Raw genomic sequence first — 54,681 nt, forward strand, 5'->3', positions numbered from 1 at the left:
TCTGACGTCGTGCTGGGAGAGACCGTGCAGACCACGAGCCCACTGGGCGAATTGTTCAACCCGGAGGGCATCGGGATGTGGAAAGGGAACATCGACGCGGGGTGGGCTTTGGCCTTCGGCCCGGAAAACGTCCCCTCCGGCTTCCGGCTGGAGGCCATGCGTCGAGGAATAGTTCGGTGGAGTCTCGAGGGCTTTGGTGCGGCAGCTTTTCTCCGTCACGCCTTCATCGTCCCGGTTCGGGAGGGCGGGCGTGCTGTGGAGATCGAAGAGGTGGAAACTGAGGAACTTCTAGTCGATCGTGCTGCGATAATCGACCAACTCCGACCGTTCGGCGTGGCGGGTCTTCGGCCGACCTTGCTTCTCCGTGTGTATGAGGGTTCCAACACGCGGGTCACGGACCTCACGTTGATTCAACGCGCTGGCAGGTGGCTGCTTCCGAGGAAGGCGCTGGTGAGGGGAGCGGTGCTCGTCGGTCGAGTTTGTTGGACCGTGGGGGCCGAGTCGCAAGCGCTAGCCGACCCGACTGCCGAATGGCGGTTGTCTCGCGCCACCCTGAGGTCGTTGCCGTGGCGGGCCGCCACCGAAGCACCGGAACTCGGCGCGCTTGAGCCCGGCACGCTGGGCCCGGATACACATCTGCTCGTGGCCGTGCATGGCACGATGGCGTGTGCCATCCCGATGGCGCGTGAGATCGAGCGGATCCGAGGGAGAAACAGGGGATTCCTGACGCGCTTCGAGCACGACACGTGGTTGCCCGTACTCACGAACGCCCGGAGCCTGAGCGCTGCCATAGCAGCGGTCGGCGTCAAGCGAGTGACACTGGTCGCCCACTCGCGTGGAGGACTCGTCGCGCTCCTCGCCATGGGATTGCTCAGGCGGGAGACTCCGGACATTCGTGCCGACCTGCTCGCCCTCGGGACCCCGTTCGGCGGCACACCTGTCATCACGAGCGCCGCAGGCGGTCTCCTCGGGGCGCTCACGCTCATCGGCTCCTTGGAAACCTTCTCCGGGATGGGGTTCGATCTGGTGACACGCCTCTCGGGCTTCGTGATTCGCGGTCAACTTCCGGCAGGGCTCCGCGATATGTCCGAGACGGATTCTGCGGCACTCCTACTGATCCGAGAGTTCTTCACGAGCGAAAATCTCGATGTGCGAGCGTTTGGCGGCCGGATGGCGCCGGACGCGCCAACCGACAGTTTCGCTGTGAAGATGATCTCAGGGTTCACAGACCGCTCGTTCCGAGGTGCTGACGGCCAGACGCAATCCGACAACGACTATGTCGTCCCGACAATATCTGCGCTTCGATACACCGCGGAACAGGAGGTCATCGAGTCGGACCACTTTTCGTACCTGACCAAATCCGAGGTGGTTGCCGCTCTAAAGGCGATGGAGCCGAGCGGCGCGAGGTGGTAGACGTAAGAGGTCACCCGAGGAGTGCTGGATCAAACGAGGCACTCCTTCAGAACCGCGCGGGCACGTTCTCAGACAGCTCCCCGATACGCGGCGGATCCGCCCCCGGCCGGGACACGGTGATCGCCGCTGCCCGCGCGCTGAACCGCAAGAGCTCGGCCAGCGAGTCCTCTTCGATGTCGCGCAGTCTCGCCCGCGCATCCGCGGAGTCGAGGCCGAGCATGAGGAGTCCATGGATCAGGGCGCTCATGAAGGTGTCGCCCGCACCGACGGTGTCGACGACCTCGACCCGCTGTCCGGGGACGCGCGTCACCCCCGCGCGGGACACCGCGAAGGCCCCGCTCGCGCCCATCGTCACCACGATCACCGATGGCCCGCGCTGCAGCCAGGACCAGGCAGCTTCGAGGGGATCCACTCCCGGATAGAGCCAGGCGAGATCCTCATCGCTGGCCTTGACGAGGTCGGCGAGGGTGACGAAGCTCTCCACGTCGACGACCGCCCGGGCGTGGTCGGGGAGGAGCGCGGGCCGCACGTTGGGGTCGTACGTGATCAGCGACGACCCCCGCATCTCGGTGAGGAGGGTGCGCACCACGCCGGCGCCGGGAGCGAGCAGAGCGGCGATGGACCCGGTGTGCACGATGCCGGCGGGGTCCTCGCGCGCTGCCGAGACATCGGCCACGGACCAGGCGATGTCGAACTCGTAGCGCGCGGAACCGGTCTCGTCGAGGTGCGCGGTGGCGGTGGCGGTCCGCGAGGTGTCGGAAGAGACGACCTCGACCCCCGCGTCTGCCAGCCAGCTGCGGATCTGCGCACCGTGCGTGTCCGCGCCGAGCTGCGTCAGGAGCTGCGCGCTGTCGCCGAGCCGGCCGAGCGCGAGGGCGACGTTCGCCGGGCTCCCGCCGGGGCTCTCGTCGATGCGGCCATCCCCGCGGTGCACCACATCGACGAGAGCCTCTCCGATGACGAGGACCTGACCGCTCATGAACGCCCGGCGGGCGTCAGGAACGAGAGGATGCTGTGCGGCTCGACGATCCGCGGCGTGAGCTGGGCGTTGAAGGTGCGCCCGGCCTCCGCACCGAGGTGCGCGTCGAACGCCTCCTGATCCCGGTAGATCTCGAAGACGACGAAGCGGTCCCGGTCCTCGGCGCGGCGGTACACGTCGAACGCGCTGTTCCCCGGCTCGGCCCGCACGGTCGCCGCGTACTCCGTGATCAGGGCATCGACCTCGTCAGCCGCGCCGGGCCGCGCCGTGAACTCGGCGGAGAGGACGATCCGGTCGTCGGTCATGCCTGTGCCGCTCCGGTCATGATCGCCACGGCATCCGTCATGTTGTGCGACTGCGGCGTGATGGTCGCCGCGCGCTTGCCCAGGCGCTGGATGTGGATGCGGTCGGCGACCTGGAACACGTGCGGCATGTTGTGCGAGATGAGGATGACGGGCACCCCGCTGCCGCGCAGGTTCTCGATCAGCTCGAGCACCTGGTTCGATTCGCGCACGCCGAGGGCGGCGGTGGGCTCGTCGAGCACGACGACCTTCGAGCCGAAGGCCGCGGCCCGTGCGACGGCGACGGCCTGGCGCTGGCCTCCGGACAGGTTCTCCACCGACACCGTCACGTCCTGGAGTGTGGAGATGCCCAGCTTGAGCACCTGCTCGCGGGCGTCCTGACGCATGCCCGCGGTGTCGAGCGCGCGGAAGACGGAACCCAGGATGCCGGGCTTGCGGCGTTCGCGTCCGAGGTACAGGTTCGACGCGACGTCGAGGGCGGGAGAGACGGCGAGGTTCTGATAGACCGTCTCGATGCCGGCGTTCCGCGCATCCTGAGGTCCCTTGAAGTGGACCTCCTTGCCGTCGAGCAGCAGCTGCCCGTCGTCGGGGATGTACGCGCCGGTGAGGCACTTGATGAGCGTCGACTTGCCGGCGCCGTTGTCGCCGATGATCGCGAGCACCTCGCCGGCGTGGAGCTGCAGGCTCACGCCGTCCAGTCCCACCACGCGGCCGAAGGTCTTGACGAGGCGCTTGGCCTCGAGCACGGGTACGCCGGTGGGGACCGGCGCCAGGGAGGGAGCTTCAGTTGCGTTGGTCACTTGCGTACCTTTCGAATCCACTGGTCGATGGCGACAGCGACGATGACGAGGATGCCGATGGCGAGGGTCTGGTACAGACCGTCGACGCCGGCGAGGAAGAGACCGTTGCGGAACACTCCGACGATGATCGCTCCGAGCAGCGTGCCCCAGATGATCCCGCGGCCGCCGAAGAGCGAGGTGCCGCCGATCACCACGGCCGTGATCGAGTCGAGGTTCAGGTCGGCGCCGGCGTTGGGGCTGGCGGCGCCCGAGCGCCCGATCTGGATCCAGGCGGCGACGGCGAGGATGGCGCCGGCCGCGATGTACACGCTGAAGAGCACCTTCTTCGTCGAGATGCCCGCGAGGCGCGCGGCGTCTTCGTCATCGCCCACGGCGTAGACGTGGCGACCCCAGGCGGTGCGGCCGAGGATGTAGGCGACGAGAGCGTAGAGCGCGAGCATGATGAGCACGCCGACCGTGAGTCGTACATCGCCGAGCGGCAACGAGGTCGACGTCCAGGTGAGCATCTCCGGCATGTCCGACTTGCGGATCGTCTGGCCCCCGCTGTACAGCAGGGTCAGGGCGATGAAGACGTTGAAGGTTCCGAGCGTCGCGATGAACGGGGGCAGCTTGACCCGCGTGACGAGCAGGCCGTTGAGGGCTCCTGCGGCAAGAGCGGCCAGCAGGCCGGCGAGCAGTGCGATGGGGGCCGGGAGGCCGTTGTTCGCGGCGGTCTGCGCCATCACCATCGACGTGCCGATCATCAGCGCGCCGACAGAGAGGTCGATGCCGGCGGTGAGGATGATCAGGGTCTGCGCGATCGCGACGGTTCCGACCACCGAGACCTGGTCGAGCACGAGCGACAGGTTCGCCGCCGCGAAGAACCGCGGGTTGATGGTGCCGAACACGATGACCGCGACGACGAGCACCACGGCAGGGCTGATGGCCGGGTAGCGGTGGAGGATGCCGCGGAGGCGATCCACCGGCGTGCGGTGGTCGAGGAACTCCGCCGCGAGGTCCAGGGAGGACGTGGGGGCTGTTTGCGTCACGATGTCAGATCCAATGTTCGTTCCGGGGGTGCCGCGGGCAGCGCATGCTGACCGCGGCACCCGTGGGGATGCTTACTCGCCGCCCCAGCAGATGCCGGAGGCTTCGGCGGTGTCGATCGAGGTCACGCCGTCGACGGCCTGATCGGTCACGAGCTCGACGCCCGTGTTGAAGAAGTCCAGGCCTTCGGAGTTCTCGGGCTTGGTGCCGTCCTTGACGAGGTCGACGATCGCCTGAACGCCGAGCTCGGCCATCTTCACCGGGTACTGCTGGCTCGTCGCGTCGATGATGCCGTCCTCGACCTGACCGACACCGGCGCATCCGCCGTCGATCGAGACGATGAGGACATCGTCCTTGTCCTTGCCGGCGGCCTCCAGGGCCTGGTACGCGCCGTAGGCGGCGGGCTCGTTGATCGTGTAGACCACGTTGATGTCGGGGTTCTTGGCGAGCAGGTTCTCCATCGCGGTGCGGCCGCCGTCTTCGGCGCCCTGCGAGGCCTCGTTGCCGACGATCGTGTAGTCGCCGCCCTTGCCGCCGGTGTAGGAGCCCTCGGACTCCTCGTCGCCGTTGACCTGGTCGTCGCCGAGCTCGATGCCGAGACCATCGAGGAAGCCCTGGTCGCGGTTGTAGTCCACGCTCACGGCCTTATCGTCGAACAGGTCGACGAGGCCGATGACCGCTTCTGCACCGTCGAGCTTCTCGGCGGTCCACTGGCCGACGTACTGGCCGGCGAGGAAGTTGTCGGTGGCGAAGGTGATGTCGACGGCGTCGGCGGGATCCGGTGCCGTATCGAGCGCGATCACGAAGATGCCGGCGTCGCGGGCCTTCTCGATCGCGTCGAGCACGGCCGGGCCGTTGGGCGTGATCAGGATGCCCTGGTCGCCCTTGGAGATCGCGGCCTCGATGGCCTGGATCTGGGTGTCCTCGTCGCCGTCCTCCTTGCCGGCGGCCAGGGTGAGCGAGACGCCGTCCTTCTCGGCGGCCGCCTTCGCGCCGTCCTGCATGGCGACGAAGAAGGGGTTGGAGTTGGTCTTCACGATGAGCGAGACGCCGATCGTGTCCTCCGAGGATCCGCCGCCTGCGCCGTTGGTGGCGCCGGAGCATCCGGTCAGTGTCAGCGCGAGACCGGCGGACACCGAAACCGCTGCCAGAAGCACGCGGGGGAATCGTGGGGTGAGCTTCTTCATTGAGTTCCTTTCGGCCGTCGTCGCCCGTTTGACAACGATGTCAAAGGCAGTTCTACTCGATCGCTGAAGTAGAGTCAAGTCACCTTCGAGGAAAAGAGACGCAAGCGTGACAACGATGTCGACATCGACGCCGCAACAGCCCAGGGCGACCATGAAGCACGTCGCAGCGCTCGCCGGCGTCGGGATCAAGACCGTGTCACGAGTCATCAACGACGAGCCGAACGTGACGGAGGCCACCGCCGAACGGGTGTGGAAGGCGGTTCGAGAGCTCGACTACCAGCTCGACCTGCAGGCGGGCAGCCTCCGTCGAGCGGATGGCCGCACCCGCACCCTCGGGCTCCTCGTCGGCAGCGTGGACAACCCCTTCGCCGGCGCCATCCACCGTGCGGTGGAGGACATCGCGGCAGCCCGCGGGGTCGCCGTCTTCGCCTCGAGCATGGACGACGACGCCGGGCGCGAGTCCGAGGCGGTGCGGGCCTTCCTGCAGCGGCGCGTCGACGGGCTGATCCTGACCACGGCCAGCGACCACCCCGAGTACCTGTCGCTGCTCCGCGACCGCGGCCTGCCCGTCGTCTACGTCGACCGCGAGCCCCTGGAAGCCGACGTCGACACCGTCGCCAGCGACAACCGCGCCGGAGCGGCCGCCGCGACGGCGCACCTGATCGCTCACGGACACCGGCGCATCGCGCTGCTCACCGACCGTCTCGACCTCGTCACCGCCCGCGAGCGCCGCCAGGGCTACCTCGGCGCCCACGCGGCGGCGGGCGTCCCGGTGCCCGAAGACCTCATCGTCACCGGCCTGCATGAGGCGACGGATGCCGAGGGCGCACTCGCCCGGCTCCTGGCGTCGGACGAGCCCCCCACCGCCGCCTTCAGCGCGCAGAACCTCATCACGATCGGCGCGCTGCACGCCCTGCGAGCAGCCGGACTCTCGCACTCCACGGCCCTCGTCGGCTTCGACGATGTGGCGCTCGCCGACCTCATGGATCCCGGTGTCACCGTGGTCGCGCAAGACCCGCAGCTCATCGGGAAGCACGCGGCCGAACGGGTGTTCGCACGCCTCGGCGGCGAGGTCGACGAACCCGTGCGAACCGTCGTGCCGGTCACGCTCGTGCAGCGGGGCAGCGGCGAGATCGCGCCGCGCGGACGGGTCTGACCCGGGGTTGCGCTTCGTCGACGAAGGGCCCTAAGCTCCTGCACCAGCGGTTGACATCGATGTCAACTCGCCTCATGCACGAAGGAGAGCGCACCGTTGCCTGCACCCATCCGTCCGCGTCGGACGCGGCCCCGCACCGCCGAAAACCCCGGAAAGATCATGATCGGCGGCGCGCTCAGCGTGCTGCTGGCCCTCGGCTGCGTCATCCCCGCCGCAGCCGCGGACACGAACCCCGGAGATCCGAATCCCGCCGAGCAGCAGTACCGTCCGCTCATCCACTTCACGCCCGAGAAGAACTGGATGAACGACCCCAACGGGATGGTCTACGTCGACGGCACGTATCACCTGTTCTTCCAGCACAATCCAGCCGGCACCGGGTGGGGCAACATGAGCTGGGGGCACGCCACCTCGACGGATCTCCTGCACTGGGAGGAGCAGCCGCTGGCGATTCCGCAGACGTTCAACGATGCGGGGGAGTCCATCGAGGACATCTTCTCGGGGTCGATCGTTGTGGATGAGAACAACTCCGCGGGCTTCGGTCCCGCCGGCTCCCAGCCCCTGGTCGCGATCTACACCTCCGCGTACACGCCGCAGCATCCCGAGCATCCGGGCATCCAGGCACAGTCCCTCGCGTACAGCCTCGACGACGGACAGACCTGGACCAAGTACGACGGCAACCCGGTGCTGGACCGCAAGTCGGCGAACTTCCGCGACCCGAAGGTGTTCTGGTACGACGGCCCGGCCGGCGCGTACTGGGTCATGACCACGGTGGAGGCGACGGACCACCAGGTCGTGCTCTACAAGAGCACCGACCTGAAGTCGTGGGAGCACCTCTCCGACTTCGGTCCCGCGAACTCCGTCGGCGGGATCTGGGAGTGCCCCGACCTGTTCGAGCTGCCGGTCGACGGCGACCCGGACAACACCAAGTGGGTCATGGTCGTCAATCTGAACCCGGGCTCCGTCAACGGCGGCAGCGGCGGACAGTACTTCGTCGGCGACTTCGACGGCGTGAGCTTCACCTCGGAGACGACAGATGCTCCGGGGCAGGTGCCGTCGGGCACGACCTTCGCGGGCTTCGACGAGGGGGACTACGACGGCTGGACCGTCTCGAACGAACCCGGCAACCGCTTCGACGGCCCCTGGGGCACCGCGCCCGCGACCGGTCCACTCGACGGGCAGAGCCCCGTCACCGGGTTCGTGGGCGAGGGATTCGCGAACAGCTTCCTCGACCATGACTGGGCGATCGGCACTCTCGAGTCGCCCGAGTTCACGATCGACGACGACTACATCAACCTGCTCGTCGGCGGGGGCAAGCACCCGCACGTCGAGGGCAGCCAGCTGGGCAACACGCCTCCGGCTGGTCGGACGGTCTTCGACTTCGAGCTCGCAGAGGGGCAGACCCTGCAGAGCACCGGCTGGGAGCTCACCGGCGACTTCGCGATCGACGCGGCACGGAACCCCTCGACGCAGGGTGGCGAATTCTTCCTCGGCGAGAAGCGCGTGAACACCTTCGAGGGCGGGCCGAACCAGGATGACAACGTCGGAACGATGACGTCGCCGGCCTTCACGATCGACGGAAACCACGTCTCCTTCCTGCTCGGCGGCGGACGCCGTGACGACGGCACGCTCCAGGCCGAACTCCTCGTCGACGGGGAGGTGGTACGGAGTCAGACGGGCCGCAACGCCGGTGACCTGACCTGGACCTCATGGGACGTCTCGGAGTTCGAGAGCGCGGAGGCGCAGCTGCGCATCCGCGATGACGCGAAGGGTGGCTGGGCACACCTCACGTTCGACCATCTGGTCATCGGCGACGAGAAGTCCACACCCCGCTCGGACGAGACGGCGGTGAACCTGATCGTGGACGGGGCCGTGGTGCGCAGCGCCACCGGATCGAACAGCGAGAACCTCGACTGGGCCTCGTGGGACGTCGAGGATCTGCGCGGGAAGACCGCGACGATCCAGGCGGTCGACAACAACCGACAGGGTTGGGGCCACCTGCTGTTCGACCAGGTAACCTTCTCGGATGCTCCGGCGCAGACCGCCCTCGAGGGCTACGACTGGCTCGACTGGGGTCGCGACTACTACGCCTCGGTGTCGTACTACGGCACTCCCTCGGGATCCCGGATCATGCAGGGCTGGATGAACAACTGGGACTATGCGGGCGACATCCCGACCCCGACGTGGCGCGGATCCATGGCGCTGCCGCGCGAGGTCGCGCTCACCGACACCTCGGAGGGGCCGCGCCTGAGTCAGAGGGTCGTGGAGCAGATCGACGGTCAGCTCGACACGAAGGCCGCCGAGACCCTCGACGACGTCCGGATCGACGGCGACACGGCACTCGGACTGGACGCCGAGGTGGCGAAACTGGATGTGGTCCTCCGCCCCGGCGACGCGGATTCGGCCGGCATCACCGTCTTCTCCGACGGTGAGACCGGAACACGCATCGGGTACGACACCCGGTCGGGCCGCGTCTTCATCGACCGCACGAAGTCGGGCGTCGTCGGGTTCAACCCGTCGTTCGCATCCGTCTCCGACGCGCCGCTGGCTCTCGAGGAGAACGGCACGGTCACGCTCGAGCTCTACCTGGACCGGGCATCCGTCGAGCTCTTCACCGACGACGGGATGCTGACCATCACGGATCAGGTCTTCCCGGAAGCGGGGGCGACGGCGGTCTCCGGCTGGTCCCGGGGTGGCGCCGCCACCATCGAGAGCATCACCGTGACACCGCTCACCCCGACCATGTGGCAGGTGCCGGAGCCGGGCGGCGACGCGTCGATCGCGCTCAGCACCAAGACCGTTCGCGCGGGAGACAGCATCACGGTCTCCGGGAGTGCGTTCGAGCCGGAGAGCACGCTGGCGCTGGAACTGCGGTCGGATCCGGTGGCGCTCGGAAAGGCCGTCGTCGACGGCGGTGGCGCGTTCCGGCAGAGCGTGACGATTCCCGCCACCACCCCCGCCGGCCCGCACACGCTCGCCGTGATCCGGGCGGACGGCAGCGAGGTGACGCTGCCGCTGACGGTCACCGCTCGATCCGGCACTGGGGGCGGCTCTGGTGGTAGCGGCTCCGGCGGAAGCGGTGGCGCGTCCGGACCGGGTCAGGGCGATGGCGCGCTGCCGGGAGGCCTGGCGAACACGGGTGCCGAGCCCTGGCCGCTGCTCGCCGTCGGCATCCTGTCCGTCCTCGCCGGCGGTGCTGCGCTCGTGATGCGACGCATCCGTCGCCACCTCGGCTGACTGGCAGTGCGCACGGGGTGGGTCGCGGCGCCGCCGCGGCTCACCCCTGAGCGCGTGGGATCCGCACTGAACTCAGTCGAAGACCGGGCTAAGGAAGCGGCGCTCGTAGCGACGGATGCACTGCGTCCTGCGCGCGAAGTCGAAGGCCTCGATGCACTCGGGGTCGGTCTTCGAGGCGGTCCGGTAGATCTCGTACTCGGCGAGCGAGGGGAAAGTGAACAGGGCGAAGGCCTCGTCGCTGTCGCCCTCGCTCGGCAGGAAGTAGCCGTGGTGGGTTCCGCCGTGCTTCGCGACGAGCCGGATCCAGGTGCGCCCGTACTCGGTGAAGTCGTCGAGCTTGTCCGGGTCGATCTCGTAGCGCAGGTGAACAGTGATCATCCGATCATCTTCTCAAATGGCGCGTCCGTCCTCTTCGGCGTCGAGGAGCTCGAGGGGTTCTCGCGCCGTCAGTCGCCGCTCTCCGCGTACGTCGCGGCCAGCGCCTCCCAGAGCGAAGCGGCGACCGTGGGGGACGGCCGTCCGCGGTTGGTCAGGACGACCAGGGTCGCGCCGGACTCCATGTCGGTGAAGGACGCCGAGGTGAATCCGCCGAAGGATCCTCCGTGCCCCTGCCACTCGATGCCATCGATCGTCTTGCGCGAGGTGGAAAGCCCGGTCGTGTCGTCGGCGGCGAGCGCCTGCTCAGTGGGCTCGATCATCATCTCGACGGTGGCGGGGTCGAGCACGGTCTCGCCGGTGAAGAGCGCGTCGAGGAAGCTCGCCGCGCCGAGCGCGTTGCCGGCGAAGAAGCCGTCGCCGAAGGGGAAGCCGAACTCGTCGCTCGGCACGCCGGTGGCGCCGTACGCGGTGTTGTAGTCCTGCAGCCCGAGGTCGTTCGCGAGTGGGGTGTAGCCGTGCGCGAAATGTTCGATCGTCGAGTCCGCGTCGCGGTCGCAGGTCATGACCGCTCCGCTCTCCGCATCCTGTGCTCCGGCATCCGTGAGGAAGGCGTTCACGGCCTCCGTCACCTCCGCCTCGCCGCCGAAGACCTCCGTGAGCACCCGGAGCAGCACGATGTAGTTCGTGTCCTGGTACTCGTAGATCGAACCGGGATCCACGGGAGCTGTGATTCCCGCGTTCAGCTGCTCGAAGGTGAACGCCCGGTCCGGTTCGTACTCGCTCGGTGCGGTCCCGATCGGCGCCCCCTCGGTGCCGGGCGGGAACAGCGGCGTGACCGCAGGGTCGGCGTATACATTGCCGTAGCCGCTCGTATGGGAGAGCAGCATCCGGAGGGTGACGACGTCCGACCCGGCGATCTCGTCGCCGACGTATTCGGCGATCGGAGTGTCGAGCTCGAGCCTCTTCTCCTCGACCTGGGCGAGCGCGAAGGTACCGAGGACGAGTTTTCCGAAGCTGCCGAGGTTGAAGAGGGTGTTCGAGTCGACGGCGAGCGCGGGATGGACGTTCATGATGGCATCGCCGCGCTCGGTCGACCAGACGACGACGCCGTCGCGGATCAGCACCGCCTGGACTCCCTGATCGCCCGCATCCTGCAGCGTCGCGTCAAGGGTCTGATCCAGAGCGTCGGCGAGCGGCGAATCCTGGGCATCGCCCGTCGGATCCGCAGGCCCCACGCCGGCATCTCCCGTGCAGCCGGCGAGACCGACCATGAGGGCGACCGTGACGACCGAGGCGAGCACCTTGTGCGTGCGGGGCGTTTCGAGGGGTGACGACATGAGGGGCCTTTCGAGCGGAGGCGGGCTGTGGCGACGCCGATACCCTCCTGTTCACCGTCGTGGTCGACGGCTTGCTCAGGAGGTCGGCGCCCCAGGTGCGCCTCAGTCTGCTGGCCGCGTCGGGCAGGTCCTATGGACGGATGCGCAATCGCAAACGGTATGCGTTGGATGCCGCTCCAACGGCCTAGTCGAACGAGTGCAGGCGGAGGGTCAGCCAGAGCAGGAGCGTATCGTCGGCCTGGTCGAAGTCGATCCCGAACAGTTCCGCGATCCTCGCCAACCGGTAGCGGAGCGTGTTCGGGTGGATGAAGAGCGCCCCGGCCGCCCGGATCACGTCCTGATGATTCTCGAGGTACGTGAGCACGGTCGATGCGTATTCCGTCCCGGTGACGCGATCATTCGCGAGCAGGGCGGTGGCGTGCAGGGAGCGCAACTCGTCCGACGGACGCACCAGGGAGGCGATGTCACGCAGTGCCAGGTGGCTCCGCATCTCTTCGGCGACGAGCACCCGTCGGTCGAGCGCCGGCGCGAGCATGAGCAGCACATCCGCATCCATCCGGCTCTTGGTGATCTGCGACGCGGCCTCGACCATCGGACCGCACGATGCGAACAGCGACACCTGAAGCCAGAGCTCGATCCGTCCCGCGAGACGCTCCAGCGCAGCGGCCGTCATGTCCTCCTCACCGCGCACCTCCGCGACCATGTAGACGACGTCTCGGATCAGAGCGACCTGCGCGGGGCGCTCGCGACTGTGCGCGTGGTTGGCGACGAACTCGACGAAGCGGGCCATCCTCGTCGGGGTCGCCGCCGCGGGATGCTCGATGCGCAGCGCCACCACGACCATCGCGCCGCCGTCGGTGAACCCGAGTTCGTCCAGCACGAGACGAGCGTCGTCGCCGCCGTCCAGTGCGCGTTGCAGCAGCGTCGCCGCGCGCAGGCGCGAGAGGTCCGACGATGACCGTCTTTCCACCAGTCGAAGGGCGGCGATCTTGGCGGAGTTCTCGAGGATGCGGATGCCGTCGTCGTCGATGGTTCCGTCGGCGTCGATCACCCAGATCGAACCCAGCGGCTCGGTGCCCGCCATGACGGCGACGGCGACGCGATCGAGCGCGCCCGCGCGTGCCGCCAGGCGGTGCGCGCGGAGGTCGAGGTAGAGGCGCGCGTACTGCTCGTCGTTCTCGTCGACGTTCGGTACCTGCCGGCCGAGGATTCCTTCGCGTCGATCTTCATCGATCGGCTGTCCGGGCAGAGTCGAGTACGACACGATCTGCCGATGCATGTCCTCGATCACCGTCGCCCCGCCCACGGTCGATGCGATCGCGTCCGCCAGCTCGAAGAGATCGCCGCGTTGCGGCTCGGAGTGGGCGCCCTCCGACTCCGATGGTCGCAGCATCTCGGTGAGGAGGCTGATGACCTGCAGCCAGTCGGTGTCCGGATCGACGGAGAAGACCGGGAGCCCCGTCTCGTCCGCTTCGGCCAGGAGGTGAGCGGGAACAATATCCGTGGGACGTATCACCAGCGCCGCCGCTCCGCGCTCGGCGAGCTGCGTGACCAGCCGGGCGATCTCCTCGACCCGCTGAATGCCCGGAGCGAGGACGACCGCATCCTGTACGGCCCGCGACCCGGAACTCGCGTCCCACAGGTTCACGCCGGCTGCCGTCAGCCGCCGCCCGTTCGCCGCCGTGAGCAGATGCACCCCGAGCGCTCCGAGTCGCAGCGTGAGCTGCCCGCCTCCGAGATCGAGGTGGCTGTCTCTTTCGCCCATGTCATCCGCTCCTTCGCTCGCGCCGTGCCTGACTTCAGCATTCTGCATGAAGGATTGCGCGCTTTCTTGGACTTCCGTCTGACGATCATGCCGCGCGCCTTCGTCACACTGTGACGGTCAGCATGGTGCTGTCGCGAAAAGAGGACAGTCGATGACCATCCACCCCAGTTCGTCTTCTCCCGGGATATCCCTGGGAGCTCAGCTCCTCCGGCGCAAATCCATCGAGACGATGGTCGCGCAGAACGAGGCGGCAGGATCCGGCTCCGGTCTTCGTCGGAGCCTCGGAATGTGGCAGCTGACGATGATCAGCGTCGGAGCGACTCTGGGGACTGGCATCCTCGTGGTCCTCTCCACGGCGGTGCCGATCGCTGGTCCGGCGGTCTGGATCGCCTTCGTGATCGCGGGCATCTGCGCCTTCCTCTCCGCCCTGTCCTACGCCGAGATGGCCGGAAGCGTGCCCGTCTCCGGATCGAGCTACTCGTACACCTACGCGACGATGGGGGAGGGTCTCGCGTGGGTCTGCGGCTGGTGCCTCGTGCTCGAGTACGCCGTGTCGGTCGCCGCGGTCGCCGTCGGTGCCGGCCAGTACGTGAACGATGCGATTCGACAGTTCGGGTTCGTGATCCCCGACGCGTGGGCGCTGCCTCCCGGATCGGGCGGCATCATCAACGTTCCCGCGGCGGTCATCGTCCTGCTGTCGATGGTCCTCCTCGTCCGCGGCGCGAAGGAGACCGCCTGGGTCAACACGGTGATGGTGATCGTCAAGATCGCCCTGCTGGTGTTCTTCATCGCCGTCGCCTTCACCGCTTTCAACGCCGGCAACTTCGAGCCGCTCGCCCCGATGGGCGCCGCCGGGGTCTCTGCCGCAGCATCCCGCCTCTTCTTCTCCTACATCGGATTCGACGCGGCGTCGACCGCGGGGGACGAGGCGAAGAACCCGCGTCGCGACCTTCCGCGGGCGATCATCGCCTCGATGCTGATCGTCACGGTGCTCTACATCCTCGTCGCGGTGACGGCGATCGGAGCCCAGCCGTGGACGGAGTTCAGCAGCTCGGAGGCCTCGCTGCTCACCATCCTCAACACCGTCACCGGGCAGCCGTGGATCGCGCTGGTCTTCGCCGTGGGAGCGGTCATCTCCATCGCCAGCGTCTGCCTCACCGTGCTCTACGGTCAGACCCGCATCCTGTACACCATGGCGGGCGACGGTCTCGTGCCGAAGATCTTCGGACGGGTCTCGCCGCGCACCCGGACCCCGATCGCCAGCACGCTCATCGTCGGCATCGCCGTCGCGATCACCGCGGCGCTCATCCCCCTCGGACAGCTCGCCGACGCCACGAGCATCGGCACGCTGTTCGCCTTCGGCCTCGTGAACATCTCGGTCATCTATCTGCGCCAGAAGCGCAAAGACCTCACGCGCACCTACAAGGTGCCGCTGTATCCCGTCACGCCGATCCTCGGCTTCCTCTTCTGCGCGGCGCTCATCGTCACGCTCGGGGCCACCACCTGGCTCGTGTTCGCCGCATGGATGCTGGTCGGAGCAGTCGTCTACTTCGGATACGGACGGCGCAACTCCGTCCTCGCGCGGCTCAGTCCCGAGGAGTATCTCGGCACCGCGACGGCCGCCGTCTACGCCCGGCGATCGAAGTGACCGGAGACGACCTTCCCCCGCCCGCCCGCACACAGGAACCCATCGTGACGAACACTGCCCCGGTATCCGCCCCTATTGATCTCTCGCTCTACCCCGAGACCGCGACCCTCGACGACGGCGGTCGTCTCACCCTCGGCGGTGTCGCCGTGGCCGACGTCGTCGAGCGCTTCGGCACACCGCTGTACGTGGTCGACGTGGCGTCGCTGCGCATCCAGGCCCGGCGCTACATCGATGCGTTCGCCTCTCGCCACGCACGGTCGACGGTGATGTTCGCGTCGAAGAGCTTCCCGGCGCCCGCGGTCATCCGCGTGCTGGCGGCGGAGGGTTGCGGAGTGGATGTCGCGTCCACGGGTGAACTCGTGATCGCCCGGGCCGCGGGGGCTCAGCCCGGCAGGATGGTCTTTCACGGCAACGCGAAGACCGACGAGGACATCTCCTCGGCGATCGACGCCGGTGTCGGCCACATCGTCATCGACAACCTCGACGACGTCGACCGGATCGCCCGTCTCGCGACGTCGCCCGTGCCAGCGCTTCTCCGCGTGAGTCCTCATATCGCCGCATCGACGCATTCCTCTCTGTCGACCGGGCATGACAGCTCGAAGTTCGGCGTGCCTTCCGGTCAGGTGAACGACGTGATCGCGCGGATCCGCCGGGAGTCCATGATCGACCTCCAGGGCATCCATGCGCATATCGGATCGCAGATCCTCGATCTCGATCAGTTCGAGGCGGAGGTCCGCGCGCTGTCGATGATCGAACGTTTCCCCGTGTACGACTTCGGCGGCGGGCTGGGTATCCGCTACGTCCGGTCCGACGCGGCGCCGTCCGTCGACGACTACGCGGATCGGATGGTCGGCGCCATGCACCGACACCTCGGAGAAGACGTCGACCTCATCGTCGAACCCGGTCGGTCGATGGTGGGTCGCAGCGGCATCACCGCGTATCGGATCTCCACGGTCAAGCGCGGCGTGCGCACCCACGTCGCTGTCGACGGCGGCATGGGCGACAACCTCGAGGTGGCGCTGTACGGTCAGGCATTCGAGCCAGCCGTGCTCGGCAAAGAGGGCCGGGCGACCACGGTCGACGTGGTCGGGCGCTTCTGCGAATCGGGGGACCAGTTGGTGCGGGACGCCCCTCTGGTCGATCCCCATGTCGGAGACATCATCACCGTTCCGGCGACCGGTGCGTACTGCTACACCCTCGCCAACAACTACAACGCCGCGCTCCGGCCGCCCGTGGTGTTCTGCGACGACGGTGCCGCGCGCGTCGTGGTGCGACGCGAGACCTACGACGACCTGCTGCAGAGGGATGTCGATCACGCGCACCGGTGAGGGTCTGCGGCGACCCTCCGTCTGACAGGATGGCCCGCATGACTCTCTCGACCTGGACCATCGCTCGGATCGCCCGGCTCGGGCCCGCCACGGCGCGATCGGTGTCGGTGGAGCGCGACCTGCCCGTGACGATGACCGACGGAACGGTGCTGCTGGCGGATCGCTGGTTCGCGGACGGCGGCGACACCGGCGCTCCCGTCGTCATCGTCCGCACGCCCTACGGCCGCACGCAGACCGACGTCATCGCCCGGCTGCTCGCCGAACGCGGGCACACCGTGGTCGTGCAGAGCTGCCGCGGCACGTTCGGCTCCGGGGGAGAGTTCATCCCGTTCTTCGACGAGGAGCAGGACGGCGCCGACCTCCTGACCTGGCTCGAGGCGCAGTCGTGGGCGACGGGCGAATGGCTGCTCTTCGGGGTGAGCTACCTGGGGCTGACGGCCTGGGCGATGAAGCGGAGGTCTCCGCGCGCGATCGGAGCCATGGCGCTCGCGGTCACCTCGACCGACTTCCGACGCGCGGTGATCTGGCCCTCGGGGCGGTTCGGCCTGAGCAACGGGATCTCCTGGCGCTACGGCCTGCGCCACCAGGAGCTGACCGGCATCCATCTCCGACGGGCGCAGCTGCTCGAGACCCGGACCATCCGTGCGGCGACGCGCGACGGTTACGCGCAGGATGCCGACATCCGGGCCTTCGGGGAGCCCGATCAGCCCTACCGGAGTTGGCTCGCACACGACGACCGCGACCCGTGGTGGGACCGGATCGACTTCGACGGCGAGGGGGATTCGGTGCCGCCGCTGCTGCAGGTCGCGGGCTGGTACGACCTGTTCCTCGATGCGCAGGTCGACGACTACATCCGCATCCGCGACGCAGGTCGGCCGGTGCGGCTCGTGATCGGGCCGTGGGTGCACGGCTCCCTGGGCCTGTTCACGAATGCCCTGCGGGAGACAGTCGAACTATTCACCGGCGCCCGCGACCGATCCGACGCCCGCATCTGGTTCGGCGGGGTGCGGCGGTGGGTGAACATGCCCGCGTACCCTCCGCGGAATGCACCGACTCGCTGGTCGCTGGGTGCCGACGGCAGCCTGACGCAGTCGGGCTCCGAGATGCCCGAGGGCGCGGCCGGCGAACGAGAACTGCCGGATGACGGCTCCCCGGCGCCGGCCGTCGGAGGCCGGACGCTCTTCCGCGCGGATGCCGGTCGCAAGGACCAGCGCGCACGTGAGAAGCGGCCTGACGTGCTGACGTACACGACGGCGCCGATCGAGCACGACATCGCGATCGCCGGATGGCCGACCGCGCAGCTCGCGGTTGCGGGCTCGGACGGACGGCCGTGGTTCGTCCGGCTCTGCGACGTCAGCCCTACGGGTGGGTCGAGCAACGTCTGCGACGGCACCGTGCCGGCATCCGACGATCGCGATCTCCGCGACGAGGAGTCCGGCGAGCGGCGAACCGTCGACATCCGCCTCTCGCCCACGGCGCACGTCTTCCGCCGCGGACACCGGATCCGGCTGCAGGTCTCGAACGACGCATCGCCCACCTACGCGCGCGTGGACGCCGCGGCGAGACCGCGCCTCGTGTTCTCCGACACCGACGGAGCGTCGGGTGTGGACATGCCGCTGGTCGCGCTGCGGCGCGGACGCCGCCCGTCGCCGACGGCGGGGCCTCGCTGATCAGGAACCGGCGTCGAGGACCGCGGCGGGGAGTTCGCCGGCGAGCTCGCGGGCGAGGAAGCCCAGACCCATCCGCTCGGTGAGACGGTCGCCCGCGCGGCCGTGGCACCAGGCTCCCCAGACGGCGGCGCGCTCCGGGGAGAGTCCGCGAGCCGCGAGGCCGGTGATCGCCCCCGCCAGGACGTCTCCGGAGCCGGCCGTTCCGAGCCCGGGGCCGCCCTCGTCGAGCATCCACACCTCTCCCGACGGCGAGGCCACGGCGGAGTAGCAGTGGATCACGGCGTGAAGTTCCCGCGCCAGACGAGGCAGGTCGGTGAACAGGTCGTCGACCGCTCTGCCCAGGAGGATCGCCGCCTCGTCGAGGTTGGCGTTGATGACCAGAGACTCCGGCAGATCCGAGCGGCGCACATCTCGGAAGACGCCGACGGCGAAGGCGTCGACCACGAGACATCCCGTGTCGGGGCCGGACACACGCTCCAACCACTCCCGCGTCGTTGCGGGGTCGTCGAGCCCGGGCCCGACGAGGACAGCGTCAGAGCTCTTCACGGCATCGTTCCACACGGCGTCAGCGGGCTGCCCCGGTTCGGGCGATTCGTAGACGCCGGCCTCTGGAAAGGCGATCCGGACCACATCGGCGATCGCCCCGTCGCAGGTCACGCCCACTCGTCCTGCGCCCACGCGCAGCGCCGCCTCGCCGGCCAGCACCACGGCGCCCGCCGACAGACGCGAGCCGCCGATGATCATCGCCTCGCCGCGGGACTTCTTCGATTCGCCCGGGTCGGGCAGCCCCCACTCGCGCAGCAGGGTGGGAGTGACCTTCTGCGGCTCACGCGGGCTGGACATCGGGGCTCCCCGGGTGCACGGTGATGTCGGCGCCGAGCTCTGCGAGATGGCGGACGTCGGAGAAGTCGACGAGCTGCCATCGCCCCTCCTCGACGCGTAGTCGCGTCACGGACGCATTGAGGACGGTGTTCGACGCGGCGAACTTCATCAGGTGGGGCTCGTCCATCCCGGTCAGCAGGGAGATCAGCAGCATGACGACCGCGTCGTGGGCCACGACCAGTCCCACGCGCGCATCGGCATCCGCTGTGTCGTGGAGGAACGACCGCAGGCGCAGGGCGACGTCCGCCCAGGACTCGCCCCCGGGCGGCCGGTGATAGTACTTGCCCAGCCGTGCGCGTCGGGCTGCCTCCTCGGGATGCCGCGCCGCGACGCCCCGCCACGTCAGGAGGTCGAGGATGCCGAGCTCCCTGTCTCGCAGCCTCTCGTCGGTGAGGACCTGATCGATGGCGGGGCCGTTCTCGACGCTCAACGCGAACGTCTGCTGAGCCCGGAGGTACGGGGAGAGCCACGCTATCTGCGGTCTCTCGGTCGCTGCGAGAAGCGGGGCTGCGAGTGCTCGCGCCTGTGCGATCCCGGTCGCGGACAGGGGTACGTCGGCATCCCGGTCGGCGAGCTCGATCGCCTCGGCGCCCGCCACCTCGGCTCCGGTGGCGGCGAGGTTCCCGACGCTCTCTCCATGCCGGACCAGCCACAGCTCCTCCAACGACCCCATACGGACATCCCTTCCGTCGACGTCCCGAGGATGCCATGACGACCGCGGCGGCTGCACGGGGTTGACCGGGCACCCGTCGGTGTGGGTAGCCTGCACCGATGAACACTCGTGATCGTGTCCGCATCCTCGTTCCGGCCGGAGTCCTCGTGCTGGCGTGCGTCGTCACCGGGTGCGCCCCGGACGCAGGCGCCGGACCCGAGGGATCCCCGGGACCTGCGGCATCCGACTCTCCGACGTCGGAGGCGCCGCCCTCAGCGGCAGAGGATTTCGCCTACCCCGAAACGGACGACCCCACGCAGGCCGGAATCGCACTGAAGTATGACGGCGACGACCCGTCGGGCGAGATCATCGCGGGACCGGCGGTGCTGGTGGCGGATCGACCGTTCTCGGTCGAAGGGCAGTGCGAGGGCGACGATGTCGGGTTCGAGGTCATGACGGCCGACGGCGAGAAGCGCGTGATCGCCGACGGTGCCTTCGACTGTGCGAGTCCGCCGGCCGGCGAGTACACCTACCAGCTGCCGTACGCGGGACCGATCCAGGTGAACCTGACCGACACGGAGGGCGTCGACCGCGCCTGGGTGCGAGTCGTGCAGCCCTGACGGACCCTTCTACGTGGGCACCTCGACGCGGCCGGCTGCCTTCTGTTCGGCGGGCTCCGGCACGAGGTAGAGGCCGCTCGGGGCGTTCGCGGTGAAGGCGAGAGCCTCGATCCACTCCCGGTTGATCGCCGGCTGACGACTGCCGCTGTACTTGAAGACCAGGGAGCTGCGGGCGTGGACCCACACGGTCGTGCGTCCGCCGCCGATGCTGGGATCCTCACGCCAGGTGAAGTTGAACGGCTCGCCGCGGCGGAGTTTCGCCGTGATGACCAGCTGAAGGTGGGTCAGCGCGCGATCTTCGATCTCGGTCTTGACGTTGCCCTCGTAGATGAATCGCCCCATTGTGCGTGTTGACTCCCGATCTGCGACTTACAGCGTATGCCTGCTCTTGTTTACACCGTAAGTCGGCGATCTGCAAACGGGCGGGAAACCCAGGGGAGAGACGCGTCGGGCAGGGACGCAGCGCGGGGCTTACTGCGAGAGCTCGGCGCCCAGCCGATCGAGCAGGCTCTCCAGCGACGCCTCGAACTCCTCATCGCTGCGGTCCTCGCTCAGCAGGGGTCGCAGGCGCACGATCTGCGCGTCGTCGTCGACCTCGGCCTCGCCGTCGCTCTCCGGCACATCGGCGCCGCCCTCATCGAGCGGCTCTTCGAGCGGACTGATCTCGGCCCCTCGCACAGCGGACTCCAGCAGCAGCTGGCCGAGGAGGAAGCTGCTGAACGATCGGTAGGTGTCCACGGCCTGCTGATCCGAGAAGCCGTGCCCGATGAGGGTGTCGAGGAACAGCTCGACCAGCTCCACGCTGCGCAGCGGAGGACGGAGCCAGGGGGCCGCGGGGTGACGGGTGGCCACCAGGGGGAACGCCCGGGGGTGATCGATCGCGATCTGCCGCACGCGATGCGCGACCGTCTGCAGGAAGCCCTGCCAGTGGTCCGCGATCTCGTCGTCGAAGGTGGCGGTCAGGTCGCCCATCAGGAGTGTGGTGACGCCCTCGAGCAGATCCTCCCTGCCGTGGACGTAGCGGTAGAGCGACATCGCCTCGACGCCGAGCTCTTGTGCCAGCGATCGCATCGACAGGGTCTGCGCGCCGACCGCGTCGATCTGCCCGAGGGCCGTCCGGACGATCAGGTCGCGGCTCAGTCGGCCGGCCGCCGAGTCACGCTGCTTGTCCTGCGAACGTTCCGGCATGCGCCCACGCTACTCGCATGCGGAGCAAACGCCACTCGCCTGACGCGAGGTGGGGAAGCTAGCAGCCTCGTGTCACCCGGGCAAGGGGCGATCGGATCCGGACGTGATGCCGTAGAAATGCATCATGCAGTTGATCACGTATGGCGGGGACGAGTTCGTCACGGGGGATGAGATCGCCAGTGCGCTCCTCGCCTACGGGCGCGCGCTGGGAGACGATGAGCGAGCGGAGATCGTCGAGATACCGATCCGGGAGAACGACGGCTCGGTCGTCACCGCGAAGTTCCTCATCGGCCCTGCGAGCCAGATCGTCTCCCGGACCGTCAGTGACCAGGGGGCCGAGCTCGAGGACGCGGAGCTGGTGGCCCGGCTGAAGGATCTCACCCGCAGCGTCGAATCTCCGGCGAGCGGATCGCTCGAGATGCCGGCCGACCCCGGCTACGAGCTCGACTAGCGCGGCAGCGGCTCACCGACGACTATCTTCTTATCCATGGGCACCATTCTCTACGGCGGCGCGAGTGACCCGATCCACATCGAGGACCGCGCGCTGGCACATCTCAAAGTCGTGATCGCCACCAAACTGCGACGCAATGAGAGCTTCACGCTCTCGTGGCGGCACCCGGAAGACGAGGCAGCAGGTCGCTCGACGATCTGGTTGCACCCCTCCATCCCGCTGCGGTTCACGTTCGACGAGCCGGAGACCCCGCAGCTCAACGTGAAGTGGATCGAGGAGCTCATGCAATCGGCGAACTCGACCGGCGGCATCTCCCTCGTCGACGAGGTTCTCGAGAACCCCGACGCGTAGGTCGCCGCGTACGTCGTAGTCGCCGGCCCGGACACGTGTCCGGGATCACCCCGCAGGAGGCAGCATGTCCGAGTTCCGCGAGCACTACGACGTCGCCGTGATCGGCGCCGGCCCCGCCGGCACGGCCGCGGCCCTGCGAGCATCCGAGTTGGGTGCGCAGGTCGTGGTGCTGGAGGCCGGCCGCACCGGTGGGACCTGCGTGAACACGGGCTGTGTGCCCACCCGCGTGCTGGCGAAGACCGCCCGCCTCATCCGTGAGTCGCGCCATGCCGACGACTACGGCGTCTCGGTCGGGACGCCGACGATCGACTGGGCCACGACCGTCGAGCGTGTCCACGAACGTGTCGACCGGGTGCGTTCCCTCAAGCGCGAGGCAGAGCGGTTCGCCGAGGCCGGCATCGACCTGATCCACGAGGGGCGCGCGCGCTTCGTCGACGATCACACGCTCGTGCTCGACAGTGGGCGGCGCATCACCGCCGGTTCCATCCTGATCTGCGTCGGCGGTCACTCGAGACGACTGCCGATCCCGGGTGCCGAGCTGGCCACCGTTCCCGAGGACGTGCTGTCGCTGCCGACGCTGCCCCGCCGGGTCGGGGTGATCGGCGCGGGCAACACGGGTGCGCAACTCGTCACGGTGTTCGCGTCGTTCGGCTCCGAGGTGACCCTCCTCGACGTCGCGCCCCGGGTGCTGATGGCATCGGATGCTGCGATCGCCGCAACCGTCGAGAGCGCGTTCGCGCACCAGGGCATCGACGTGCACACGGGCATCGAGACGGTGACGAGCCTGGAACGCACGGAGGACGGCGCCCTCCGACTCGACTGGCGGGAGGCGGGGGAGACACGCACCTCGACGTTCGACGCCGTGATCATGGCGACCGGCTGGCCGGCCGACGTGGAAGATCTCGGCCTCGAGAACGCCGGCATCGTGACCGAGCGCTCGGCGATCCCCGCAGACCGGTACTTCCGCACGGTGGTGCCGCACATCTTCGCGGTCGGCGATGCGAACGGACGCGACATGCTCGTGCAGGCCGCCCAGTTCGAGGGCGAGGCCGCCGCCGAGAACGCCGTCCTCGGCGCCAACCGCCGCACACCACACCACCTGCTGCCCGCCGGCGGATTCACCGACCCCGACTACGCCGGCGTCGGACTCACCGAGGAGCAGGCGCGAGAGCGCGACACCGACTGCGTCGTCGTCTCCGTTCCCTACGCCAGCCTCGAGCGCGCCGTGATCGACGACCGCGAGATCGGATTCCTCAAGCTCATCGCCGACCGGCGGCGCGAGCTCATCCTCGGTGCCCACGCGGTCGGCGAGAACGCCATCGAGGTCATCCAGTCGGTCACCACCGCCATGGCCGCCGGCGTCGACGTGTCGACTCTCGCGGGAGTCCGATTCGCGTACCCCACCTACAGCGCGATCATCGGCATCGCGGCGCGCGCGGTGCTCTCCGAGTCGAGTCCGGCTCGGGCTCAGTAGTGGTGGCCGCACCACCGGAATCCGCCGCTCGGTACATCCTCCGCTCGAGGCTGCTCCGTGGCGCCTTCATCAGCCTGGTCATCTCGGGGATCGGCATCTCCATCACCGTCCCGCAGATCACCCTGTTCCTCGTGCAGGAGCTGCACCTGACCGAGGCTCAGGCCGGCCTGTACTTCCTGACCAACCTCCTGGCCCCGATCGCCGGGTACGCAGTGGGCTCCCTCTCGGATCGTGCCGGCTCGCGGCTGCTCGTCTTCCGGCTCTCAGCGATCGCCGGGTTCATCGGGTGGGTGCTGATGGCGTTCGCGATGCAGGCCTGGATGCCGTTCGCCATCAACATGCTGCTCCTCAGCACGGCGGGCGCCGGCGCCGCCCAGCTGCAGGCGGCGGTGCGCGACGAGCTGAACCGCTCACCTACCCCTGCCGACAACGAGGTCGTCGCCATCATCCGCATGGCGATGGCGCTGGGATGGATCGTCGGACCGGTGCTCGGCGCCGTCCTCGGCGCGGTGCTGGGGCTGCGGCCACTGCTCCTCGTCACCGGCATCAGCGTGCTGCTGTCCCTCGTTCCGCTGATCGGGGTGCGGACCCCGCCCGTGACCCGGGAGAAGTCGACGGCGCTGCGCGCACCGGCGCCGTCCGAGGCGCAGGGAACGGCATCGGATGCCGCCGTCGTGCTGCCCCCGATGTCGGCCCGGCCTGAAGGCCGACGCAACCGCGAAGGCTCGCTCCTGCCGCTCCTCGTCTTCACCGGGATCTACGTCCTCATCATGTGCGGCGAGACGGTGAAGCTCGCGTACCTGCCGCTGTACATGGACGGGGAGCTCGACGTTGACGACGGCGTCCGTGGTGCGGTGATCGGCCTGCAGCCGCTCGTCGAGCTGCTGCTGATGCCGCTGGCGGCGAAGCTCGCGAGCCGGTTCGGCTTCGCCCGCGTCCTGACGGTCGGTGCGCTGATGGCCGTCGCGGCCCATCTGTCGTACTCCGCGGCGGGGGCTGTGGTCCCGCACCTCGTGCCGCTCGTCGTGGGTCAGCTGCTGATGGCCGGCGTCATCGCCACGTTCGGCGTGCTCGGCATCACGGTGGCGCAGCGGCTGGTACCGACGCGGGTGGGGATGGCCTCGAGCCTCTTCCTCAGCGCCTATGCGATCAACGCGGCGGTCGGAGGTTTCGCGGGGAGTGTCGGATCGACCTGGCTGGGTCTTCCGCAGCTGTTCTGGATCCCCGCGGCCAGCGCGACGGTCGGGGTCATCGCGCTCGTGGTGCTGAACGCCCGCGTGCCGCTCGACCCGGTGCAGCGCCGCGTCTGACGACCGGCGGTCGGGCCGGCGGCGCGCGCCCGCGCACGCGCGGCGAGCTCACTCGTGCTCCGGCAGCACCGGTGTCGACCAGCCGGGATCGCGGCCGAGCTGCGTGGCGCGGCCCACCGACGAGGATCCGAAGCGATCGCGCACGGCGTCGAGTACCGTGTCGAGCCCCTGGCCCTCGTCCCAGTCGATCGGGAGCTCGGGCGGGATGTTCTCGGCGCGATCGAGCTGCGACAGCGAGATGCCGAGGAGAGTGATGCCGCGCTCCGTGATCTCGGGCAGAGCGGCCGTGAGCAGCAGACGTGCGACGGTGAGGAGGATGGACGTGCGATCGGTCGGGACGCCGACGGTGCGCGACCGGGTGGCCTTCGCAAAGTCGCCGAAGCGGAGGCGCAGCACCACCGTGCGGCAGACGCGGTCTCCGTCGCGGAGGCGACTGCCGAGCCGGTCGATGATCTGCGTGAGGATGAGATCGAGTTCCCCGGCCGAGCGCGGTCGGCTGCCGAGAGCGCGTTGGGAGCCGATCGACCGACGGCGCCGGGTCGTGTCGACCGGTCGCGGGTCGCGCAGCCGCGCGAGTGCGTGCACGTGCGCGCCGGTCGCCTTGCCCAGCATCCGTTCGGCGGTGGCGGCTTCGAGCTCGGCCAGCTGGCCGACGGTGTGGACGCCGTGGCGGTGCAGCTTCTCGGCTGTGACGGCGCCGACGCCCCACAGGCGCTCGACCGGCAGCGGCAGCAGGAACTCCTCCTCCCGGTCGGGTTCCACCACCAGCAGGCCGTCGGGCTTGCTGACGGCGCTGGCGACCTTGGCGAGGAACTTGGTGCGTGCGACGCCGACCGAGATGGCGAGGCCGACCTCCGCGCGCACCCGCTCCCGCAGTCGGACGGCGACCTGCTCGGGCGTGCCGACGATGCGCCGCAGCCCGCCGACCTCGAGGAACGCCTCGTCGATCGACAGACCCTCCACCAGGGGAGTGGTGTCGCGGAAGACGGCGAACACGTCGCGGCTCGCCTGCGAGTAGGCATCCATCCGCGGCGGGACGACGACGGCATCCGGGCACAGCTGCAGAGCCTGTCGCCCGCCCATCGCGGTGCGCACGCCGCGGGCCTTCGCCTCGTAGCTGGCTGCCAGCACCACTCCGCCGCCGACGATGACGGGCCGACCGCGCAGGGCGGGCGCGTCGCGCTGCTCGACCGAGGCGTAGAACGCGTCGAGATCGGCGTGGAGCACGGTGGCCTCGTCCCGCATCCGATCTCCTGTCGACGTGCATATCGTCGCACGCACCAGGGACATCGAGACCCGGGCGCCATCGATGGTTGCTTCAGGTCGATAGTTGCGGTTTGGCAACTACAGGCGTATAGTTGACTCTTATCAACTTTCTACACAGGAGCCATCCACTGTGACTAACCACTCATCTTCCGCTGCGGCGGAGACCGTGCGCTCTCCGCGCGAGGTCTTCACCGCGATCTCCGGTCTCGTCGTCGGCATGTTCGTCGCCGTGCTCTCGGGAACCGTGGTGTCGACCTCGATGCCGGTCATCATCGCCGACCTCGGCGGCACCCAGTCCCAGTACACCTGGGTCATCACCGCGAGCCTGCTGGCCACCGCGGTCTCCACCCCCATCTGGGGCAAGCTCGCCGACCTGGTCGACCGCAAGATCCTCGTCCAGGTCTCGCTCATCATCTTCACCGTCGGCACCGTGATCGCCGGGTTCTCGACCGACACCAACATGCTGATCGCCGTCCGCGTGATCCAGGGCATCGGCGTCGGCGGCCTGATGTCGCTCGTCATGATCGCCGTCGCCCTCATCATCTCGCCGCGCGAGCGCGGTAAGTACATGGGCGTCGTCGGCGGCATCATGGCCCTCGGCACCATCGGCGGCCCGCTTCTCGGCGGTCTCCTCACCGACGTCTGGGGCTGGCGCTCCAACTTCTTCGTCGGCGTGCCGTTCGCCATCCTCGCCCTCGTGCTGCTGCAGTTCACGCTGCACCTGCCGAAGCCGCAGCGTGACACCAAGGTGTCGATCGACTACTTCGGCATCGTCCTGCTCGCCGTCGGCGTCTCGACCCTGCTCATCTGGGTGTCGATGGGCGGCAGCCAGTTCGACTGGGATTCCTCGACGAGCATCATGCTCGCCGTGACCGCCGGTGTCGCGATCGCCGCGTTCATCACGGTCGAGTTCTTCGTCAAGGAACCCATCGTGCCGATGTCGCTGTTCCGCAACCGCACCTTCACGCTCTCGGTCATCGCGTCCATCGCCATCGGCGTCTCGATGTTCGCCACCTCGGTGTTCCTCGCACAGTACTTCCAGCTCGCCCGTGGCGCCACGCCCACCGAGTCCGGCCTGATGACCATCCCGATGATCATCGGACAGATGGGCGCCTCCATCATCATCGGTCAGCTCGTGAGCCGCTTCGGCAAGTGGAAGGGCTGGATGCTGACGGGCTCGGTCCTGACGACGGTCGGCGTCAGCCTGATGGCGACGCTCCGCTACGACACCCCGTTCCCGCTCGTGGCCGCCTACATGGTCGTCCTCGGCGCCGGTCTCGGCATGGTCATGCAGAACCTCACGCTCATCGTGCAGAACGACACGGCCCCGCAGCAGCTGGGTGCGGCCTCGTCGAACGTCAACTTCTTCCGCACGATCGCCGGCACCATCGGCGTGACCGTCATGGGCTCACTGCTGTCGACCAGCGTCGCCGGCTACATCACCGACAGCCTCGACGGCTTCGTGCCGACGACGCCCGCCGAGGTCGACGCGCTGAAGCACCTCGCTTCCGGCGATGTCCCGAAGGTCGGCCAGCTCCCCGACACGATCCGCGCGATCGTCGAGGGCGCATACGGCCACGGCATCGGCGACGCGTTCATCATCGCCATCCCGCTCGCCGTGATCGCGGTCATCGCTATCGCGTTCATCCGCAACAAGCCGCTGTCGACCAAGAACGCGGCCGAGCAGCTGCGCGAGCAGGCCGAGGAATCGGTCCTCGAGGTCTCCGAGGCCGAGGTGGGCGCGACGATGTCGACCGGAGCGATCCGGATCTCCGGCCTCGAGTCGGCGAAGCCCGCGACGGGTTCGGTCACCGTGCTGGAGCGCGAGGACCGGGACTCGAAGGCCTGAGATGATCACCTCGGAAGCCGCGACGTCTTCGGACGTGGACGCAGCCCTCGGCGACCTGCAGACGCATCTGAACCTCATCTTCGCGAGGACTCGGACGCTCTGGAAGGAGTCGGCGGCGCGGATCGACCCGGAGCTGCAGGTGGGCGGGTACAAGCTGCTCACGTTCATCGACCGGGCAGGGACCGCGAACGCGCATGAGCTCGCCGGGCTCTTCGAGATGGACAAGTCCGTCATCAGCCGCCAGGTGCGGATGCTGGAGGAGCTGGGCCTGATCGAGTCGAGGCCGGACGAGCGCGACGGGCGGCTGCGGGTGCTGACAGCGACCCCGTCGGCCCGGTCCGTGCTCGCCGAGCTGCGTCGCGACCACGCCACGCGTCTGCGCACCGTGGTGGCGGAGCTCACGCAGGACGAGATCCACGCGGCATCCAAGGTCTTCAAACTGCTCTCGGAGATCTGAACGAAGACGAGTCGGCGCCCGGACGGTGCCGACCGAGGCCCCACTGTCCGTATGACGGTGGGGCCTCGTCCGTGACGTGCCGGTTTGTCGAACAGCCTTTTCTGTGGTTCAGTCGAAGGACTTTCCCGCTTCATTCGACTAGGCAAGACCGCACAGAACGGTACCTCGGTGAACTGGATCGCCTCCAACCTCGGATTGATCTTCGATCTCACGATCAATCACATCCGTCTGGCGATCCTTCCCATCATCCTCGGCTTCCTGATCGCGGTGCCGCTGGGCTGGGTGGCCAGCCGCAATCGCACCGCCAGGACCTTCATCATCACCGCGGGCAGCCTGCTGTACACGATCCCGTCCCTGCCGCTGTTCGTCATGCTGCCGGTCATCCTCGGCACCCGGATCCTGGATGACACCAACCTGGTCGTCGCGCTCTCGATCTACGCGGTCGCGATCATGCTGCGCTCCGCGACGGACGCATTCGGATCCGTCGATCGGTCCATCATCGAATCCGCGAAGGCGATCGGCTTCTCCCACGGCGGACGGTTCTGGCGCGTCGAGTTCCCTCTCGCGGGTCCCGTGCTGCTCGCCGGACTCCGCGTGGTCTCGGTGTCGACCATCGCACTCGTCTCGGTGGGCGTGATCATCGGTTCCGAGAACCTCGGCTACCTGTTCCAGAACGGCAAGCAGCGCGGCATCCTCGAAGAGGTCGTCGTCGGGATCGTCATGAGCCTGCTCATCGCTCTGGTCTTCGACCTGATCCTGGTGCTGCTCGGGCGCATCCTGATGCCGTGGAGCAGGGCCGCCGATGTGCGTGTACCTCGCGGCGCCGGCGGCATCACCGACGCCGAGAGCGCCCGCCCGCTCGTGTCGCCCCCGGGACAGGGGGTCTGATGGACTTCCTGATCAAGGCCATCGCGTGGATCGTCGATCCCGCCAACTGGGTGCCTGGCTCGCAGAGTCCGCTGCCCATCGGAGACCGGCTCGTCGAGCATCTCGTCTACTCGGGCGTCTCGGTCGTGATCGCGATGCTCATCGCCCTGCCGCTCGGCTTCTTCATCGGGCACACCGGGCGCGGGCGCCAGTTCGTGATCGGCTTCACCGGTGCCATGCGCGCTCTGCCGACGCTCGGGCTGCTCTTCTTCCTCACCATGGTGCTGCGATCGGGCCTCAGTACCACTCCCGCCGTTCTCGTCGGCTCGATCACGGCTTTCGTCCTGCTGGCGATTCCCTCGCTGCTCGCGGGGGCCTACGCCGGGTTGGAGAGCGTCAGTCGCGAAGCGATCGACGCGGCACGGTCGATCGGGATGACGGAGCTGCAGATCCTGTTCAGGGTCGAGATCCCCCTGGGCCTGTCCGTCATCATCGGCGGCATCCGGTCCGCCGTACTGCAGGTCATCGCGACGGTGACGATCGCCTCGTACGTCGGACTCGGCGGCCTCGGACGCATCATCTCGGCCGGCATCGGCCTCAACGACTACACCATGATCCTCGGCGGCGCGCTGCTGGTGACCGTCCTCGCGCTCAGCGTCGACGGCCTGCTCGCGCTCCTCCAGCGTCTCACCCGAACGCCCGGGCAGTCATCCCGACCGCTCCGGCGTTCACAGCGGAACCGTTCGGATGCCGCGATGGCTCCGAACGTCGATGAAAGGACACCCGCATGACCTCTCGAGCCCGCAAGAACTGGTTGGCCGCCTGCGTGCTGGCCGTCACCGCCACGGTCGCACTCGCCGGATGCGCGACCACCGACCCGACCGCTCCCGCCGGGTCATCGGACGGGGACTCGGCGAAGGGGGATGCCGTCGTCGTGGGTTCCTTCGCCTACCCGGAGAGCGAGATCCTCGGCGAGATCTACGCGCAGGCGCTCGAGGCCGAGGGCTTCGATGTGTCGACCAAGTTCAACATCGGGCCGCGCCAGCAGACGATCCCGGCCCTCCAGGACGGTTCGATCAACCTCATCCCGGAGTACAACGGCAACCTCCTGGCCTACTACGACACCGAGTACACCGAGCGCACGACGGAGGATGTCGACGCAGCGCTGCCGGATGCCGTGGCGGCCGACGACCTGCAGGTGCTCGACTCGGCTGCGGCCGAGGACAAGGACGCCTACGTCGTCACGAAGAAGACCGCCGAGGACAACGATCTGACCGAGATCGGCGACCTGAAGGCGCTGGAGCCGTTCTCGCTGGCCTCGAACCCGCAGTTCGGTGAACTCGGCTACGGCATCCCCGGTTTGCGTGACGTCTACGGCGTCGGGGTGGAGCCGGGGCAGGTCACCTTCGTGCCATACGAGGACTTCGGTGGCCCCGACACCGTGCAGGCACTCGTCGACGGCACCGTTCAGGTCGCCGACATCTACACGACCTCTCCGGCTCTCACGGCCGAGGACCTCGTCGTGCTCGAGGACCCGGAGAACATGATCTCGGCGCAGAACATCATCCCGCTGCTCTCGAAGGACATCTACTCCGACAAGCTCGCAGAGGTGCTCAACGCCATCTCGGCGAAGCTCACCACGGACGACCTGATCGAGCTTCGCGACCGCGTCGAGGGCGACGAGAAGGCTTCGGCTGCCACGGCAGCGGGAGAGTGGCTGTCCGCCGCGGGTCTCGTCAAGTAGCGGCCCCAGAGCCCCGCCGTCGGATCGACGGCGGGGCTTCGCCGTATCATGGCGACCATGAGTGCCTCTTCCGACGAACCCGCCGGATCCGGCGCACCCGCCGATGTCACGGAGGGTGCGGCAGACGGTGATCTCGATCAGGCGATCTCCCGCGTCGAGCATGAGCTCGGCCGGCTCTTCGCCCGCATCCGGGTGAGCTGGCGCGAAGCCGCGACGACCGTGCACCCCGATCTGCAGCCTCTCGGGTACCAGGTGCTCACGTCGATCGCGACGGGTGCGGCGACCTCGGCCGGTGCGATCATCGAGCGCCTGCAGACCGACAAGTCGGCCGTGAGTCGACAGGTGCGTCAGCTCGAGGAGCTCGGGCTGGTGGAGAGCGTCCGCGATGCGGACGATCGCCGGGCGCGCGTCCTCGTCGCCACCGATCTGGCACAGGAACGCGTCGCCCTCGCGCGCTCTCGCTACGAGGCCCGCCTCGGGGAGCGACTGCGACGCTGGTCGGCCGAAGACCTCGATCACTTCGCGGAGCTGCTGGCCGAGTTCGGCGACTGACCGGTGTCGCGCAGGTAGGCGTCGACAATCAGGGCTCCGCGGATGTCGCGGAGCCGGTCGACGATCCGCCCCACTCCCTTCGCGCTCACCGCGGAGAGCTGGAGGTCGTACGGTCCGATCGGCTCGAGCGCGCCCATCCGCACGCGGACGACCTCCCACCCCGCAGCGCGCAGGGCACGGTCCTTCCGCCGGTCGGTCTCCTCCCGTTTGCCGACGTGCTCGAGTCCGTGCCTTCCGACCGTGTCGTACTCGATCGCGATGCGGAGTTCCGGGAGAAGGATGTCGGGCCAGACCTCGGTGTGCCGGAAGAACGGTCGCACCACCTTCACCGCATTGAGGCCGCCGGTGAAGTCCAGGCGTTCCGTCAGTGCTGCGCGCAGCCGCTCCTCCGCCGCCGACGCGGGCTTGGGCGCGCACGCGCTGTGGAACGCCGTCCCTTTCGGCAGATCCGGCGTCTTCGTGCATAGGGCCGGTGCCGGCTTCCGCGGCCGGGCGGGGATCGCCCGCGCCTCGCCCAGCACGACCGGCTGCGGCCGGGCGAGGGTCGAGCACTCCGGACACCACGCCGAGCGCCGGCGCACGCGTCCCGGCCGCTCCCGCTGCTCGGTCGGCGTCGCGGCGAACCGATGACCGACCGCGCACTCCCAGCACAGCAGCACATCGGCGGCCAGCGGCACCTGCGACAGCGAGATCCCGTTGTTGAGCTCGGGGTGGTACTGGCGGATGAGCTCCGGATAGGAGGCCCAGGCGGTGCGGAACTCACCGACCGCGTAGGGCACGGTCGTGCCGCGCGAGAACTGCCGTCTCGCCCACCACTGCTGCACCGGTTCCGCCACACGGTGAAGATAACGGCCTGCGCGGACATTGCCGCCCCTAGCCTGGAACCATGACGACCACGAACGCACGCACCGCCGCGGAGGTCGTCGACTGGCGCCGTCGCGTCTTCGCCCTGTACGACGCGGTCCGGCGGGCCGATTCGCCCGAGGAGGCGCACGAGCTCTGGCGCATCGAGCGTGACGAGCTGATGCTGCACCACCCGGCGACCCCGCTGCTGCCCGAGGATCGGGTGATGTTCGAGGGGCTCCCCATCGCCTCTTACGACCCGCAGTGGCGCTTCGAGCTGCCGATCGTCCCCGCCGACCCCGGCGGCTTCGACTTCGCCACCGGAACCGACGGCGTCGTGCCGTTCGAGCGGATCGGGAAGGTCGAGATCCCCGACACCGGGTCCCTCGACGTCTGGCGCCTGACGACCTACGGCGGCGGGCTGTTCATCCCGGTGCGCGATGCGCTCGCCGGACGCCCGGGCGGCACGTACGGCGGCGGCCGGTATCTGATCGACACGATCAAGGGTGCCGACCTCGGATCGGATGCCGCGCAAGGCACGATCGTGCTCGATTTCAACTTCGCCTACAACCCCTCGTGCGCGTACGACCCGGCGTGGGCATGTCCGCTCGCGCAGCCCGGCAATGTGCTCGGGGTGGCGGTCCCGGTGGGGGAGACATACGCGGGCGGCACGACCTGACAGTCCCGGACCTGCAGGTTTGCGCTGCGGCTGACGCAGGAGAGACACGCAGGGCCGCTCAGCGCGGGGTCATAGCGAGACCTGCCAGTCTCAGGGGGCTGGACGAGCGCGTCCCGGGTGCCCGGGCGTCCTGCTTTTCGACGTCGAGGGGAGAACGCGTGCAGGAGTTGGCTTCGTGAAGGGCGCAGACCCCGATCCTGGCATCGAGGACGTGACGGAGTTCTTCGAGGAGCTGGTGACACCGCGGAAGCGCCTGCCCGGTGCGGACCGGCTGGCCGCCCTCACCGCGCTGCTGACGTCTCCCGTACTCCGCACCGTCGCACTCGTGCAGTGGGCGACGGATCGGAAGACCGGCCTCGCGGCCCTCGCGGCCCAGCACGGCCACGACCGCGCAGAGCGCCAGGCGTCCGACGCGGGCGCGGTCCTCCTCGGTGCCGTGCCCCCGAAGGATCTCGCCCGGCTGGAGGCCGCGCTCCTCACCTGCGAGCGGGCGGCCGCCCGCGCGTCGGTCGAGAGTGAGGCGGCGACCGCGCTCGCAGCATCCGCCTGGTTGTCCTGGATGCTGGGTCGACCGGACGACGCCCGGCAGCATGTCGAGCGGGCGTCGTCTCTCGGCGGCGCGAACACGTTCGTCCTCCTGATCAGAGGCATCGTGGGCGCGGGGCTGACGCCCCGGTGGTCGCAGCAGCGCGGCGACGCACGGAGCTGACTCACCGCGTACGGCGGCTCACGGCGTCGTCGACGCGGGCAGCGCTGCGGTGAGCGCGAACGCGAGGAGCGCGGTCGAGGTGAAGTCGAGGGAGGGCTCGACGGTCTGCCACGCTCCGACGTCGTCGAGATACCGGGAACCCTGGCCGTCGAAGACCGTGAAGGGGACCCCGTCGGCGCCGTCGGCCTCGCACGGTCGCATGGTCTCGAACCGGTTCAGGTCGTCGAGCTTGTCGGCCGCGTTCGGGCCGTTGACCACCGCGCCGAGCAGTTCCTCGTCGGTCTCGGTGAGGTTCGCGACCTGGTGCTCGGGGCAGCGGGGATAGGTCGTTCCGGCACCGATCATGAACGTGGTGCCCCAGGCGTTCGCGCCGAGCACCCATCCTCGCTGGGTGGTCGCGAAGTCCCGATACGAGGCGTCGCCGGATGCCGTCTCATAGAGCGCGGCGGTCGTGATGAGCCCGAACGTGAACGGGACGGCGTCGAAGTCGAGGGTGCTGGCACCCGCCCCGAAGGGATCGCTCGCGGCGTGAGCGACGCCCGCGTCGAGCTGACGTCGCAGATCGCCGAGCAGCGCGGGCGTCGTCGGGTCGTCGAGGGCGATCAGATCGGCGTGCGCGAGCGCGCTGACATCGGCGACACCGAGCGTGCCGGTCGCGTCCGACTCGATGTATCGCGCCGCCCACTCGGCCGCATCCTCCTGCCAGGCCGCGGCGCGGGGGTCGCCGAGGGCGGTTGCGGCTGTCGCGAGCTCGACGGCGGCGAACTCGAGGTCGTCCTGCCAGGAGGATTCCGGATAGAACTCGGCCGGAATCGCGGTCGCCAGGGCCGGCCCCTCTGCGGGGGACGTGTCGGTCTGTGCGTAGATCGCGGACGCGGTGCGCAGGCGGGCCTCCGCTCGCGCGACGTCGCCGCGTGCGGCGGCGCGCTGTGCATCCAGGGCGAATGCGGCGGAGACCCTGCCGGCGACCGACGGCGGGAGGGCTTCGCCCGGTGCGTTCGCGACGAAGACCGGACGATGCGCGATCGTGTGGTCCGGGTCTCCGGGCTTGGCGTCGGAGAGGTCGTCGTCCTCGGGCAGCCGCCAGACGTCGTGATCGCTTCTCACACTGTCGTTCCCGTTCCCGATGCCGACCTGCAGGAAGAGCGTCCGCGTCCGCTCGTCCCACATCCTGTCCAGCCAGTCCATACCGAAGTCCGCCTCGGCATCGAGTGCCGGATCGCCCTCGCCGCGCAGAGCCAGTAGCAGCTGCGACGTCGCGTAGGCGCTCGTGCCGGTGAACTTGAGGAAGTCGCCTGCGTCGAACCAGCCGCCGCTGACGTCGACGGGATCGAGGCCCGCGGGGGTGAGCCGATCGTCGACGAGAGTCTCGCCGCCGTCGGCATAGTTCGGGGCGAGGTAGACCGTGGCCTCTCGGTCGAGCAGGTGCGAGGGCTTGCGGTCGAGCACCGCAGGGATGACATCGGCTCCGTCGCGCTGAGCCTGGAAGAACTGCAGGTTCAGATCCGCCAGGGGATGCAGGAGGTCGGCCGTGGATGCCACCGTGAACGCGGTCGTCACGGCGTCGTGCCCCGCGCTGGAGACCTCGAGCGAATAGCGACCGGCTGCGTCGACGCTGCTCAGGTCGATCTCGCGCACCGCCTCGAAGGTGTCGCTCCATGGTCCGGCATCCGCACCGAGCTCACCCGATTCAACCACCGCACCGTCGTCGTCTCGTACCTCGAACCGGGCGTCGTCCAGGTCGTCTGCAGCTCCCATCACGAACGCGCGCTTGGTCTCGCCGAGGCCGTAGCCGACCTGATCGACGCGGATCACGGGAGCGACGTCGCCTGTTCGCGAGTTCGCGTCACCCGTGTCGGGCAGGGGAGTGGCGGTGCACCCGGCGAGGACCGAGACCGCGAGCACTGCGGAGAGGGCGATGCCCCGTGAGCGAATGCCGGCGCCGGCCCGCCTCATGACGACGCCGCATGCAGCGCGGGGATGACCACGAGGTCCACGAGTTCGGTGACGGCCGCACGTTCCAGGGCGCGCTGGCGGAGCGTGACGCTGCCGAACGCGGCCGTGGGCACGATGCCGGCGATGAGGCGCACGGGGGCGTCCGGCGACACGACGCCGCGTTCGATCCAGCGCTCGATCACGGCGATGAGCGCGGCGACCGGTGGCTCGCCGATCGCGCGGTACGCGACCTCGCGCAGTTCGGGGTCGCGCCCGAGGTGGCTCAGCAGGCTCGCCAGCACCCGGCCCGCGCGCTCGTCGGCGCCCGCGAAGTGCATGGCCACCGCGAGCAGGTCCTCGCGCAGATCCCCGGTGTCCGGCAACTCGGACGTGACGTGCAGGTCACCCACGGCGGCGACGACCAGGTCGACCTTCGTGGCCCAGCGGCGGTAGATCGCGGACTTGCCGCACTGGGCGCGGGCGGCGACGGCGGCGATGGTCGTTCCCGGGTAGCCCTCTTCGACGAGGAGATCCTGGGTCGCGGAGAGGATGCTGCGCTCGACCTCGGGGTCGCGCGGTCGGCCCGTCGTCCTCGGTGCCTGATCGATCGTCACGAGAAGTCATTGTACATTCCGGGACTGCTTGGTACCGTATCGCATAACGGTACCGATCGGAACCGTAAAGGATCTCCGGGCTGGCCCGGGGCGAGACGGGGAGTTCTCATGACCACCACCGCAGCTGACGTCCACACTGGGCGGCCTTCCCGGGCGCGCACGATCGTCATCCTGTCTGTCGCCGCGCTCGCCGCAATCGTCGGCAACGCACTCATCGCCGCTCTTGCCGGGGTGCTGGGTGCACCGGCCGGTTACGGGCCACTCACCCTCCCGGCGTACGGGCTCTTCAGCATCCTGGGCGTGGGCGTGGGTTGGCTCGGGTGGCGGCTCGTCCACCGCCGCGCCCGTGACCCGCGCCGTGTACTCGCGGTGCTCGTTCCGGTGGTGGCCCTGGTCTCGTTCGTGCCGGACGTGCTGCTTCTGCTCCTGCGGTTCATCCCCGGCACGACGGACGTCGGCGTGTATGCCTTGATGCTCATGCACGTCGTCGTCATCGCGATCGCCGTGCCCGCGTATGCGCTCGCGTCGCGCGATTCGCGCCGGGAGCGGATCGATGCGCCCTCCGAACCGCGGGGGTAACGTCCGCTCGGCCGGATGGCAACCCCCTCGTCAGCTGAGCGATGCGCGACCGATGATGTCATCGATGCCGCAGCCCTCGCGGCGCCGAAGGGATGACACTCATGACTGACACCACGCCCGTCCAGCGGGTCGCTGAACTCATCAAGGACTTCCGCTTCGCGATGTTCACGACGCGGAACGCCGAGGGGAGGCTCGTCGCCCACCCGCTCACCGTGCAGGAGGCGGAGTTCGACGGAGACCTCTGGTTCCTCGTGTCGAAGAGCGCGACGCTCGTTATCGACATCCAGGCCGACGAGCGCGTCGGCGTCTCCCTCAGCTCCAACGACGCATGGGTGTCGCTGGCCGGAACCGCAGAACTCGTCGAGGACCGGGCCAAGATCAAGGAATTGTGGAGCCCGACGGTCGAGGCCTGGTTCCCTGAGGGGCCGGATGACCCCGACGTCGGCCTGCTCAAGTTCGACGCCCAGTCCGCCGAGTACTGGGACAGCCCCGGTGGCAAGATCGCCTCGCTCTTCAGCTTCGTGAAGTCGAAGCTCACCGGCGAGCAGTACGACGCCGAGAACGAGAAGGTCGAGCTGCCCGACCACTGAGCGGCCCGCGCTCGGGAAACGCGCAACGGGGCGGCCGGCACGATGTCGGCCGCCCGTCGCTGTGCTCACTTCATCCGGCCGAACGTGGCGTCGATGTCAGCCATCTCCATCGCGGCTGTCGCTTCGATCAGCGCGCGGAGCTCCTCGTCGGCACCGGGGGAGAATTCCTCGAGGCGCTCGGGGGAGATCGTCATCGGCGCACCGACCGGGGCCTGTTCGCTCGCGTCGAGCTCGGTGCCGTCGTTCGACGGGGGAAGCCCCCTGGAAGATCTTCCCTGCCTCCGACTGCGCGGTGAGATCGAAGGAGTACTGCTTGCTCTGCAGGCCCAGATCGAGGAGCTTCTTGACCTCGGGGAACTGCTCGGCGTTCGTCTTCGGGATCGGCAACGACGTGGGCCAGTTGACGCCGAGGGTCTCGAGCGCCTTGGCGTAGGCGTTCTCGTGCGCCTGGTCGCGCACGATGAGGTACGAGATCGTGCTGCGCGCCGTCTTGTTGTCGGTCATCTCGTACAGGCGGCACTTTTGCAGGCGCCCCGTGGACTCGAGCATCAGGTTGTAGAGCAGGTCGAGCACGAGGTTGCCCGAGTTGTAGACGTAGCTCCCCATCCAGGGGTTGCCGGCCGCATCGACGGGGAGCGCACCCTGTGCACCGACGAGGTAGTGGTGGATGTTGCTCGTGTCGACCGCGATGCGGAGCGGTGTCGCGCCTCCCGCCCCGGGCTCGTCGACCGGGTCGGTGGGCTTGCCCTGATACTGCGGCGAGCCGTCGAGCAACCGCGAGATCGTCGTGCCGATCAGTTCGACATGGCTGATCTCCTCGGTGCCGATGCCCTGGATCAGGTCCTTGTACGGCTTGCCGGAGGGGCCGCGGAAGTTGATGCTCTGGAACAGGTACTGCATCATCGTGCGCATCTCACCGAACTGTCCGCCGAGACCCTCCTGCAACGCGTTCGCCGCGGCGGGATCCGGCTCGTCCTGAGCGATCTCGTTGATGAATTCTTGAACGTGGAAGTACACGGGGGATCTCCTTCGACTCTGAGGGCGTGTGTGGATGTCGGCTCATCGTGAGACGACGAACCGGATCGCTCACCCCCCTCGACCGCACGGCGATGGAGTCGTACTATGCGGCCGGAGTCTTCGGAGACGGCGCCGGCTCGATTGTTCGCAGAGCTGGAAGCTGCTGAGCCAGAGCCCTGAAGCGTCGCGCACGTCCGGTGCTGAGCGGGTGGCTATTGGGTCCCTGAGCTTGTCGAAGGGTCCGGATCCGTACCCGGTGCGAGCGTATGCCGGCATATCGGGAATACGCCTTTGATCTGGTGATTTCCGGGGTCGGAATGGCGGTGGCCCTCGGTTGAATAGGGGTATGAACAGCACCACGGAGCTCCTGGATCGGGTCGTCACCGACCTCGATTCGGTGCTGTCCGGTGACGTGCTGGCGGGTTTGCCGGATGCGGACCGGATGGATGTGCTCCGGGTTGCGGGGGAGGCGTTCCGTCGCATCGAGGCGGTGGTGGTGGAGTCGGTCGCGTCGGCGGATGTGGACTTCGCGCACTCGTTCGGGTGTCGTGGGCAGAACGAACTTTTGCAGCGGGTGTTGCGCACGGATGTCGCGGGCGCGACGAGGGTGGGGAAGGCCGCGGATGCGGTGCGCCGACAGATCAGCCCGTCGTCGGGGGAGCGGTTGGAGGCCCGGTACCCGGCGATGCGGGAGGCGTTGCTCGACGGGGTGATCGGGGTCGCGGGTTTGCTTGCGGCGATCGGTCCGATCGACAAGGCCGCGCACAAGGTCGGGCGGGCGGCGATGCTTGCGGCGGATGCTCTGTTGGCGGATCATGCGCGCGGGTACCGGACGGACGACAATGAAGGTCATGGGGTCGACGCGGATGCTGACCCGGATGCCGAGCGGGATGCGGATGCGGGTGCGGATGCGGATGTCGACGTGGATGGGGACGCGGTTCCGGGGCCTCCGGTGACGCCGGAGGATCTGCGCCAGTTTGCGCAGTCGGTGGCGATGACGCTCGACCCCGATGGCCCCGAACCGTCGGATCGGGGTGCGCAGAATCACCGGTTCTTGACGATCGGGCGCCTTCGTGACGGGTTGCATTCGATCCGGGGGAATGTGCTTCCGGATGTTGCGGCGCAGTTCCAGTCCGTGATCGATGCGCAGAACAATCCGAAGACGGATGGACCCCCGCACCCGGGCGTGCACTTCGAAGACTCAGAGGGCCCGGATTCCTCAGGCCGCGACTCCGCGGGCCGGCGCTCCGCAGGCGAGGGTTCGGGAGAGCCCGCATTCGACGACGGTTTCGAGGATGAGCCGATCGACCGGCGCACCGCCGGCCAGAAGCGCCACGACGCGTTCGCGGCAGCGCTGGGGATCGCGGCCCGCCACCAGGACATGCCTTCGCTCGGTGGGGCCGCCCCGACCCTGGTCGTCCATGTCGACGCGAAAGATCTCGCCGCGGGTCGGGGATGGGCGACGATGGCCGGGTCCCAAGCCCCCGTCCCACTGCATGTCGCCGCGCACACCGCATGTAACGGGGCGATTCAACGCGTGTTGTTCGACGAGGGTCGGATTGTGGGGATCTCGGTCACGGACAGCGTGTTCACGGTGCATCAACGGCGGGCGATCATCGCCCGCGACCGAGAATGCCTCGTTCCCGGGTGTCATGTCCCGGCATCGTGGTGTGAGATCCACCACGTCACCGAACACGCCCGCGGTGGGCCGACGCACACGGACAACGGGGTCCCGTTGTGCTGGTGGCATCACCGGTCGTTGGATTGGTCCGGGTGGGAGATCCGCATGAACGACGGGATCCCCGAGATCCGCGGACCCGAATGGTGGGACCCTCACGGGACCTGGCGTACCTCGCGACCACGGGTTCCTGACCTCGCCCACGCATAGACAAGACACCTTCTCTCCATCGGTATGCCCGTGGAGAGAAGGACGACCGGACGCAGCTCAGCCGTCAGCCGTCAGCCGTCACACCGTGCGCCAGTCGTGCGAGGTGATCGCCGCTCCCGCCTGCGGGCCCATCTGCAGCATCCCACCGTCGATCGCGATCGATGCCCCGGAGATGTAGGCCCCCTCGGGGGACGCGAGGAACGCGATCAGGGCGGCGACCTCGCGGGCATCACCCGGCCGACCGAGCGGGATGCCGGGACGGTCCTCGCCCCGAGGATCCTGGTCGGTCTGGTCTGTCATCGGCGTCGCGATCTCGCCGGGGGCGACACTCACGGCACTGATGCCGGCCGAGCCCAGCTCGAGCGCGAGGTTCTTCATCAGACCCCCGAGCCCGTGCTTCGCCGCGTCGTACGCACTCATGCCCACCATGGGCTGATGCTCATGCACACTCGTCACCGCGATCAGCCGACCGCCCCGACCCGCGGCGACCATCGCCCGAGCCGCGTGCTGCAGGCAGACGAACGCTCCGGTCAGATCCGTGTCCACCACCCGGTTCCACTCCTCGAGCGAGATGTCGAGGAAGGGCGTGGTCGTTCCGGTTCCCGCGTTGTTCACGAACACGTCGAGACCGCCGAGCTCGTGGATCAGGCCGTCGATCACCCCGCCACACCCTGGCACATCGGAGGTGTCGAGCCGGACGACGAGGGCCCGAGCGCCGTGGCTCCGCACCTCCTCGGCCGTCTCTTCGGCGCCCCGCTCGTCGCTGTGGAAGGTGATCCCCACATCGATGCCGGCGGCCGCGAGAGCGACGGCGGTGGCTCGTCCGATCCCGGAATCGGCGCCGGTCACGATCGCGCGGCGCGCCTCGATGTCACTGTCCATGGCTCATCCCCTCTTCCTCGGTACGGAACCCCGCTGCCTTGTGCGTTCCGTCGCAGAACGGCTTGATGACCGACAGCCCGCACCGGCACAGCGCGACCGTACGACGGTGCGGCGTGATCGTTTCGCCCTCGGGCGTCTGCAGCTCGATGTCGCCGCGCACGAGCAACGGGCCGTCGGGGTACGGCGTGATCGTGGTCCGCTCGCCCGCCGCGCTCACAGGGACACCCGCTGTCGCAGCGACGACTCTCCAGCCGTCCAGGCACCGAGGATGTGCTCTCCGGTCCAGCCGTCCACGGCCAGGCAGGCGGCCGCCCCGAACATGATGTCCTCGAGCAGGTCCGGGCGGTCCTCCGCGAGACTGCCGGCGAGATCGCGTGCGGCGATCTGCTCGTGCACGGCATCCGCCTCGACATGCTCGGCAAAGTACTCGACGACGTCTTCATGGAAGTCGAGCCGCCGCAGCCCATCGGCATACAGGCGGCACGGGATCGACGAGGTCATCTCGAAAGCAGCGAGATGACCCACGATCGCGCCCACCAGCCGCCGGTTGAGGCCGAACATCGACATCATGTTGAACGACGCGAGCGTGATGGCGGGCAGATCGTCGAGGTAGGCGCCATAGGTGTCATCGAGGCCGGCCGCGCGCATCGCGTTGGCGAACAGCACCTGATGCACCCGGTTCGGTCGACCTCCGCCGTACTCGTCGGACTGGATCTCGACCAGCGCCGCCTTGGCACGGCCGGTCAGCCGCGGGATCGCCCAGGAATGCGGATCGGCTTCCCGCAGCGTGTAAGCCGACCGCTGGATCAGCATCTCCTCGGCCTGCTCACGCGTGCCCTTCTTCGCGATGTGCCGGGAGAGGCTGGGGCCGGTGTCGGCCGCGGCGAGGGCGAAGAGCGACCGCCCCACCGCGTCGACCGTCGGTTCGGGGAGTGCGGGCATCGGGACGACCTCGCGCAACGTGCGCTCGAGGGCATCCTCGAGGATGCGCCGCGTGGTGATCAGGTGCGGGTCCCACTCCAGGGAGGGGTCGATCGAAGGGAGCGAGCCGTAGGACGAGGCGTAGAGGATGAACAGCGCGAGCTGCACATCGTCGTCGCGCAGGATGTCGGCGCTTGCGGTGACCGCCTCCAGTGCGAGGGCGGAATGCTCCGCGTCACCTCCACCTCCGGTGAGCGCGCGGAGGACGGCGTCGCTGAGCGGCCCGCGCGAGGCGAAGGCGACGGCGGTGTCGGAGACGAGGGCGGATGCGGTCATGTGGAAGGGCTCCCATCGGATGGATCGCCCTCATTCTGCGGCGCACGATGCGCCCTCTGTAGGGACTTGACGCACGCCCCTCCGTCAGGCATGCGACCCGATACGGTGGGGGCATGCTCCAGGCCCTCCGCACCTTCGGGCGCATCCTCGCGCGGCACTGGCCCGCGCTCGCGGCCTGGTACCTCGGCGGCGAGGCCGTGCATCAGCTGCTGGTGCAGCTGGCCGGGTTCGTCGGCGGCCTCACCACGCTCGGCGGCCTGCTCATCCTGCCGCTCGCGGTGGCCGCCCGCCTCGTCTCCTACGTCGCGATGTACCTCACGGTGCAGCCGTCGCTGCCGCACAGTCGCGCAGAGCAAGGGGCGCAGACCGGCGAGACCGGGCCGCGGCGCTTCGTCCAGGCGACGTTGACCGCGATCCTCCCGTTCTTCGCGTTCTCTGCCGCGTGGGGCATGCTCGACGCGGATCTCATCGAGTTCTTCCGCATCGCCAGCGACATCGCGCTGCGGGATGCCGGATACGACCTCGAGCAGCTCGGCGACCGCGGCGGGATCGTCTCGGTCGGCGTGCTGTCGGTCGCGGTGCTCGTGATCGCGCTCGCGGTGCGGCTCCTGCTCGCCCGCTTCGGCGATCGTCTGCCGTCGTGGACGCTCGCCGTCGCCGCGTACACCGAGGTGCTCTGGACCTTCATGCTCTTCACGCTCGTGGGCCAGTGGTGGGCCGACACGAAGGAGTGGTTCGCCGGGCGGGCCGGCGTGGTCTGGCTCGAGGGGATCGGCGACTGGGTCGCCGCGAACATCGCCCCGCTGGCGACGCTGTGGCAAGGCGCGGGGTGGGTCTTCGGATTCCTCGTCGCCGCGGTCCTGGTGCCCGCCTCCTGGCTCACCGTCGCGGGTGTGACCTATGGCACCTCGTTCGACGCGACGCCGCCGGTGCTCCGCCGCTTCGACAAGACCCTGCACGGAACGGCCTCGCGTCTCTTCAAGATCGTCGCACGCCGCTTCGAGGAGCTGTGGGCGGCCGTCGCGTTGATCTGGCGTGGCGGGCCGGTGATCTTCGGATGCCTGGCTCTCGCCTACGCGCTCTGGGCGGCAGCGGAGCGGTTCGGCTCCCGCGCGGTGCTCGGACTCTTCGGCGGACAGGAGACATCGTTCTGGGCGAGCTTCCTGCCGCTCCTGCTCGTCGCCGTCGGGGTGATCGCCGAACCGCTGCGCGTCGCGATCGTGGCCACCGCGTTCGACGCCGTCATCGGTCGACCTGCCGCAGAGCTGGGCACGCGAGAGTCAGGGCTCGACGGGGAACCGAACGATCTCACCGTCGCCGGCGACGTCGAGCACGAACGGCCCGTCGGCGTCGTCGGGAAGCAGGAACACCGCGAGGATGACGTACGGCCCTGAGCCCGCCAGGCAGGCGGATTCGCCCGCGTCGTAAGGCACCTCCAGCGCGGAGCGCGCGTTGCTCCACACGCGCTCTCCTCCGACCTCGGCCAGAGTCGGCTGACCGCACGTCGTCGAGTCGGGTCCGCCGCCTGCGTCGATCCGGATGCTGAGCGTACGGGAACCCTCGGGAGCCTCGAACTCGTCCCAGCGTGCGGAGCCGAGTTCGAGCGTCTGCCCGGCGACATCGGCTGCTCCGTCTGCCGCCTCGATCACCGAGGGGCCGCCCGATGCCGGGACGACGTCGAGCCACACGTGCACGCCGATGACCGCCGCTGCCGCGACGACCAGAGCGGCCAGCGCGACCCGCTGTCTCCGCCACCAGCCGGTCATGGCTTCCCCAGGCGCGGTTGTTCGATCTCGATGCTCGAGGTCGTCTCGACCCGGTCGAGGTGCAGGGGGAAGGCGATCACGTCGTCGAGCTCGGGCGTCGGGTAGCGACCGCTCAGTCGCAGTTCGCCGCTGCCGGAGCGCAGGTCATCGGGCAGCTCGAACGCCAGCATCCCGACGGTGTCGGTACCCACCCGTAGATTCGTGCCGACGAGAGTGGCGGGCGGGCGTTCGCTCGCCTGGTAGAGGCGGCCGTCGATCTCGAGGCTCGCCACGCCGATCGCGGCGCCCACCTCGGTCGTCGGGGCCGAGACGGCGAGCTCGACGACGACCCAATTCCCCTCGGCCTCCCATTCGTTCGCCGGCATGGTCACGCGCTCGGTGCGTGCGACCTCGACGACGGTGGCGGTCAACGTGCGGGCCGTCACGGTCTGCCCGACCGAGCCGCTCACCGCGAACGGGTCCAGCAGGGCCTGCTCGGGCGGCGTCACGGCGGTCACCGCTCCGGCGGCGACGACCAGTCCGGCCCCGACGATCCAGGGCATCGCGCGCCGCGTGCCGAGCCGCGACCCGCGCCGCGTCACGGTGCCACCTCGAGGTCGAGCTGTGCGCTGAGCTCGTCGCGTCGCCAGGAGATCGTCGACGCCGCCAGGATGACCTGGCCGGATTGCTCGACCGCGTCATAGACGTCGAGCCGCGCGGTTCCGTCTGCGAGGGCGTCCTTCGTGGCGGCGTCGTCGGCGACCGGCCAGGCGATCGTCACGTCGGCCGGCACCCCGGGCTGGAGGATGACCGAGCGCCGCCCGCCGTCGGCACGCCAGGATCGCGCGGTGCCGACGGCAGTGATGCCGGACAGCTCGAGCATCGGCTCCCGGCCGACGATCATGCGAGACTCGACGCGGTCGGCCGAGCGCTCGACGCCGACGGCGCGGTCCGACAGGTTCTCCAGCCGCACCGTGATCACGAGCAGGGTCTCGCCGGGCTCCGCCTCGAGGAACTGGCTCTCCACGGCGTCGGTGAGCTCTGCATCGAGGACCGTGACCGAGTACAGCGACGTGCGCGCCTCATCACCGGTCGCGACGACCGTGGGCGTCTTCGATGCGGAGGCCAGGCCGCCGAACCCGATGAAGCCCGCGAGCAGCCCGATGACCGCGGCGCCGGCGATCCAGAACGGTGCAGCTCGTCGGCTGAACACGGTACGGGCCGCGCCGGCCGCGGCATCCCGCGCACCAGCTGCCGCCCCCCGCGTCCTCGTCACGAGGTCAGCCTAGCGGCGAGGGGTCAGTCGCCCTCCTCGAGCGGGTCGGTCTCGCCCTTCTCGTGGTCCACGCCGTCGTCGGCGGTGAACACCTTCTCGTCCTGGGGCGTCTCGACGGCGGCCTCGGCGGCGGCGTCGAAGGGGCCGGAGTCCTCGGGGTAAGTCTGGGGGTCGGTCATGGTGCGTCCTCTCTGGTCGGGATGTGTCGAATTCCAGACTCGCTCACAGACGGCCGCGTGACCCTCCCGTTGACATGGTCGGGATCAGCTGGTCTTCACACGGGCAGGGCTAGATCGGGCAGGCTCCATCGGGCAGGGCTACATCGGGCAGGGCTCGAACACGTAGCCGTCGTCGGCCGGGGTGAGCAGATCGCGGTCGCGCAGCACCATCGACGCGGGCGATCGTTCGTCGGCGCACATCTCCGCGAACGGACGCGGCAGCTCGTCGGCGTACTCGATGTCGATCACGGCCTCTCCGTACACCGCCGTGTAGGCCTGGCACTCCTCGTACACCGCGCACTCCTCGGTGACGGCGAAGTCGAAGCCCGCGTCGGCCTGGAGCGCCGCGGCATCCTCGGCGGAGTTCTTCTGCCCGGCGGCGAGCCCGGCGTCATGCGCTGCCTCGACGAACGCGGTGGCGAGCGCCAGGTTGTCGTCGAGCGACAGGGCGCCGTCGGAGCGCGTGTAGGTGTCAAGGTTGTCGAACTCGACCGCGTCGAAGCCGGCATCCGCGCATCCCTCGATCCACGGGACCACGACCGCCGCGATCCGCTCGCGACGCTCCGCCGTCGAGGTGTCGAGCAGGGCCTCGTCCGGCCAGTCGGGGTCGAAGACGACGTCCCCGTCGCGATGCAGCAGCAGCTCGGCATCCCACGTCTCGAGCTCGCCCGGCTGGGTCTGGAACCCGTTCACGTAACAGATCGAATAGACGCCCGGAGCGGGCTCTGCAGCGCGGTCACGCCCGACGATGCCGACGCCGTCGGCCGGTTCGTACGCGCCGCCGAGCTGGTAGTCGACCCCTGCTGCCGCCGGAAGGCCGGTCCAGTCCCTGGAATGCGACGAGGGAGCCGGCGAGGCGGGGGCGGATGCTTCCGGGATCGCCGTCGCGGGGGCGCAGCCGGCCAGCACGAGCAGGATGCCGACGGCCGCGGCGGCGTGCCGCAGGCGAGCAGCAGTATGCCGTGGGCTGGCAGCGGCGTGCCGTGGGTGTGCAGCGGTGCGCTTCATGCGAGCAGCGGCGGGGCGAGGGGGCATTCCGGCACCCTATCGCTCGCCCCGATCACTCTCATGGGATTCATCAGCCGGATCGGGAATGCCTGAGCAGGGATCCTCGTTTCCGTTACATGCAATTGCATGGACCCTTGAAAGGACCTCGCCCGTATGACCACTTACAACGTCGGCTTCCTCGTCGGCAGCATCTCCTCGACCTCGATCAACCGTCGGCTCGCCCGCGCGCTGGTGAAGCTCGCCCCTCAGGCCGATCTGACCCTCACCGAGATCCCGATCGCCGCCCTCCCGTTCTACTCCGCCGACAACGACGGCGCGATCCCCGCAGAGGCCGCGGAGTTCAAGCAGGCGATCGAGGCGTCCGACGCCATCATCCTGGTGACCCCGGAGTACAACCGCTCCGTTCCCGGCGTTCTCAAGAACGCGCTCGACACGGCGAGCCGCCCGTGGGGTCAGAACAGCCTCGCCGGCAAGCCCTCCGCCGTCATCGGCGGCTCGGTCGGTCCGATCGGCACCGCGGTGGCGCAGCAGCACCTGCGCTCGATCCTCTCGTTCCTCGCATCGCCTGAGCTGTCGCAGCCGGAGGCGTACATCCACATGCGCGACGGGCTCTTCACCGAAGACGGCGAGGTCACCGATGACTCGACTGTCGAGTTCCTCGTGTCGTGGCTGAAGGCCGTGCACACGCACGTCGCGAAGTCGCTCAGCCCCGTCACCTGAATCAGCCCCGTCAGCTGAATCAGGCTCGGATACGGAGGGGCTCGCGCGATGCGCGGGCCCCTTCTTTCAGGTCCGCGGGGCGCAGCGCTTCAGCTACCCGATGTCAGCTGCCGGCGCCGTAGAGCGCGGCGATCTCTTTCGACCCGATGCCCTGTGTGTAGGTGCCGTGCTGCGGCCAGCCGTCGGGGGAGTCCTCCCACTCCTCCTGGCGGCCGTAGGGGAGCAGGTCGACGAGGCCCTGCAGGTAGCTGAGGCGCTCGGTGCCGCGGCCGCTCGTGTGCCAGGTGCGGTACACGGCGTCGCCGTCGCGGAGGAAGACGTTCACCGCGAACCCGCCGTTCGGCGGAGCATCGACGTCGGACCCGAAGCTGCTGTCGGCACTCGAGTACCACGCCATCGTGTTGCCGACGCGCTCGCGGTAGGCGAGCGCCTCGTCGATCGGGCCGTTCGTCACGATCACGAAGCGGGCGTCGTAGTACCGCTCGATCACGTCGAGGCGTGTGAACTGCGAGGTGAAACCGGTGCAGCCGGGGCACTGCCACTCGTTGCCGTCCGACCACATGTGGTTGTAGACGATCAGCTGGGAGTGCCCGTCGAACAGGTCGGTCAGCCGCACCTCGCCCTCGGCGCCGACGAGCGTGTACTCCGGCATCCGCACCATCGGGAGCCGTCGCCGCTGGGCGGCGATCGCGTCGAGTTCACGGGTCGCAGCCTTCTCGCGCACCCGCAGCGCGTCGAGCTCGCGCTGCCAGGTGTCGGAATCGACGACGGGCGGAAGAGGAGTCTGGGCGGTGCTCACGATGACCTCCGGATGGCGAGACGACGCTGGACGACGGTGCCTCCAGTGTGCGCGCGGCCACCGACAGCGTCAATGAGGTTCGAGATCGGAGGCCGCGGCAGCGGCCGGCGCGGCCTCGGCGGGGTTGCGCCGGATGCCGATCCACGACACGACTCCGCCCAGCACCAGCAGTGAGGCGGTGACCCAGGCGGCGTTGTGGAAACCGCCGAGGTCGAGCGCGCCACCGACGATCGTCGACAGCATGGCGACCACCAGCAGTCCGGCGACGCGGGAGACCGCGTTGTTCACGGCCGAGGCGATGCCCGAGTGCCCTTCGTCGATCGCGCCGAGGATCGCGGCGGTCAGCGGAGCGACGGTGAGCGAGAGCCCGAGTCCCATCACGATCATGGCCGGCAGCACCTGCCACCAGTAGTCGAAGTCGGTGCCGACCGTCAGCAGCATCAGCGCGCCCGCGGCCATGATCAGCGGTCCGATGGTCATGAAGATGCGCGGACCCCAGCGTCCGGCCCACGCTCCGGCGCGCGAACTGAGCAGGATCATCAGGATCGTCATGGGCAGGCTGGCGAGCCCGGCCGCGGTGGCGCTGAGACCGGCACCCTGCTGCAGGTAGACGCCGACGACGAAGCCGTTCAGCGAGAGCGCGGCATAGACGAACAGGGTCGCGAGGTTGCCCCAGCCGAAGTCGCGCACCCGGAACAGCCACAGCGGCATGAGCGGAGCCGCCGACGTCTTCTGACGCACCAGGAACAGGGCGAACAGCGCGGCGCCGAGAATCCCGGGCGCCCAGATCGCCGGGGACTGCCACCCGAGGTTCGGCTGCTCGATGAGGGCGAACACCACCGCGCCGAGGCCGATCGCGCAGAGCGCCCCGCTCCACCAGTCGACCTTCACCCGACGCTCCAGCTCGGGCAGGTGCAGCCGACCGAGCAGCAGCAGGGTGATCGCGATCGGGATGACGTTGATGAGGAACACGAAGCGCCAGGACAGGAAGTCGACGAACAGGCCGCCGAGCAGCGGGCCCACGAGCATGGCCCCCGTGGTGAATGCCGTCCACACGCCGATGGCCCTGGCCTGCACCTCGGCGCGCATGGTGGCAGTGATCAGCGCCAGGGAACTCGGCACCAGCAGCGCACCGGCCGCACCTTGCGCCGCCCGCGCGATGATCAAGGTGAGCGGGTCGAACGCGGCCGCGACGGCGATGGAGGCCACCCCGAACGCGATGAGCCCGATGCGCATCACCAGCACCCGGCCGTAGGCGTCGGACACGGATCCGGCCAGCAGGATCAACGCGCTGAGCGTGATCAGGTAGGCGTCCACCACCCACTGCTGCGTCGTGATGCCGCCGCCGATCTCGCGGCTGATGGCGGGCAGCGCGACGTTGACCACCGTGCCGTCGAGGAAGGTGACGAAGGAGGCGAGGACCGCGATCGAGATCACGAGTCGCTGGACGGGGGCGAAGGATGCTGCCACAGGCTGAGACTACTCCCGGCCGGACGGGGAGGGGCGGACGGTCGTCGCCGGGTAGCCAGGCTGCCGACGGCGACGGCTAGGACTGTTGAGACTGTGCGGGAGCCGGAACCGGCGCAGGAGTACCCGCGCGGAGGAGCGTGGCGAGGCCCGCGACACCCGACTCCGCGAACGCGCGGCGCTGGCGGGTCGCTCCCGTGCCGACGGTGCGAAGGCGCTCGATGCCCGCGGCGACGTAATCCTCGTCGCCGAACTCCTGCAGAGCGGGAGCGCTCGCCGCCAGCATCCGCTCGACCACGGTCCAGGCGTCGTCGACCTCACCGGTCGTCGGATCGACGATGCGCGCATCCATCCCGGAGCGGGCCGCCGTCCAGAACGATGCGTCGATGGCGTCGATGTGATCGCTCGTCAGGGAACGGTCGTCGGACAGCGCGAGCGCGCGGCAGAGCACGGCGAGGAGCACGGAGTCCTCGGGCTCGAGCTGTGCGTCGAACACACGCACCTCGAGTGTCGGGTACCGCTCCGACACCCGTATGGCCCACGAGAGGGAGGTCGCCTCCCCGATGGTGCCGAGCGCGAGGAGCTGATCGATGCGCGCGACGTAGTCGTCGTAGTCCTGGAACCGCGGAGGGCACCACGAGGAGGGCAGGCGGCGGATCAGGATGCTGCGCCAGCTCGCGAACCCGGAGTCGATGCCGTTCGCGAAGGGACTGTTCCCGCTCAGAGCCAGCAGCGCCGGCATCCATCCGCGGATGCGGTTGAGAGCCCGGATCCGCTCCTCGACGTCGGGCACCTCGACGTGCACGTGCAGTCCGTTGACCTCGTGCTCCCGGGTGAGGTGCGCCAGGCGCTGCGCCACGTCGTCGTAGTGCGAAGAGGGGGAGATGATCGGCGACCGCGTCGTCGCGAAGGGATTGCCGGTCGGCGCGGCGATCGCGTGCTGCTCCTGCGCGTGCCAGCCCACCAGGGCACGCAGATGCCGTAGCTGCGTCTCCGCCGCCTCACTGGTGTGCACCGGTTCGGTGGCGGTCTCCAGCTGGGAGGTGAGGTACTCGGTGGCGACGGTGCCGCCGGTGCGGAGACGAGTGATGCGCTCACGCGTGCCGTCGGTCATGGCCAGAGGGACGAGGGCCTGCTCGTCGAGAAGAAGGAACTCCTCCTCGATGCCGAAACGCGCCACCCGCGGCTCAGTGGTTCCTGAGGGCGGAGATCAGCTCGGACTTCCGCTTCGTGCTGTAGCCGGTCAGGCCCAGCTCCTTGGCCCGCTTCTTCAGCTCGGGCACGGTCCAGTCGTCGTAGTCGCCGCTCTCGCCGCCGCGACGGCCGACGGTCTTGCGTCCGTCTCGCGCTGCCGCGTTGGAGATGCGCGCGGCCTTCTCCTTCGACGCCCCGTCATCGCGGAGCTCCTCGTAGAGTTCCGGATCCTTCAGAGAGTTGTTGCGCCCGCCGGGCATGATCACCAACTCCTTTCCACTCGCACCTGTGAGGTACCTGAGTCAAGCCCCTGATGAGAAGAGGCAGATCTGGCTACGTTGTTTCGCTGTAGACGGGTGCACTGTGCCCCCGGCGAAAGGAAATCTGATGAACATTCTGCTGATCATCGTCATCGTCATCGCTGTGATCCTCGCGATCACCGGTGGCCTCGTGCAGTCGCTTCAGTTCCTGCTCTGGGTCGGTCTGGTTCTGCTGGCGATCGCTGTGATCGCCTGGTTGATCCGGGCGATCAGTGGGAGCCGACGGGCCTGACCCCACGAAGTGAGGCCCGCCCGTCGGCGGGCCTCACTTGTCGAACGCGTTCTTGGCGGCGTCCTTGACGTTCTCGCCGGCCTGCTTCACGTCCGCCTTGGCCTGGTCTGCCTTGCCTTCGGCTTCGAGTCGCTCATTGTCAGTGACCTTGCCGACGCCTTCCTTGACCTTGCCAGAGGCCTTCTCAGCGGCGTTCTTGATGTCATCTGCGGCACTCATGTGCTGCTCCTCTCCTAGACGGATCGTTTGCTCTCCTACCCTCGCAAATCGCGTCGATGCGGACCAAGGGATTGACAACGGGCGGATGCCGTGTCACAGCGCCCGACCCATCGACGCGGGCCCTCTGGAGGACTAGCCTGGCGCCAGGCGGGTGTCCTGCCCGCGGACCTCTCGGCGAAGGAAGCGGTGTGCGATGGACTCGATGATGATGGGCGCCATGTCGAAGAACATGGAGTCGATGCCGAACGCGGACATGATGGACATGGCCGTCATGCAGGCCTGCATGGATGCGTGCTCGGCCTGCGAACAGGCGTGTACCGTCTGCTCCACCCAGCTGATGGACTGCGCCCCGGCCTGCATGAACTGCGCCGACATGTGCAACACGATGATGCGGTCCATGATGCGGATGCAGGGGATGACGCCGGCGTCGATGATGTCGATGCTCAACGCCTGCATCGCGATGTGCCAGGTCTGCATGGACGAGTGCATGAAGCACGCCGACCACAGCGAGATCTGCCGGATGTGCGCTCAGGCGTGCCAGGCCTGCATGGACGCCTGCGCGGCCATGAAGGACATGATGATGGCGAGCGCCTGAGCCTTCGCGCTCAGACGAGCTTCACGCTGCGGCTCACACTGCGGCTCACACTGCGGCGACGTTGAACTGCGTGCGGCCGATCGCGAGCACGCCGTAGCGTGCATGCAGCGCCACCGGCGTGCCGGGAGCCGCTTCGAGTGCTGCGCCCGAGCCGTTCCACAGTGCGTGTGCTGCGCCGTCGAGGCTGCGCACGACCAGGTCGCCGGAAGCGGCATCCGCCGACTCGACGATGCCGTCGACCCACTCGGTCGGAGTGGCCGAGGCGATGCGCGCCTGGATGAGGTGCAGCGCGTGGCCGGGAGCGAAGGAGGAGCACCGGTCGCCGTGCTGGCACATGCACGCCGAACGCTCACGCACCGAGAGGGGCGACAGGCGGTTCGAGGGCGTGGACACGGTGGTCTCCTTCAGGATCGGACGCTCTGGGATCGGGCGTTTCCGACAGCGTAGGTCGGGTGCTTCTGAGGCGGAAGGCGACCGGACACGCAGTGAAACAAACGGGTGTAGTCTCGCTGGGTGCTGTTTTCGAGAGGTGCCCTTTCCGGGCAGAACGGAGCTGCAGGCGCCTTCCGCGCCGCAGACAGAGGCTGAGGACCAGCCGGAGGCGGAACCCCCGTCCCCGGTGCTGCGTCATACCCGGCATCCGTCCCGGGAAACCTCACCCCGATCGACTCGCCCTTCGTGGCGACCACTCTGAAAGCACTGTTCTCATGCGTCCCATCGACGAGCGCGCCATCCGCGCCTCCTTCATCAACGCCTCCCGCAAAGAGGTCGCGACCCTCACCATGCCCGCCGACCTGGCCGACATCGACTTCGACAAGCTCGACTACCTCGGCTGGACCGACCCGAAGATGCCGCGTCGCGCCTACGTCGTCGCGCGGATCGACGACACCCCGGTCGGCGTCCTGCTGCAACGCGCCGAGCAGCGCGTGCTCGCCCGGGCGCAGTGCTCGTGGTGCGAGGACGTCACGCTCCGCAACGATGTGCAGCTGTTCGTCGCGCGCAAGGCGGGTGCCGCCGGCCGCAAGGGCGACTCCGTCGGCGTCCTCACCTGCGCGGAGTTCGGCTGCTCCCACACCGTGCGGATCCTGCCGCCCTTGGCGTACCAGGGCTACGACCGCGAGCTCGCCAGGGAGATGCGCATCCTGCGGCTGCAGGAGCACGTGACCGGTTTTCTCCGGGAGGTCGCCGGCTGATCGGGAGGAGATCTGCACTCGGGAGGACCGATCCGGGCGATCGGCCCCTCCGCAGTGCAGATCTCCTCGGGAGCGCAGGTGGACGCCCGGCCTACTCGACCTCGAGCGTCGCCACCGTCTCCTCGTCGTCGCAGGCGCTGCCGACCCAGAGGCGGAACCGGCCGGGCTCGACCCGTCGGATGCCGTCGACACCGGTGAACGCGAGGCGGTCGAGGGGCACGTCGAACGTGACGTGCTCCTCGGCTCCGGCGGCGAGCCTGACGCGCCGGAAGCCGATCAGCTGCGCCACCGGTCGGGTGACGCTGGCGATCTCGTCGTTCACGTAGAGCTGCACGACGTCGGCGCCCTCCCGATCGCCCGTGTTGCGCACGAGCACCGTTGCGCGCACCGTGTCGTCGGTGAGCGAGACCGCGAGATCGGCGTGGGCGAACGTCGTGTAGCTCAGCCCGAATCCGAAGGGACGCGCCGGGGTCGGATCGGCGCTCGTGACGTCGGCCCGGCCGCCGAGCAGCGGATGCAGGTACGAATACGGCTGGGCGCCCGCCGACCGGGCGAGCGACACCGGCAGCCGTCCGGACGGCACCACCCGGCCGCTGAGCACCCGGGTCAGAGCCTGCCCGCCCTCTTCGCCGGGGAAGAACGCCTGCAGCACGGCGGCCGGTCGGGCGGCGCCCGCGGCATCCGTCCTCGAGTTCCCCGACGACGGTGCCGCCGAGTTCACCGCGCCGAGACCCGCCATCGCCCCCGCCGCGCCCGCGCGCGGCGGCAGGGCCCAGTCGAGTGCGTACGGGCGCCCGGTCATCGCGATCAGGATCA

58 protein-coding genes and 1 pseudogene (1 of these 59 cut by a window edge) are annotated in these 54,681 nt (G+C 68.9%); 26 read left to right on the forward strand and 33 right to left on the reverse strand.

Annotated features, from left to right (window positions below; genetic code table 11):
- The first annotated feature begins 9 nt into the window (after positions 1 to 9).
- On the forward strand, positions 10 to 1,413 hold the full coding sequence (locus QFZ21_RS16420) for a triacylglycerol lipase (protein ID WP_307379700.1): 1,404 nt from the start codon (positions 10 to 12) through the stop codon (positions 1,411 to 1,413).
- A 46-nt stretch (positions 1,414 to 1,459) separates the two neighbouring features.
- Here QFZ21_RS16420 and QFZ21_RS16425 read toward each other — a convergent pair whose 3' ends face one another.
- From QFZ21_RS16425 to QFZ21_RS16445, 5 genes are all read right to left on the reverse strand, one after another.
- Positions 1,460 to 2,392: a carbohydrate kinase gene (locus QFZ21_RS16425; RefSeq protein WP_307379701.1), complete on the reverse strand. Its 933-nt coding sequence runs from the start codon at positions 2,390 to 2,392 to the stop codon at positions 1,460 to 1,462.
- Positions 2,389 to 2,697, reverse strand: coding sequence for a putative quinol monooxygenase (locus tag QFZ21_RS16430; protein ID WP_307379704.1), 309 nt, complete (start codon positions 2,695 to 2,697; stop codon positions 2,389 to 2,391). Before QFZ21_RS16430 ends, QFZ21_RS16425 begins: the two co-directional genes overlap by 4 nt.
- The gene (locus tag QFZ21_RS16435) at positions 2,694 to 3,494 is read right to left on the reverse strand and encodes an ATP-binding cassette domain-containing protein (RefSeq protein WP_307379707.1); all 801 of its coding nucleotides are present in this window, start codon (positions 3,492 to 3,494) and stop codon (positions 2,694 to 2,696) included. The genes QFZ21_RS16430 and QFZ21_RS16435 overlap by 4 nt, the downstream gene beginning before the upstream one ends.
- The gene (locus QFZ21_RS16440) at positions 3,491 to 4,522 is read right to left on the reverse strand and encodes an ABC transporter permease (RefSeq protein WP_307379709.1); all 1,032 of its coding nucleotides are present in this window, start codon (positions 4,520 to 4,522) and stop codon (positions 3,491 to 3,493) included. Before QFZ21_RS16440 ends, QFZ21_RS16435 begins: the two co-directional genes overlap by 4 nt.
- Positions 4,523 to 4,594: 72 nt before the next feature.
- Positions 4,595 to 5,707 (reverse strand): substrate-binding domain-containing protein, encoded by a 1,113-nt coding sequence (locus QFZ21_RS16445; protein ID WP_307379712.1) that lies wholly within the window; start codon positions 5,705 to 5,707, stop codon positions 4,595 to 4,597.
- A gap of 115 nt (positions 5,708 to 5,822) precedes the next feature.
- Between QFZ21_RS16445 and QFZ21_RS16450 the strand changes: the two genes are divergently transcribed.
- Complete coding sequence (locus QFZ21_RS16450; RefSeq protein WP_307379714.1) at positions 5,823 to 6,863, forward strand: LacI family DNA-binding transcriptional regulator; 1,041 nt, start codon at positions 5,823 to 5,825, stop codon at positions 6,861 to 6,863.
- Positions 6,864 to 7,022: 159 nt separating this feature from the next.
- A complete protein-coding gene (locus QFZ21_RS16455; protein ID WP_373426050.1) occupies positions 7,023 to 10,097 on the forward strand; it encodes a GH32 C-terminal domain-containing protein in 3,075 nt (1,024 codons plus the stop codon).
- A gap of 72 nt (positions 10,098 to 10,169) precedes the next feature.
- Here QFZ21_RS16455 and QFZ21_RS16460 read toward each other — a convergent pair whose 3' ends face one another.
- The 3 genes from QFZ21_RS16460 to QFZ21_RS16470 all read right to left on the reverse strand — a co-directional run bounded on the left by QFZ21_RS16460 (position 10,170) and on the right by QFZ21_RS16470 (position 13,577).
- Entirely contained in the window at positions 10,170 to 10,475 is a 306-nt protein-coding gene (locus tag QFZ21_RS16460; RefSeq protein ID WP_307379718.1) for an NIPSNAP family protein, read from the reverse strand.
- A gap of 68 nt (positions 10,476 to 10,543) precedes the next feature.
- The gene (locus tag QFZ21_RS16465) at positions 10,544 to 11,812 is read right to left on the reverse strand and encodes a serine hydrolase (protein ID WP_307379719.1); all 1,269 of its coding nucleotides are present in this window, start codon (positions 11,810 to 11,812) and stop codon (positions 10,544 to 10,546) included.
- 184 nt (positions 11,813 to 11,996) lie between these two features.
- The gene (locus QFZ21_RS16470; protein WP_307379721.1) at positions 11,997 to 13,577 is read right to left on the reverse strand and encodes a PucR family transcriptional regulator; all 1,581 of its coding nucleotides are present in this window, start codon (positions 13,575 to 13,577) and stop codon (positions 11,997 to 11,999) included.
- A 151-nt stretch (positions 13,578 to 13,728) separates the two neighbouring features.
- Here QFZ21_RS16470 and QFZ21_RS16475 point away from each other — a divergent pair, with 151 nt between their 5' ends.
- From QFZ21_RS16475 to QFZ21_RS16485, 3 genes are read left to right on the forward strand one after another with little or no spacing between them, the layout of a single operon-like run.
- A complete protein-coding gene (locus tag QFZ21_RS16475; protein WP_307379724.1) occupies positions 13,729 to 15,225 on the forward strand; it encodes an amino acid permease in 1,497 nt (498 codons plus the stop codon).
- A gap of 44 nt (positions 15,226 to 15,269) precedes the next feature.
- Complete coding sequence (gene lysA, locus QFZ21_RS16480; protein ID WP_307379726.1) at positions 15,270 to 16,553, forward strand: diaminopimelate decarboxylase; 1,284 nt, start codon at positions 15,270 to 15,272, stop codon at positions 16,551 to 16,553.
- A gap of 38 nt (positions 16,554 to 16,591) precedes the next feature.
- A complete protein-coding gene (locus tag QFZ21_RS16485; protein WP_307379728.1) occupies positions 16,592 to 18,223 on the forward strand; it encodes a CocE/NonD family hydrolase in 1,632 nt (543 codons plus the stop codon).
- Here QFZ21_RS16485 and QFZ21_RS16490 read toward each other — a convergent pair whose 3' ends face one another.
- The gene (locus tag QFZ21_RS16490; protein ID WP_307379731.1) at positions 18,224 to 19,066 is read right to left on the reverse strand and encodes an ADP/ATP-dependent (S)-NAD(P)H-hydrate dehydratase; all 843 of its coding nucleotides are present in this window, start codon (positions 19,064 to 19,066) and stop codon (positions 18,224 to 18,226) included.
- Complete coding sequence (locus tag QFZ21_RS16495) at positions 19,050 to 19,778, reverse strand: histidine phosphatase family protein (protein ID WP_307379733.1); 729 nt, start codon at positions 19,776 to 19,778, stop codon at positions 19,050 to 19,052. The genes QFZ21_RS16490 and QFZ21_RS16495 overlap by 17 nt, the downstream gene beginning before the upstream one ends.
- Positions 19,779 to 19,876: 98 nt before the next feature.
- Here QFZ21_RS16495 and QFZ21_RS16500 point away from each other — a divergent pair, with 98 nt between their 5' ends.
- Positions 19,877 to 20,377 (forward strand): hypothetical protein, encoded by a 501-nt coding sequence (locus QFZ21_RS16500; RefSeq protein WP_307379735.1) that lies wholly within the window; start codon positions 19,877 to 19,879, stop codon positions 20,375 to 20,377.
- Between the two features lie 9 nt (positions 20,378 to 20,386).
- Here QFZ21_RS16500 and QFZ21_RS16505 read toward each other — a convergent pair whose 3' ends face one another.
- Entirely contained in the window at positions 20,387 to 20,719 is a 333-nt protein-coding gene (locus QFZ21_RS16505) for an ATP-dependent DNA ligase (protein WP_307379737.1), read from the reverse strand.
- 129 nt (positions 20,720 to 20,848) lie between these two features.
- Positions 20,849 to 21,565, reverse strand: coding sequence for a TetR/AcrR family transcriptional regulator (locus QFZ21_RS16510; protein WP_307379740.1), 717 nt, complete (start codon positions 21,563 to 21,565; stop codon positions 20,849 to 20,851).
- Positions 21,566 to 21,689: 124 nt separating this feature from the next.
- On the opposite strand from QFZ21_RS16510, the gene QFZ21_RS16515 reads away from it, so the two are divergent.
- The 4 genes from QFZ21_RS16515 to QFZ21_RS16530 all read left to right on the forward strand — a co-directional run bounded on the left by QFZ21_RS16515 (position 21,690) and on the right by QFZ21_RS16530 (position 25,151).
- On the forward strand, positions 21,690 to 22,016 hold the full coding sequence (locus QFZ21_RS16515) for a hypothetical protein (protein ID WP_307379742.1): 327 nt from the start codon (positions 21,690 to 21,692) through the stop codon (positions 22,014 to 22,016).
- 36 nt (positions 22,017 to 22,052) lie between these two features.
- Positions 22,053 to 22,367 carry a hypothetical protein gene (locus QFZ21_RS16520; RefSeq protein WP_307379744.1) on the forward strand — a complete coding sequence of 105 codons (315 nt, stop codon included), beginning with the start codon at positions 22,053 to 22,055 and terminating at the stop codon, positions 22,365 to 22,367.
- 64 nt (positions 22,368 to 22,431) lie between these two features.
- Positions 22,432 to 23,841: an NAD(P)/FAD-dependent oxidoreductase gene (locus QFZ21_RS16525; protein ID WP_307379746.1), complete on the forward strand. Its 1,410-nt coding sequence runs from the start codon at positions 22,432 to 22,434 to the stop codon at positions 23,839 to 23,841.
- A gap of 2 nt (positions 23,842 to 23,843) precedes the next feature.
- On the forward strand, positions 23,844 to 25,151 hold the full coding sequence (locus QFZ21_RS16530; protein WP_307379748.1) for an MFS transporter: 1,308 nt from the start codon (positions 23,844 to 23,846) through the stop codon (positions 25,149 to 25,151).
- A 48-nt stretch (positions 25,152 to 25,199) separates the two neighbouring features.
- On the opposite strand, the gene dinB is transcribed toward QFZ21_RS16530, so the two are convergent.
- The gene (gene dinB / locus QFZ21_RS16535; RefSeq protein ID WP_307379749.1) at positions 25,200 to 26,396 is read right to left on the reverse strand and encodes a DNA polymerase IV; all 1,197 of its coding nucleotides are present in this window, start codon (positions 26,394 to 26,396) and stop codon (positions 25,200 to 25,202) included.
- 151 nt (positions 26,397 to 26,547) lie between these two features.
- Here dinB and QFZ21_RS16540 point away from each other — a divergent pair, with 151 nt between their 5' ends.
- The 6 genes from QFZ21_RS16540 (at position 26,548) to QFZ21_RS16565 (ending at position 31,886) form a co-directional block, all read left to right on the forward strand.
- Positions 26,548 to 28,266, forward strand: a complete 1,719-nt coding sequence (locus QFZ21_RS16540; protein ID WP_307379752.1) for a DHA2 family efflux MFS transporter permease subunit — start codon at positions 26,548 to 26,550, stop codon at positions 28,264 to 28,266.
- Position 28,267: 1 nt separating this feature from the next.
- On the forward strand, positions 28,268 to 28,723 hold the full coding sequence (locus QFZ21_RS16545; RefSeq protein ID WP_307379754.1) for a MarR family winged helix-turn-helix transcriptional regulator: 456 nt from the start codon (positions 28,268 to 28,270) through the stop codon (positions 28,721 to 28,723).
- 168 nt (positions 28,724 to 28,891) lie between these two features.
- On the forward strand, positions 28,892 to 29,611 hold the full coding sequence (locus tag QFZ21_RS16550) for an ABC transporter permease (protein WP_307379756.1): 720 nt from the start codon (positions 28,892 to 28,894) through the stop codon (positions 29,609 to 29,611).
- Positions 29,611 to 30,381 (forward strand): ABC transporter permease, encoded by a 771-nt coding sequence (locus QFZ21_RS16555; RefSeq protein ID WP_307379758.1) that lies wholly within the window; start codon positions 29,611 to 29,613, stop codon positions 30,379 to 30,381. The genes QFZ21_RS16550 and QFZ21_RS16555 overlap by 1 nt, the downstream gene beginning before the upstream one ends.
- On the forward strand, positions 30,378 to 31,334 hold the full coding sequence (locus QFZ21_RS16560; protein ID WP_307379760.1) for an ABC transporter substrate-binding protein: 957 nt from the start codon (positions 30,378 to 30,380) through the stop codon (positions 31,332 to 31,334). The genes QFZ21_RS16555 and QFZ21_RS16560 overlap by 4 nt, the downstream gene beginning before the upstream one ends.
- Before the next feature lie 57 nt (positions 31,335 to 31,391).
- Entirely contained in the window at positions 31,392 to 31,886 is a 495-nt protein-coding gene (locus QFZ21_RS16565) for a MarR family winged helix-turn-helix transcriptional regulator (protein WP_307379761.1), read from the forward strand.
- Here the strand turns inward: QFZ21_RS16565 and QFZ21_RS16570 are convergent.
- Entirely contained in the window at positions 31,850 to 32,722 is an 873-nt protein-coding gene (locus QFZ21_RS16570) for a zinc-ribbon domain-containing protein (RefSeq protein ID WP_307379764.1), read from the reverse strand. The two genes, QFZ21_RS16565 and QFZ21_RS16570, sit on opposite strands and share 37 nt — an antisense overlap.
- 50 nt (positions 32,723 to 32,772) lie before the next feature.
- On the opposite strand from QFZ21_RS16570, the gene QFZ21_RS16575 reads away from it, so the two are divergent.
- Positions 32,773 to 33,408, forward strand: a complete 636-nt coding sequence (locus QFZ21_RS16575) for a DUF1684 domain-containing protein (RefSeq protein ID WP_307379766.1) — start codon at positions 32,773 to 32,775, stop codon at positions 33,406 to 33,408.
- Between the two features lie 175 nt (positions 33,409 to 33,583).
- Entirely contained in the window at positions 33,584 to 34,117 is a 534-nt protein-coding gene (locus QFZ21_RS16580) for a hypothetical protein (protein WP_307379768.1), read from the forward strand.
- Between the two features lie 18 nt (positions 34,118 to 34,135).
- Here the strand turns inward: QFZ21_RS16580 and QFZ21_RS16585 are convergent, their stop codons facing one another.
- The gene (locus QFZ21_RS16585) at positions 34,136 to 36,073 is read right to left on the reverse strand and encodes a glycoside hydrolase family 9 protein (RefSeq protein WP_307379770.1); all 1,938 of its coding nucleotides are present in this window, start codon (positions 36,071 to 36,073) and stop codon (positions 34,136 to 34,138) included.
- A complete protein-coding gene (locus tag QFZ21_RS16590; RefSeq protein ID WP_307379773.1) occupies positions 36,070 to 36,666 on the reverse strand; it encodes a TetR/AcrR family transcriptional regulator in 597 nt (198 codons plus the stop codon). Before QFZ21_RS16590 ends, QFZ21_RS16585 begins: the two co-directional genes overlap by 4 nt.
- A gap of 108 nt (positions 36,667 to 36,774) precedes the next feature.
- Here QFZ21_RS16590 and QFZ21_RS16595 point away from each other — a divergent pair, with 108 nt between their 5' ends.
- Together QFZ21_RS16595 and QFZ21_RS16600 are read left to right on the forward strand one after the other, a co-directional pair.
- The gene (locus QFZ21_RS16595) at positions 36,775 to 37,245 is read left to right on the forward strand and encodes a DUF6069 family protein (protein ID WP_307379775.1); all 471 of its coding nucleotides are present in this window, start codon (positions 36,775 to 36,777) and stop codon (positions 37,243 to 37,245) included.
- A 101-nt stretch (positions 37,246 to 37,346) separates the two neighbouring features.
- The gene (locus tag QFZ21_RS16600) at positions 37,347 to 37,835 is read left to right on the forward strand and encodes a pyridoxamine 5'-phosphate oxidase family protein (protein ID WP_307379776.1); all 489 of its coding nucleotides are present in this window, start codon (positions 37,347 to 37,349) and stop codon (positions 37,833 to 37,835) included.
- Between the two features lie 65 nt (positions 37,836 to 37,900).
- On the opposite strand, the pseudogene QFZ21_RS16605 reads toward QFZ21_RS16600, so the two are convergent.
- Positions 37,901 to 38,852, reverse strand: a pseudogene (locus QFZ21_RS16605) (manganese catalase family protein).
- Between the two features lie 346 nt (positions 38,853 to 39,198).
- Between QFZ21_RS16605 and QFZ21_RS16610 the strand changes: the two are divergent.
- Positions 39,199 to 40,740, forward strand: a complete 1,542-nt coding sequence (locus tag QFZ21_RS16610; protein WP_307379778.1) for an HNH endonuclease signature motif containing protein — start codon at positions 39,199 to 39,201, stop codon at positions 40,738 to 40,740.
- A 78-nt stretch (positions 40,741 to 40,818) separates the two neighbouring features.
- Here the strand turns inward: QFZ21_RS16610 and QFZ21_RS16615 are convergent, their stop codons facing one another.
- Genes QFZ21_RS16615 through QFZ21_RS16625 form a run of 3 tightly spaced genes read right to left on the reverse strand, consistent with a single transcriptional unit; the run spans position 40,819 to position 42,879 of the window.
- Entirely contained in the window at positions 40,819 to 41,622 is an 804-nt protein-coding gene (locus QFZ21_RS16615) for an SDR family oxidoreductase (protein WP_307379780.1), read from the reverse strand.
- Positions 41,612 to 41,839, reverse strand: a complete 228-nt coding sequence (locus QFZ21_RS16620) for a CDGSH iron-sulfur domain-containing protein (RefSeq protein WP_307379782.1) — start codon at positions 41,837 to 41,839, stop codon at positions 41,612 to 41,614. The genes QFZ21_RS16615 and QFZ21_RS16620 overlap by 11 nt, the downstream gene beginning before the upstream one ends.
- The gene (locus QFZ21_RS16625; RefSeq protein WP_307379784.1) at positions 41,836 to 42,879 is read right to left on the reverse strand and encodes an iron-containing redox enzyme family protein; all 1,044 of its coding nucleotides are present in this window, start codon (positions 42,877 to 42,879) and stop codon (positions 41,836 to 41,838) included. The genes QFZ21_RS16620 and QFZ21_RS16625 overlap by 4 nt, the downstream gene beginning before the upstream one ends.
- Positions 42,880 to 42,992: 113 nt before the next feature.
- Between QFZ21_RS16625 and QFZ21_RS16630 the strand changes: the two genes are divergently transcribed.
- Positions 42,993 to 44,273 (forward strand): hypothetical protein, encoded by a 1,281-nt coding sequence (locus tag QFZ21_RS16630; RefSeq protein ID WP_307379786.1) that lies wholly within the window; start codon positions 42,993 to 42,995, stop codon positions 44,271 to 44,273.
- On the opposite strand, the gene QFZ21_RS16635 is transcribed toward QFZ21_RS16630, so the two are convergent.
- From QFZ21_RS16635 to QFZ21_RS16655, 5 genes are all read right to left on the reverse strand, one after another.
- Entirely contained in the window at positions 44,160 to 44,645 is a 486-nt protein-coding gene (locus QFZ21_RS16635; RefSeq protein WP_307379788.1) for a hypothetical protein, read from the reverse strand. The genes QFZ21_RS16630 and QFZ21_RS16635 overlap by 114 nt on opposite strands.
- Positions 44,642 to 45,226 (reverse strand): hypothetical protein, encoded by a 585-nt coding sequence (locus QFZ21_RS16640; protein WP_307379789.1) that lies wholly within the window; start codon positions 45,224 to 45,226, stop codon positions 44,642 to 44,644. Before QFZ21_RS16640 ends, QFZ21_RS16635 begins: the two co-directional genes overlap by 4 nt.
- Positions 45,223 to 45,900 (reverse strand): hypothetical protein, encoded by a 678-nt coding sequence (locus QFZ21_RS16645; protein ID WP_307379792.1) that lies wholly within the window; start codon positions 45,898 to 45,900, stop codon positions 45,223 to 45,225. The genes QFZ21_RS16640 and QFZ21_RS16645 overlap by 4 nt, the downstream gene beginning before the upstream one ends.
- A 23-nt stretch (positions 45,901 to 45,923) precedes the next feature.
- On the reverse strand, positions 45,924 to 46,079 hold the full coding sequence (locus QFZ21_RS16650) for a hypothetical protein (protein ID WP_307379794.1): 156 nt from the start codon (positions 46,077 to 46,079) through the stop codon (positions 45,924 to 45,926).
- 138 nt (positions 46,080 to 46,217) lie between these two features.
- Positions 46,218 to 47,153 carry an endo alpha-1,4 polygalactosaminidase gene (locus QFZ21_RS16655; protein WP_307379796.1) on the reverse strand — a complete coding sequence of 312 codons (936 nt, stop codon included), beginning with the start codon at positions 47,151 to 47,153 and terminating at the stop codon, positions 46,218 to 46,220.
- A 126-nt stretch (positions 47,154 to 47,279) separates the two neighbouring features.
- Between QFZ21_RS16655 and QFZ21_RS16660 the strand changes: the two genes are divergently transcribed.
- Positions 47,280 to 47,846 (forward strand): NADPH-dependent FMN reductase, encoded by a 567-nt coding sequence (locus QFZ21_RS16660; RefSeq protein ID WP_307379798.1) that lies wholly within the window; start codon positions 47,280 to 47,282, stop codon positions 47,844 to 47,846.
- 103 nt (positions 47,847 to 47,949) lie between these two features.
- Here the strand turns inward: QFZ21_RS16660 and QFZ21_RS16665 are convergent, their stop codons facing one another.
- The 4 genes from QFZ21_RS16665 to QFZ21_RS16680 form a co-directional block, all read right to left on the reverse strand.
- Positions 47,950 to 48,648: a DUF899 family protein gene (locus QFZ21_RS16665; RefSeq protein WP_307381329.1), complete on the reverse strand. Its 699-nt coding sequence runs from the start codon at positions 48,646 to 48,648 to the stop codon at positions 47,950 to 47,952.
- 66 nt (positions 48,649 to 48,714) lie between these two features.
- Positions 48,715 to 50,115: an MFS transporter gene (locus tag QFZ21_RS16670; protein WP_307379799.1), complete on the reverse strand. Its 1,401-nt coding sequence runs from the start codon at positions 50,113 to 50,115 to the stop codon at positions 48,715 to 48,717.
- Between the two features lie 76 nt (positions 50,116 to 50,191).
- The gene (locus tag QFZ21_RS16675) at positions 50,192 to 51,292 is read right to left on the reverse strand and encodes a YbdK family carboxylate-amine ligase (RefSeq protein ID WP_307379802.1); all 1,101 of its coding nucleotides are present in this window, start codon (positions 51,290 to 51,292) and stop codon (positions 50,192 to 50,194) included.
- Between the two features lie 7 nt (positions 51,293 to 51,299).
- The gene (locus QFZ21_RS16680) at positions 51,300 to 51,566 is read right to left on the reverse strand and encodes a Rho termination factor N-terminal domain-containing protein (protein WP_307379805.1); all 267 of its coding nucleotides are present in this window, start codon (positions 51,564 to 51,566) and stop codon (positions 51,300 to 51,302) included.
- 127 nt (positions 51,567 to 51,693) lie between these two features.
- Here QFZ21_RS16680 and QFZ21_RS16685 point away from each other — a divergent pair, with 127 nt between their 5' ends.
- On the forward strand, positions 51,694 to 51,858 hold the full coding sequence (locus QFZ21_RS16685; protein WP_307379808.1) for a hypothetical protein: 165 nt from the start codon (positions 51,694 to 51,696) through the stop codon (positions 51,856 to 51,858).
- 33 nt (positions 51,859 to 51,891) lie between these two features.
- Here the strand turns inward: QFZ21_RS16685 and QFZ21_RS16690 are convergent, their stop codons facing one another.
- The 3 genes from QFZ21_RS16690 to QFZ21_RS16700 all read right to left on the reverse strand — a co-directional run bounded on the left by QFZ21_RS16690 (position 51,892) and on the right by QFZ21_RS16700 (position 53,065).
- Positions 51,892 to 52,077, reverse strand: coding sequence for a CsbD family protein (locus QFZ21_RS16690; RefSeq protein WP_307379809.1), 186 nt, complete (start codon positions 52,075 to 52,077; stop codon positions 51,892 to 51,894).
- A 132-nt stretch (positions 52,078 to 52,209) separates the two neighbouring features.
- Positions 52,210 to 52,566: a hypothetical protein gene (locus QFZ21_RS16695; protein WP_307379812.1), complete on the reverse strand. Its 357-nt coding sequence runs from the start codon at positions 52,564 to 52,566 to the stop codon at positions 52,210 to 52,212.
- 151 nt (positions 52,567 to 52,717) lie between these two features.
- Positions 52,718 to 53,065, reverse strand: coding sequence for a hypothetical protein (locus QFZ21_RS16700; RefSeq protein WP_307379813.1), 348 nt, complete (start codon positions 53,063 to 53,065; stop codon positions 52,718 to 52,720).
- A gap of 314 nt (positions 53,066 to 53,379) precedes the next feature.
- Here QFZ21_RS16700 and QFZ21_RS16705 point away from each other — a divergent pair, with 314 nt between their 5' ends.
- Positions 53,380 to 53,865 carry an FBP domain-containing protein gene (locus QFZ21_RS16705; RefSeq protein WP_307379815.1) on the forward strand — a complete coding sequence of 162 codons (486 nt, stop codon included), beginning with the start codon at positions 53,380 to 53,382 and terminating at the stop codon, positions 53,863 to 53,865.
- A gap of 91 nt (positions 53,866 to 53,956) precedes the next feature.
- Here the strand turns inward: QFZ21_RS16705 and QFZ21_RS16710 are convergent, their stop codons facing one another.
- Positions 53,957 to 54,681, reverse strand: partial view of a beta-glucosidase gene (locus QFZ21_RS16710; protein WP_307379817.1) — the final stretch only. It continues 1,600 nt past the right edge of the window; only the last 725 of its 2,325 coding nucleotides appear in the window; its start codon lies off the right edge, out of view; the stop codon is at positions 53,957 to 53,959.

This window comes from Microbacterium sp. W4I20 (genome assembly GCF_030816505.1).
Lineage (GTDB): Bacteria > Actinomycetota > Actinomycetes > Actinomycetales > Microbacteriaceae > Microbacterium.

Bases quoted from the DNA above. Each gene is read 5' to 3' on its own strand.
- QFZ21_RS16425 (WP_307379701.1), bottom strand. From the start codon at position 2,392: ATGAGCGGTCAGGTCCTCGTCATCGGAGAGGCTCTCGTCGATGTGGTG.
- QFZ21_RS16690 (WP_307379809.1), bottom strand. From the start codon at position 52,077: ATGAGTGCCGCAGATGACATCAAGAACGCCGCTGAGAAGGCCTCTGGC.
- QFZ21_RS16490 (WP_307379731.1), bottom strand. From the start codon at position 19,066: ATGTCCAGCCCGCGTGAGCCGCAGAAGGTCACTCCCACCCTGCTGCGC.
- QFZ21_RS16485 (WP_307379728.1), top strand. From the start codon at position 16,592: ATGACTCTCTCGACCTGGACCATCGCTCGGATCGCCCGGCTCGGGCCC.
- QFZ21_RS16475 (WP_307379724.1), top strand. From the start codon at position 13,729: ATGACCATCCACCCCAGTTCGTCTTCTCCCGGGATATCCCTGGGAGCT.
- QFZ21_RS16500 (WP_307379735.1), top strand. From the start codon at position 19,877: ATGAACACTCGTGATCGTGTCCGCATCCTCGTTCCGGCCGGAGTCCTC.
- QFZ21_RS16680 (WP_307379805.1), bottom strand. From the start codon at position 51,566: ATGCCCGGCGGGCGCAACAACTCTCTGAAGGATCCGGAACTCTACGAG.
- QFZ21_RS16565 (WP_307379761.1), top strand. From the start codon at position 31,392: ATGAGTGCCTCTTCCGACGAACCCGCCGGATCCGGCGCACCCGCCGAT.
- QFZ21_RS16695 (WP_307379812.1), bottom strand. From the start codon at position 52,566: ATGCACTCGTCCATGCAGACCTGGCACATCGCGATGCAGGCGTTGAGC.
- QFZ21_RS16515 (WP_307379742.1), top strand. From the start codon at position 21,690: ATGCAGTTGATCACGTATGGCGGGGACGAGTTCGTCACGGGGGATGAG.
- QFZ21_RS16635 (WP_307379788.1), bottom strand. From the start codon at position 44,645: ATGACCGGCTGGTGGCGGAGACAGCGGGTCGCGCTGGCCGCTCTGGTC.
- QFZ21_RS16455 (WP_373426050.1), top strand. From the start codon at position 7,023: ATGATCGGCGGCGCGCTCAGCGTGCTGCTGGCCCTCGGCTGCGTCATC.
- QFZ21_RS16525 (WP_307379746.1), top strand. From the start codon at position 22,432: ATGTCCGAGTTCCGCGAGCACTACGACGTCGCCGTGATCGGCGCCGGC.
- dinB (WP_307379749.1), bottom strand. From the start codon at position 26,396: ATGCGGGACGAGGCCACCGTGCTCCACGCCGATCTCGACGCGTTCTAC.
- QFZ21_RS16520 (WP_307379744.1), top strand. From the start codon at position 22,053: ATGGGCACCATTCTCTACGGCGGCGCGAGTGACCCGATCCACATCGAG.
- QFZ21_RS16650 (WP_307379794.1), bottom strand. From the start codon at position 46,079: ATGACCGACCCCCAGACTTACCCCGAGGACTCCGGCCCCTTCGACGCC.
- QFZ21_RS16630 (WP_307379786.1), top strand. From the start codon at position 42,993: ATGCTCCAGGCCCTCCGCACCTTCGGGCGCATCCTCGCGCGGCACTGG.
- QFZ21_RS16495 (WP_307379733.1), bottom strand. From the start codon at position 19,778: ATGGGGTCGTTGGAGGAGCTGTGGCTGGTCCGGCATGGAGAGAGCGTC.
- QFZ21_RS16555 (WP_307379758.1), top strand. From the start codon at position 29,611: ATGGACTTCCTGATCAAGGCCATCGCGTGGATCGTCGATCCCGCCAAC.
- QFZ21_RS16575 (WP_307379766.1), top strand. From the start codon at position 32,773: ATGACGACCACGAACGCACGCACCGCCGCGGAGGTCGTCGACTGGCGC.
- QFZ21_RS16585 (WP_307379770.1), bottom strand. From the start codon at position 36,073: ATGAGGCGGGCCGGCGCCGGCATTCGCTCACGGGGCATCGCCCTCTCC.
- QFZ21_RS16685 (WP_307379808.1), top strand. From the start codon at position 51,694: ATGAACATTCTGCTGATCATCGTCATCGTCATCGCTGTGATCCTCGCG.
- QFZ21_RS16660 (WP_307379798.1), top strand. From the start codon at position 47,280: ATGACCACTTACAACGTCGGCTTCCTCGTCGGCAGCATCTCCTCGACC.
- QFZ21_RS16450 (WP_307379714.1), top strand. From the start codon at position 5,823: ATGTCGACATCGACGCCGCAACAGCCCAGGGCGACCATGAAGCACGTC.
- QFZ21_RS16505 (WP_307379737.1), bottom strand. From the start codon at position 20,719: ATGGGGCGATTCATCTACGAGGGCAACGTCAAGACCGAGATCGAAGAT.
- QFZ21_RS16430 (WP_307379704.1), bottom strand. From the start codon at position 2,697: ATGACCGACGACCGGATCGTCCTCTCCGCCGAGTTCACGGCGCGGCCC.
- QFZ21_RS16560 (WP_307379760.1), top strand. From the start codon at position 30,378: ATGACCTCTCGAGCCCGCAAGAACTGGTTGGCCGCCTGCGTGCTGGCC.
- QFZ21_RS16470 (WP_307379721.1), bottom strand. From the start codon at position 13,577: ATGGGCGAAAGAGACAGCCACCTCGATCTCGGAGGCGGGCAGCTCACG.
- QFZ21_RS16445 (WP_307379712.1), bottom strand. From the start codon at position 5,707: ATGAAGAAGCTCACCCCACGATTCCCCCGCGTGCTTCTGGCAGCGGTT.
- QFZ21_RS16460 (WP_307379718.1), bottom strand. From the start codon at position 10,475: ATGATCACTGTTCACCTGCGCTACGAGATCGACCCGGACAAGCTCGAC.
- QFZ21_RS16595 (WP_307379775.1), top strand. From the start codon at position 36,775: ATGACCACCACCGCAGCTGACGTCCACACTGGGCGGCCTTCCCGGGCG.
- QFZ21_RS16510 (WP_307379740.1), bottom strand. From the start codon at position 21,565: ATGCCGGAACGTTCGCAGGACAAGCAGCGTGACTCGGCGGCCGGCCGA.
- QFZ21_RS16610 (WP_307379778.1), top strand. From the start codon at position 39,199: ATGAACAGCACCACGGAGCTCCTGGATCGGGTCGTCACCGACCTCGAT.
- QFZ21_RS16615 (WP_307379780.1), bottom strand. From the start codon at position 41,622: ATGGACAGTGACATCGAGGCGCGCCGCGCGATCGTGACCGGCGCCGAT.
- QFZ21_RS16705 (WP_307379815.1), top strand. From the start codon at position 53,380: ATGCGTCCCATCGACGAGCGCGCCATCCGCGCCTCCTTCATCAACGCC.
- QFZ21_RS16465 (WP_307379719.1), bottom strand. From the start codon at position 11,812: ATGTCGTCACCCCTCGAAACGCCCCGCACGCACAAGGTGCTCGCCTCG.
- QFZ21_RS16625 (WP_307379784.1), bottom strand. From the start codon at position 42,879: ATGACCGCATCCGCCCTCGTCTCCGACACCGCCGTCGCCTTCGCCTCG.
- QFZ21_RS16655 (WP_307379796.1), bottom strand. From the start codon at position 47,153: ATGCCCCCTCGCCCCGCCGCTGCTCGCATGAAGCGCACCGCTGCACAC.
- QFZ21_RS16545 (WP_307379754.1), top strand. From the start codon at position 28,268: ATGATCACCTCGGAAGCCGCGACGTCTTCGGACGTGGACGCAGCCCTC.
- QFZ21_RS16600 (WP_307379776.1), top strand. From the start codon at position 37,347: ATGACTGACACCACGCCCGTCCAGCGGGTCGCTGAACTCATCAAGGAC.